The sequence below is a fragment of the Chryseobacillus diguaensis genome, from assembly GCF_049220665.1.
Lineage (GTDB): Bacteria > Bacillota > Bacilli > Bacillales > Bacillaceae > Metabacillus_B.
Genome location: NZ_JBMKNV010000011.1, coordinates 1 through 57,671, shown reverse-complemented (window position 1 = coordinate 57,671; position 57,671 = coordinate 1). Strand labels below are relative to the sequence as shown.

Here is a 57,671-nt window from a genome sequence, read left to right as displayed (position 1 = left end):
GGAGGATGAAGCAAAATTCGGCTTGAGAATGATTAATAGCGAGTCTGACCGTCTAGCCAAATTGGTGGAAAATTTACTGGACTTCTCCAGATATGAATCGGGCAGGATCACCCTCCTTCATTCTGAACTGAGATTGGACGTTTTAATAGAAGAAACAACGATGCAGCTGCAGAAAAAAGCTTTAGCAAAAAGCATCAAAATAGAGCTGAATTGTTTTCCGCTTACCATCCATGCGGACGGGGATAAAATCAAGCAGGTTCTACTTAATTTATTGGATAATGCCATTAAATTTTCAGAAAAAGACAGCCGTATTCAGATCAGCCAAAATGTAAAGGGAAATATGGCGGGATTTAAAGTAAAGGACAGCGGTATCGGAATTGAACAGGATAAATTGGAGCACATCATGGATTCATTTTATAAAACTGATGCTGCATCATCAGGGGCAGGTCTCGGTTTAGCGATAACGCGGCAGATTGTCCATAAACACGGCGGAACGATACACGTGGAAAGCGAGCATTTAAAAGGAACCAGTATAGACGTGCAGCTGCCGATCGCGAAGCAAAAGAAGCAGCTTGAATAGAAAATCAAAAATAAAAGGGTGAAAAAAATGAAAAAAATGATTGGAATCTTTATAGGAATGATGCTGATGGCAGGATGCGGAGCAGTCCAAACAGACAAATCAGCAGAAAAAACGCCGGCCGCCTCAGAAAACACAAAAACAGAAGATCAAGCTCAAGAAACAAATGACTCGGCAGCAGCGGAGGATCAAAAGTCTTCAAATGAGCTTGAGAGTAACAATACTTCGGAAAATACGGCAGATACACAAAGGCAGGACACAGAAGCGAATAAAGAAACAGCTAAACAGGATACCTCTGATTCACCGGTAAAATCCGAAGGAACGGCTAAAGAAAAAACAACTGATGCGTCGTCAAAATCCAAAGAGACAGCAAAAAAGGAAATGCCTGCAGCAGCTCCTAAACCGGTACCAGCTCAAAACAAAGAGACTAAAGAAACCACTCAAAAAAGCAAAAAAGAAGAATATATCAAAAAACTTAATGCTATTGAAAAAGTCTTAGCCAGCTTAGATATGGGAGGAACCACGCTTGAAATGGAAAAGGCAAATTCAGAAATCTTTTCTAGGTGGGATAATGCCCTGAATGAGATATACGGAGTGCTGAAACAACAGCTTTCGGCAGATGACATGACCAAGCTGAGAGAAGATCAGCGAAAATGGCTTCAATACAGAGATGAAACAGCGAAGAAAAATGCGTCAAAATATGAAGGCGGCACAATGGGACCACTTGAATATGTAGCAACACAAGCAAAAGTTACAAAAGAGAGAGACTATGATTTAGTGGAAGGGTATATGAAGTAAGGGATTTCTAGAGTTTTAAAACGACTTTGTTAAAGATATTGTTGCTGATTTAAAGGGTGGACCTATAAGTCATTAGGCCACCCTTTTATTGAGAAGGTGGTACCAGGATGGAAAAACTGTTCATTTTTCCATCCTGCTTTTATTTTAGGGATATTGGACAGTCAATTTTTGCGTCTAGAGTGAATGCCTGATTTAGGCTCATTTTACATTAGGCACCCTGTAAATAACTTCTTGAAAAAGACAACAAGAAGCTAAAAGGGTGCCATGTTTTCTTTTCCTTTGGCTGTTTTCGCAAGGTTCACTTCTTAAACTTTGTTGCTCATGACCCTATATTGCGTTCAACAAACCATCGATAAGGCAAGATTCTTTAAGAAAGGCTCTTTTCTTAAACTTAGTTGCTCATGACTCTATATATAGTCCTCGAAACTATTGGGATGGCAAAAACTTTAAGAAAAGATCCCCTATGCTAGTCTAAATGCGTGATAAAGGCATGTACGAAAAACAACAATCTCTGCGAAAACAGCCATTCGCAAAAATGGCTGAAATAGGCTGGCTCTTTATTGAGACAGCCATTTATCGTAATTTAACTCCTAAAAGGGCCAACCCAATGGTTCGGCCCCTTTTACATATATGAGATTTTACCAAGTTGCATTTCATTATGTGAATTCATAAGAGCTGAATTTTCTTCCTTCAAGTTACTTTTCTTTAATTTTTAACATTACCCCAACTTCAATAACGCTTGAATCTAAATGATTAAGCTGCATAATTTGTTTAAAATCAACACCATATTTTTGAGAGATATGAAATAAGGTATCCCCCTTTTTTACATCGTATAATTCGTATTTTTGTTTTAGAAGTTCAGGATAATGGATGATCTCTCCTTCTTCAATTGATTTATTGTTATTGCCTAAAATCCCGAGGTCAATCAATACTTCAAGAAAAGGATCAATAGATGGAAGGTTATTGCCTAAAATCCCGTGGTTATTCAATACTTCAATTATTTTTTCAGCGCGGTGCTGATAGGTGTCATTTTTTAATGTTTGTTTTGCCTGAGTTCTAATTTGTTCTCTTTCATTTTCATTTTTTAAATAGTATTTAATTAGTTCTGCCGTTTCTTCAGGAGATGATGAAACGGCCAGATCATGATTATGTTTAAATTTGCTTTTAACGGCAGGAGTATCAGAGGTAATCAAAAAACCCTCCGAACCAAGAATTTCGTAAGTGCGCTGTGTTAATTGATCTGTACAGTTTTGGATACCGAGAACGATTCTTGCAGAACTATAAACCTTGTGGGCTTCTCTATAATCCAAATATCCGTGCATCCAATCACGGGGGATCTCTTTCCCTAATAGTTCCCCCATAGAATCCCAATCCTTTCCCCAAAAGTCTACCCGGATATTATTTTTAAGAAGAGGAGATATTAGCGTTTGTAAAGATGAAAGTCGAAATGAATCGGGGTTATTTAAAAGAAATTGGGGATACCCATTGGCTACAACTGCTATATCACACCGGTATTTTTCTAATGGTTGTACACGATGATGAATACTTTTATAATAGGCAAAATCTAAATGAGCTGATTTGAAACCTTCATCTTCATATACCTTGCACATAGACGGAGTAACCGTGAATACGAAGTCTGGTTTCATTGTTTTTACTAATGGAATAGAAAATTCCTTAGTGTGCAATGGATCTTCCGTTGCCCAATAAACGAGAGGTATTTTTCTCTGTTTTACAGCATCATGAATCCATGCTTGCTTTTCCTCTGTATGTTCAGGTGTCCATCCCATAGATATGATAAGTTCTGGTTTGAATTCATCTATCATTTTGGAGATATTATTCTTAGTTAGTGATCCTGAGATCATGACACTATGACCAGCATCCATAAAGCCATTTGGTAATCCAAATATCCACATGGGATGACTCTCAAGGAACAGAACCCTCATGATGATTCACTCGCAATCATAAATATTAATTTTATATTCTACGAGTGATTGGAAATTTTGGCACGGCGTAAATCTATTGGTAATAGTGAGTTTATTTAAGGCAAGTTTATTTTAAAAATTGATACCTTACATTGGGCTCTTTTTTAATGGCACATGCAAAATATTCCAACAATATCAATTCACTTTTACGCTATTGACGGTAATGTGAGACATTTTAAACGTTTTTCTGGTCAAGGAATTTTGTTTACCTCTCCGCATAATATAAATGAAACAGGCTATGTTCGTGTCAACAACTGGCAAGAGGCAAGAAATTATTTTCTCTAACAAACGTAAACGGGTGCGTTCCTGCAAAAAGTGGAGACGCATTTTTCTTTTTGTTTTAGGAGCTGACTTTCCTTGGAAGGAGTATAATTAATAATTAGAAGCAGACGCTAAAAAATGTATTCTTATAGCGAAAATATAGATGAGTTCAAAAGGAAGGAGATCCAATGGCACAAGAAACAGTGAAAACAGGATGGAACTTTGATAACAGTTACACGACTCTTCCAGAGGTGTTTTATACACCAATGGAGCTAAACTCAGTCGATTCACCAGAACTTGTTATCTTCAATTCAAAGCTCGCAGATTTTCTAGGGTTGAACGCTGGAATGCTGAATAGTGAAGAAGGAACAAAAGTGTTTTCTGGCAATTCAATTCCTGAAGGAGCATTCCCTCTGGCACAGGCTTATGCAGGGCACCAATTCGGGAATTTTACAATGCTTGGGGACGGCCGCGCTATGCTGCTTGGCGAACAGATCACTCCTTCAGGTGAACGGTTCGATATACAGCTTAAAGGTTCAGGAAGGACTCAATATTCCCGTGGTGGTGATGGCCGGGCCGCGCTTGGGCCTATGCTTCGGGAATATATTATCAGTGAAGGCATGCATGGACTTGGTATCCCTACCACCCGTAGTCTCGCCGTCACAGCGACTGGTGAATCCATCAGGCGGGAAACGGCTCTGCCAGGTGCGATTTTGACGCGAATTGCAGCAAGTCATCTGCGCGTCGGCACTTTTGAATTTGCTGCAAGATTGGGCGGCTCAGAAGAACTTAAGGCTCTTGCTGACTATGCAATCAAGCGTCATTATCCAGAGATTGAAGCGGATGAAAATAAATATCTCTCGCTGCTGAAAGAAGTCATAAAACGCCAAGCTTTATTAATAGCGAAATGGCAGCTCATAGGGTTTATTCATGGGGTTATGAATACAGATAATATGACAATCAGCGGGGAAACAATTGATTATGGCCCTTGCGCCTTTATGGATGTGTATGACCCTGAAACAGTTTTCAGCTCCATCGACGTTCAAGGCCGATATGCATACGGCAATCAGCCGCCGATCGGAGGATGGAACCTCGCCCGTTTTGCTGAAGCACTATTGCCGCTGATCCATGAAAATCAAGAAGAAGCAGTAGATATCGCTCAGGCTGTAATAACAGAATATCCCAAGCTTTTTCGGAAAAATTGGGTTCGCGGAATGAGTGCTAAGCTTGGATTAGCCACTGAACAGAAAGAGGATGAAGAGCTGATCGAAGATTTGCTTCGGCTGATGTATAAAAACAAAGCAGATTACACTAACACCTTTGTGGCATTAACCTTTGATAAACAAGAAGAAACGCTGGAGAAGGATCCGGAGTTTTCTAAATGGAAAGGACGCTTTCAGGAAAGGCTGTCTAAAGAAGAATCAAAAGCAGCTTCCTTCGAGCTGATGAGAACAAGCAATCCTGCCGTCATTCCGCGGAATTACAGAGTAGAAGAAGCGCTGGAAGCGGCGATGCAAGGAGACAATCGTGTCATGGAGCGATTGCTTTCTGTTCTTTCTGATCCTTATGCTCACACACCTGAACAAAGGGAATACGCTAAACTTCCTGAGGGAACACCGTTTCCTTACCAGACTTATTGCGGAACTTGATGTTTTGATGATGATGCTGTCCTATACTAGGGCGGCATTTTTTCTTTCTATTTAGAGGTTTTATGGTATATTTTGGGAGAGGCGAAGTTGGGTGAATGCGGAAAAATTCACCATACATAAAAAATGGCTGGCTTCCTCCATAAGCTTCTCTCAGAGGTGAGTAGTCGGATGATACGGTACTCCAGGTCCTTCATAATGAGCTAAGGTGCAGTTACTTTTTCTTCTTTTCTGAAATTCTAAAACTCCAAATACCCCAAAAACTTCCTAACCAAATGAGCTTGAGCATTTCTCACCGAAAACAAACATCCAAATGTGACTTCTGTAATAAAATCAGCATCCGTAAACGGAACAGGGACAATGCGGCTGGTTTCAACGTAAGGGTCATCTACTAAAAGGTAGTTTGATAACAAGCTGATGGCCAAGCCTTCTGATACAGTTTTCTTGATGAATTCATAGTTGGATGTTTTAAAAAGAACATTCAGGGATTTTTGATCCTGCAAAGAAACCAGTTTATCCCAATATTGGCTCGTATGCATGGCAACAGGGTAGTCCAGTATATCCTCTGTGGTCAATTCAGTTTGAAAAGCGAGCGGTGAATTTTTGGGAACAATGACTTTGATGTCAGCATGGTAATCAAATTTTTTGAACACACAATGGTCTGGCAAGGATTTTTCCAATGTCTTTTGAATCGTGGCAAGCCCTAAATGAACAGCCTGCTGTTTTACTTTTTCAATAATGCTTCTGCTTTCCATTTCGATAATGGTGACTTTTACTTGAGGGAAATCCTTTTTAAAGAGGGACAGAACTTTTGGCAAAAAGGTCATCAGGCTTGGTATGGCCGCAATATTTAACTCTCCGGTGTAAGATGAGCTGAAGGTTTGGGCTTCTTCTTTTATTTTCTCCATGTTTTCAACGATCTTCAGTGCCTTATTGATAATGCTTTTTCCTTCTTCGGCAGGTGTCGTGCCGAAGCGGGAGCGTATAAAAAGCGTAATCCCTAATTCTTTTTCAAGTGAGGCAATCGACTGGCTGATCGCGGATTGAGAGATATGAAGATTCTGAGCAGCAATGGAAATCGATTGGGTATGAATGATTTCTTTAATGTATTCCATCTGTTCCAAATTCATTTCATTAACAGAGCCTTTCCTTTAAATAAGCTGCACTAATATCAGCATTAAAAAGTTTAATTATTCATAAGTATACATGATATATATACTGAAATGTATCAGGTTAACAAGAAAGGAAAATCCATTTAGTGAATAGGGAGAAAAATTCATTTGCTTTCGTCATTTTAGCGATCTTTTTGGGGAATTTCATTGCGCAGTTAAATTCTGGTACGGTAAATGTTGCCCTGCCGTCCATTATGCATGATCTGCATTCGGATATAAATTCTGTCCAGTGGATCATAACAGGTTTTCTGCTTGCGATCGGAACAATCGCTCCTGTCAGCGGCTATTTAGGAAATAAAGCGGGGAATAAAAGGTTATACGTCTCCGCTTTAGTCGGTTTAACTATTTTTTCTGCGTTATGCTGCATTTCCTGGAACATTGGTTCATTAATTGCTTTTCGGATCCTGCAGGGAATGTGCTCAGGCTTGATTCAAGTTTCCACGATGACAATCATCTATCAATCTGTTCAAAAGGAAAAACAGGCGATGGCGGTAAGTCTATGGACGATTTCCATCATGGTAGCCCCAGCGATTGGACCAACAATCGGCGGGCTCATCACCAGCTACTGGGGGTGGAAAACGCTGTTCCTATCAAATGTACCGATCGGCATAATTGCTGTTCTATGTGCTGTCATTTTCTTGCCAGGACGCAGGGAATCAAAAGCCATTCAGCTTGATAAAACGGGTTTGATCACCGTGGTCATCGGAAATGTTTCCTTGCTCATGTATTTTACAAAGGGAGCGAGCTTAGGGTGGTTATCCCTTCCTGCACTTGGCATCCTTTTCCTTGGTATTGGAGGCATTGCCGGCTTTATATGGAGGGAATTGTCTGCGAAGGAACCCTTGCTTAATATACGTGTGCTGAAGTATCCGAAATATGCTTTAGGGACCATTTGCAGCTGCCTGATTTCGATTGGCCTCTATTCCAGTGTCTTTCTCATTCCGCTCTTTATGGAAGAAGCACAAGGACAAACATCCTTTACAGTGGGCCTTGTGATGCTGCCGGGCGCGTTAATGATGATTGTGGTAACGATGATAACAGGCCGGCTGCAGGCTAAAATTGATCCAGCCTGGTTTGCTCTTTTAGGTGCCGTCCTATTAAGCGCTGCTACATGGGAATTCAGCCACTTAACAAAGGTTTCATCCGCAGCCTTTGTCACAGTCTGGATGATCGTCCGCTATATCGGAGTGGGCTTAGCCATGTCTCCAGTAACAGGCATTGCTATGAGTGTCATTCCGAAAGAATACGTTGGCCATGCATCAGCTATTTCAAACTGGCTGCGGCAAGCGGTTTCGGCTTTATCGATTGCCATATTCAGCTCCATTCTGGCCGTTCGGACAGAGGCTCACCTTTCTAAACTAAGCAGCAGTAAAATAGGAGAGGATTTGAAGCAATCAGCTTTTCTATTTGCCTCAAATGATACCTTCCTTGTCGCCACCATCGTTCTGATCATGACGATACCGCTCGCCCTAATTTTGAAAAAAAGAAAAGCGAAGCCATTGATGGAGACGATGAATCAAGGCAGCTGACCAATAGGTCTCTGTCTTTTTTTGACAATAATTGTAATTTGAAGGATTTTTTTTGTTACATGTTTTTTGGCAGGAAGGAAATTAATATGGATTCTTTCAAAGATATTCGCTGGAAACAGCGTTTTGAGAATTTCGAAAAAACTTATAAGCTGTTAGAAAAATATTCACATCAAGACTTAACCAGAAACATATTAATGAAGTGGGAAAAGTTATTTATTGGAAAGAATCAGAGAACCTTTAAGCTGTAAGGGCTCTCTTTTTTGTTTGAAGCCATGTTCATTTAACTTCTAGCGTACTGAGTAAGAGCGATCAGGGGTTAATTAACCTCTCCTGATCGATTATATTAATAAGTCGTAATATCACTGCACTCCCCGAGCGCTAGTATAGAAATTCCAAGATCATTATTCGTTTCAAGAACAGCAGAGCCAGCTTAATCCGAAAATCATCTTAATGGAACCTGCGATGACCTTTCCAATCGAATAGACTAATCATTTAATCCCTTGCCATCAAGAATATCCTGCATAGATTTTTCAACCCTAGCCACTCGAGTTTTGGATTGTTTGGGCCCGGAAAAATAAAGAAGATAGGCTCTTTGCCTTCCTGGCGTCAATGCTTCAAAAGCTGTTTTTAAGGCCGGGGTTTCATCGAGTTTGTTTTGAAATTCTTCAGGAATGCTGTAGTCTGTATTCTTTTTAAAATTCACTTCCAAACCTGCTTTTTCAACTTCAATAGCTTCATTAATATAGGCTTTCAAAATGGTTTCCATTTCAACGATTTCTTGAACATTGGTGAACCGAATCTGGCGCGCCGCCTGTACATTCTCCGTTTGTTGGATTAGAATCCCATGGGCATCCTGCAACAAGGAACCTTTGTGGAAAAGAAGCGCACAATATTCTTTAAATCCATGTATTAAAACGACGTTTTTTTTCTCATAGGTGTAACAAGGATGCATCCACTTAAATTCCTCTCTCAGCTCACATTCAAGAACGATATTTCTTAACTTCTCATATTCTTCCTTCCACTTTTTAGCCTTACTTATAAATTCATCAACCTTAGGATTCATTCCGCTATTTGTCATCCAGGAACACTCCTCTTCATTATTTTTCGATCAGCTCGCAGTCAAGAATGATCGTTTATCCTCCACTTCTCTCCTACTTTCTGTTCATGTTTATTCCCTTTTCAGTTTACCATTTTCCTTCTTCAAGTAATAAAATCCTTGAAAACAAGATTTTCTTTTTTGTGTTTTTTAAACGGTCAATCAATAATCAGATAACATGCCGAACGAAGGAAGAGCTTTTGAAGCTTTCCCTCAGCACCCTTGAACTTGGGTTTGGTGTAAAAAAAGCCTTTTTTGCTTTCCATAATGGTGAAGAATATGAAGTCAAGGCCTGTTCCGGAGCCGATCTTGAAGGAGAAACCTTCTTATTTGACGAGCATATTCAGCAAATGATTACCAGTGAAGTCCTCTATGATTACTTTGCTGACCGGCTTCAGGCCTATTTTGCAGATGAAGCCTTTTGTGAAAAGCTCGGGGAATCTTCCGGAGTAGTGATTGCTCCAATTCAGTGGCAGGCGGAGTATAATTATGACGGTCAGCCTGAAGCACCTTATGGATACCTCATTGTGACCGAGACGGCTGCAAACTTAAAAGAAGAAATCGTTTTGATTGATACAATCACCAGAAATATTACGCGATTAATCTATCATATGGATCAAAAAGATTTGCTGCCGGAAAGCTTTTAGTAAGGGGGAAATCATGGAATACATTGCTCTAACCACAAAAGACAATCGGACGATAACAGCCGGACTGGCAGGCATTGAGGGAGAACTGATGAATGTCGTTGTCAAGAATTTATCCGGAATTCGGCTCGGTGATCAAGTAATATGCCGATATAAAGAAAACCTGTTTCATGCCTATGTGCTAAAAATAGAAGACTATAATTTGTATCTGTATTTGCCCATACAGGAGAATATGGCCCCAAAGGAGCACTTTCCTCGTTATCCATGCTGCTTAGAAGGACATCTTTTGAATGATGGAAAGCAATTTGACATAACCATTGTTGACCTAAGTCTGAATGGCTTTGGATTTACTGCTAAGCATGCCCTGAATAAGAATATAAACTACAAACTCCGACTAAACGCAATGGTTGAAAAAGAGACAAGCCTGCAAATCATCTTGCAGAATGAGATTTATCTCCCATCGAATCTCTTCCGATACGGCTCTGAAATCAAAGCGATCAGTCAAAAGGATTTGCTTTTGCTTAAGAAATATTTGCTGAATCAGCAGCTAACGGGAAAGTTGCTGAAATGAAAAGCAGCTAATCCTTTAATCTTGGGAAAGCTGCTTTATTGATGAAATTTGTGGAAAAGAAAATGTATTTTCTTATTCAGTTTATTTTCCATTTTTAGTAAAATAGTCTTACAGAAGAGATATATGTACCTTGGGGGGATTTTGTGGTTAAAAGAATGCTAGTTTTCTATTCTGTTATTTTTCTATTCCTGGTGGGAATCGTCTCTCCAGCAGAAGCAGCATCTGGAGTACCGAAAATTTTTGGAAAATATGCCATGGTGATTGATGCAAAAACAGGTGAAGTGATCTACTCGAAAGAAAGCCAAAGCAATTGGTATCCGGCAAGCACAACCAAAATTTTAACAGCCATGCTATTGATGGATTACGTGAAACCAGGCACCATACTTACTGCAAGTATTAATGCTGTTAAGCAGGATGAGAGCAATCCTTATTTTCTCTTAAAAACGGGCGAAAAAATGAGCCGTGATGAAGCGCTGAAAGCACTGCTTATTATGAGCTGCAACGATGTTGCAACAATGATTGCAGAGCATATTGCAGGCAGCGAAGCCAAATTCAGCAGTTTAATGAATAAGAAGGCGAAGGAAATTGGCGCGAAAAACAGCCATTTTGTGACTCCGAACGGATTGCATCATTCCAAGCATTATACAACGCCGTTTGATATGGCTTTGCTTACGAGAGAAGCCTATCTAAAATATCCGCAGATTGTGAAAACAATGGGGACAAAATCGGCAACTGTTCAAACTTCAAAAAGGAAGGTCAAGCTGACAAGCCGTGCCCAATATTTTAATTTTCCTTATGTTATTGGAGGGAAGACAGGGTATACAGATACAGCCAGGAATTCACTGGTTGAGATCGTAAAGAAAAATGGCGTCACTCTAATCGGGGTTGTGCTTAAATCCTCCAAAAAAGAGGAATACAAAGACCTTTCTGCCATCACTAACTATTCCTTTTCCATGATGAAAAAGATAGAAGCGGTAAAGAAGGGACAGTACATAACAACAATAAAGATAGGCAATTCTTCGATCCCGCTTATTACTGAAAACGCGATTTCCTATACAGCAAAGAAAGATTCCAAGCAGCCTGTTATTATTAAAACCACTTTTCCTCAAAACTGGATTTCCTATATAGCAAAAGGAGAACAATTTGGAGAGGTCGTAGTATTGAAAAATGGAGTGCGGGTGGGAAGTTCTCCACTAATTGCTTCAAAATCATCTGAGGAAGAGACGGCTTCTATAAAGTTTGTGAAGGAAATTCAAGTGTCTTTTTTGGTGTGCTTTAAAGCATTACTGAAGGTTTTTTAATGTTATAGAAGCACATTGATAAATGATTAGTGTGTGATTTTATAAAAGAAACCTTAAACATCCTTTCATCGTGAAAAGGTGGGACTGTATACGAAAATTGTTTATCAAAGGCTCTTTTATTAAACTTTGTTGTTTTTTCATCCATTGAAGTGAATATAGAGCAAGAATTCAGTTGCAAATTTTAAGAAAAGATGTCACGAAGCGAACACTATGCTTGGTCTAAGGCTATACGAATAGCAACAAGCGAAAACTGCTATATCAAAAGAAGAAATGGCTGTCTCAGCCGCTGACTCAGTTAATTCATATACTGCAAAAAACCTCCGCGGGTGAAATCCAGCAGAGGTTTTTTATCTTTGAGATTCTATTACATATTGAACGGCCGCTTTCACACTAGTAAAGGTTCGGCCTTTGAAATCCATCATAGCCAGTGACTTTGCTAAGCGAGGACTTATTCCGACAATGTAGCATTGGGTGCCAATCAAGCGGAGTGATCGGGATATTTTATAAATTGTTTCCACACTGTCTTCCGTTAAATCCGGCACACCGCTCACATCAAGCAGAAAATATTCAGCCTGGTTTTTGGCGGAAACCTCAAGGACTGTTTTCAGTAAATATTCAGACCGTTCCATATCCAGTTCCCCAATGATGGGGATGGCATAAATGGAATCCCATATATTTAAGATAGGTACTGAAAGTTCTTTGATCAACTGGTCTTTTTGCTGCTGTTCATTGTGCTGTTCTGTTATATCAAGAAGCATTAGAAGGTAAGCTTTCTTGACGCCATTTCGGTCCACGATTGGAGTAATAACTGTTTCAGCTATAAATCTATTTTTTATATTAATTTTCGTACGATGGGTCGAAGAAAGATCCTTCATGATCCGCCTGCTTTTATCGGGATAATCGTGGAAAAAATCCATATTCTGACCGATCAATGAGGACGCATCCTTGAAGCCGTACAAAGGGGCCACAATGTTCATGGTAGTAATTGCTTTAGGATTCATCCAGATTACATTATAGGAAAGATCAGCAAGTAGAACTGTTTCATCAATACTGGTAAATACTTCGTATGCATCAATCAATCCTGGTATAGATCCTAAAGTCTGCACGTTGGTAGACCTCCTCATAATAATAAATGAAAAGGGAGGATAGTTCCTCCCTGCCCGAATGGGTTGAGAAAATTATACCATAAATTCACTTTTTCGTACGAATATTGTGCCAGTTAGAAAGCCATTATAATCAGATAACAATACCTTCTTAAAGTTATATTAAACTACCAATTATTTTGAAATACACTCTTAAAAATTATCATAATATCAGATCGTAGTGTTATGCTAGAATAGGTTTGATATCGATCAAAAATGAGGTGCTAAAATGAATACATTTTTACAATATAATCCGACGAAATTATATTTCGGTAAAGGGGAGGTTCTAAAGCTTTCCGCTGTTTTAGAAAAAGGGCTGAAGGTGCTGGTGGTGTACGGGGGCGGAAGCATTAAGCGCAATGGCGTTTATGGTGACGTTATGACAGAACTCGGCAAAATTGATGCCAAAGTATTTGAGTTATCAGGTGTTGAACCGAATCCGCGTCTTTCAACCGTTCATAGAGGAGTCGACATCTGTAAAACAGAAGGCATTGATTTCTTATTGGCCGTTGGGGGAGGCAGCGTAATTGACTGCACGAAAGCGATCTCAGCAGGAGCAAAATATGATGGAGACGCGTGGGATCTGATTACGAGAAAAGCTCCGATTACTGATGTGCTTCCGTTTGGAACGGTTCTGACACTTGCTGCGACTGGTTCAGAGATGAATGATGTTTCTGTTATTACGAACTGGGAAACAAAAGACAAATTAGGCTGGGGATCTCCGCTAGTATTCCCTGCGTTCTCCATCCTTGATCCAAGCTACACGTTCTCTGTACCTCGTGATCAGACAGTATACGGAATTGTAGACAGCATGTCTCATGCATTGGAATCTTACTTCCACCGTACGGAAAATACACCGATGATTGATGGATTCATCGAATCTCTGCTTCGAACAGCGATCCAAACAGGACCAAAACTTTTGGAAGACTTGAACTCATTTAAGCATAGAGAAACGATGATGTACATCAGTACAACTGCTTTTAACGGTTCTCTTGCAAATGGAACGGATGGCGGAGACTGGGCAACACACAGGATCGAGCATGCGATTTCTGCAATCTATGATATTCCGCATGGCGGGGGCCTTGCGATTCTTTTCCCGAACTGGCTAGAGCATGTGCTGGAAGAAGATCCTTCCCGTATCAAGCAGCTCGCTGTAAATGTATTCGGCATTTCTCCTGAAGGCAAGGATGATAAAGAAGTTGCTAAAGAAGGAGCTAAAGCTCTTCGTGACTTCTGGAGTTCATTAGGTGCACCAAGCACACTGCGCGATTATGATATTGACGACAGCGAATTTGATGCAATGGTAGAGAAAACATTTATCAAGCCAGGTGTTGGCGTGTATAAAGAAATGGATCGTGAAAGTGTAAGAGATATATTGAAACGCTCTTTATAATAGGAAGTTTTGGTTATAAAATTTAAGAAAAGTACCAAAAAGAATAGAGTCTTATAAAATGAGAGGGGCTGATTCCTATCAACAATTGGGAATCAGCTCCTTTTTGTTATAGATTAGGGAGTTTATCAGCGGCAATCGCTAATATATCAGCGGCAAACAGGAATTTATCAGCGGTTCGCAGCAATAGATCAGCGGCAAACAGGAATACATCAGCGATCCGCAGCAATAGATCAATACCTAAGGTCTCTCCGGATGAATCGATTTTCGATTCTAAAAGTGGAAATTAAGTTATAAGAATTTTGAAAATAATGTATAATGAAACGTAATTAAACTGAAGGAGGAAATAAAATGAAAAACAAAATGATGATCATCGGACCACAATATAAGGGGTGCACTCATTTAGCTTAACCAAAGTGAGCTTCCCCTTATATGAAAGCTTTTACGAACGCTAACATAAAGGGGTAAATGTATGGATTTCCGATTTAACAAATTTTTTTCTTATTATAAGCCTTATTTAAACCTGTTTTTTGCTGTAATGGGAAGCACGCTGGTCGTTTCGGCCATTTCCTTGCTTTATCCGTTATTGACAAGATATATAACAAAGGACCTTTTAGAAGGAAATCTTTCGAATGCCCTTAGCCAGATTTATTGGATAGGTGCACTCATGCTCGGGTTAGTGGCGGTACAAACGTTTTGCCATTTTTTTGTTGATTATCATGGCCACCGGATGGGTGCCATGATGGAAAGCGATATGCGGAAAGAGTTATTTGATCATTATCAGACTTTATCGTTCCGTTTTTATGATGAGCAAAAAACGGGGCAGTTAATGTCCAGGATTACGAACGACTTGTTTTTATTGTCAGAGCTGTATCACCATGGCCCTGAAGATTACTTCAAATATTCCATCAGATTCATCGGTGCGTTTATTATCCTGATAACAATCAATGTTCAGCTAACCTTGGCCGTGTTTATCTTTTTGCCGATCATGGCCGTGTACACGCACTATTTTAATAAAAGGATGAACAGGGCTTATAAAAGAAATAAGCAAAGAATTAGTGATATCAACGCCCAGGTGGAAGATAGCCTTTCAGGAATAAGAGTGGTAAAGTCATTTGCAAACGAGGAAATGGAAAAAGAGAAATTTGCTTATGAAAATAACCGTTTTCTTGATAGCAGAAAAGACATCTATATAAACGAAGCATACTTTTCGAATGGAATTGAAATGCTGATCCAGCTCATTACCATAGCCGTAATCATAATTGGGGGTGCCAGCATCGTTCATGCTTCTTTGGATTTAGCTGATTTGATAACGTTTTTGCTGTATGTCGGTTATCTCATTGAGCCAATCCAGAAGCTGACCCATGTCACAACACAGTACCAAGAAGGCATCACAGGTTTTGAACGATTTATGGAAATTTTAGAAATAGAGCCGGATATTCAAGATTCATCAGATGCTATTGAATTAGAAGATGTAAAAGGGAATGTAGACTTTAAAAATGTGGATTTCAGGTATGAAAAGAACCATCAAAATGTGCTGGAAAACCTGTCCCTTGAGGTGAAGGCAGGTGAATACATCGCATTAGTGGGCCCTTCTGGAGCTGGTAAAACGACGCTATGTTCACTAATCTCCCGATTTTACGACGTAAATGAAGGGGAAATATTGCTTGATGGTGTGAATATCAAGGACATCACCTTACATTCTTTAAGAAAAAATATCGGTGTTGTTCAGCAGGATGTTTATTTGTTTGCCGGAACAGTTCTGGATAATATTCGGTACGGAAATCCGGAGGCATGTACAGAAGAGATAGTAGAAGCAGCTAAGCGCGCCAATGCCCATGAATTTATTTTGAATCTGCAGTATGGGTATGAAACGTATATTGGGCAGCGGGGTGTGAAATTATCCGGGGGGCAAAAGCAGAGACTGAGTATTGCGCGGGTTTTCTTGAAAAATCCGCCTGTCCTCATTTTTGATGAAGCCACCAGTGCTTTGGACAATGAAAGTGAACGAGTTGTGAAAGAATCATTAGAGTCTTTAGCAAAAAATCGAACAACATTTGTTATAGCTCACCGTTTATCAACGATCAGAAATGCCAAACGAATTATTGTACTAACCTCCAAAGGGATTGAGGAACAGGGGGACCATGAAGAATTAACTGCAAGAAACGGCACTTATTCGTATTTATATCACATGCAATTTGAAATGAACGGATAAGTGAAAAGGGAAGGGCACTCAAAAGATGAGTGCCTTTCCTTTTTTGATGTTTTTGACTAATCACTTCAAAATGGATGAATAAATCAATTCCAATGACGGGAATTAGCATGCTCAAATTTTTTAAATCAGTTCGGTATCTTTCCTGTAACACGTTCAAATACGTTCTAAATAAAGTATCCCAAATGTTTGAGCCTTGAACTTGTAAGGGTCTTTTTTGCCTTAGAAATCCGCCCCTTATCTCTGACAGAAGCCCTGTCCTCTCAGACAGAACCTCATAAACTGTATAGAACGTGCATGATCCGTTTCGGGGGAAGCACTATAGAGGAACATTAAAGCTTTTTGCAAAGTAAATGAGTGACTATAGAGGGAGAAGGAAGATTGGTTTCACCATATTTATTAGGAAAAAACCGTTTTATTGGTTTTCAGATAATCATTATGATGTTCGCTAAATAATGATGAATGGCGATAAATAAGCTGAAATGGCTTCTGGTCCAATGGCCTCCGAAATTTGTTCCTGTCTGGGAATGGAGATTATTATCTTGAGACAGCCTATCCCTTATAGGGCAGTGAGGTTTAGGTGAAAACCCTCCATCTTTGCGGGAAAGGCTAATAAAGCAGCTGGTGAAGCAGCTGCAAAGGGAGGAAATCACTTGAAAGGCTCCATATTTGAAAGTAATATCGATGAAGGTTTGGAGGAAAAAATATTCACAAATTTCGAAGGGTCAACAAACGAACAAGATATAAAAGTTAGCATTATTATGCCTTGTTATAATAAATACGAACTCGTATCCTTATCTTTGCATTGTTTGTTAAAACAATCATTTAACCCCAGTTGGTTTGAATTAATACTCATTGACGATTGCTCGGACGATCAGACTCCAAATATCCCCAATGAAATTGATCCTCCATTTAGATTTAAATATATTCGGCCTGCTAAAAACATGGGACGTTCCTGCGCAAGAAACTTAGGGCTTTTTCATGCTTTAGGTGAAGTAATCATTTTTTTGGATGCCGAAATGTTAACGGAACCCGAATTCGTAGAAAATCATTATAAGCACCATGCGATAAATCAGAATGTGGTTGTATGCGGAGCAATGCATAACAGGAGAATTTACACTTATCTTATGAATCCTTTCGACAAACAAATGCTATTCCCTCTAATTACCGAACGCGCAATAGATAATAATCTATTTAAATATGTATCTTTTCCAGATTGGTACGGTTTAAAAGTGCTGAACGAGGGAGTATCTCATTTTGGAAATGATTTAACGGATTTTAGTCTTCCATATATTGCATTTTTATCCGGCAATGTTTCTGTAAGAAAAAATCAGCTGGAAAAGACAGGATTTTTTGATGAATCTTTTAAAGGATGGGGTTCAGAAGATTGGGAATTAGGCTATCGCTTATATAAAAATGGGGCCCGTTTTATTTTAGATCCCTCAACATTTTGCTACCATCAAGAACACCCGGCATCATTAAATAATTTTCCTGAAGCCATGGAGAATTTATGTAAATTTATAAATAAATTCCCTAATATAGATGTGCTGGGCTTGGCCTTAAAATATACTTCCGGGCTTAGTTTTTATCAAATTCATTTGGTTATTACCGAATATAATGAGCTATGCAGCAAATATCCTAATGAGTTTCAGGAATTTAAAGAGACTTTTAAGGTTCTGCTGCTAAAAGCTGTAGAGAATTTAAAAGATAGAAAACTATTTGCAACCCTTTATAATAAAGATAAGGATAAGGAATTTTCAGATCAAGAATTGAAAAAGCAATTAGAAGATGTAAAGGCAGAACGGTGGGATGATCTTGCGAATGCATTCGAGGATCTTTATTATTAGCTTAATATCTTAATTTTTACCAATGATAAAATCACTCAAAAAAGAGTCTCCAAACAGGATGACTCTTTTTTAAAGGCTCTTTTCTTAAACTTTGTTGCTCATGAGCCTAAATTACGGTTACGGTTATTACGGTTAACAAACCATCGGCAAGGCAATATTCTTTAAGAAAAGATTCCCCGAAGCTTGGCTGAATGCCTGATAAGAGCTTGTGCAAAAAGCAACAATCCTTGTGAAAACAGCCTTTTTAAATGAAGATTATGGTTATCATTAATCTCTTAACTGTCTAGTTATTGATCAAGTCTGTCCCATATGAATTATCAATTGCGCAAAGCCATTTACCTTTCGAATTTTTCTTAAAGACATAGGTTGCTCTTCTACCCATTGTATACTCAGAATCCACTTTACTGGTATCTAGGAGTGTTTGGGAAATGACTAACGCTGTATCGCCAGCTTCTAAAATAATCATTTCACCCTGTGTTGGAACGAGACTATTATTAAAATATTTTGCAATGGCTATGAATGCGTTTTTGATTTCTTCTTTACCCCGCGCCGTTTTTCCAGGCTTTACAACCAGAACGGCATCATTCGTATAATAATTCAGCAGAGTATCAAAATCTTCACGCTTTATTGCATCGTCACACTTCTTAATAATCTCTTTTAATTCGTGTTCCATTCGATATCTCCCTCCTTTTAGCTAACCTAATTATAGCAGGCTGTTTCCTAAAAAAGCAGTTTCAGTTTTCTCTATTAAAATCCCGTACAAGTATAAAAATGTACTGAAAAGATTTCAGTCAAACCTTCATGAAACAGCAGAATCCCTCTTTACTGGTAACCCTCTTATTGACAATAGATATAATCCATGATAAATTTATTTTGAATTAAAGATATATTAATTAAAGATAAATTATTAGAGAAAATAAAAATAGATCATAAAAACTGGAGGAATGCAGAGTGAACCATTTAAAAGGAATCCACCATGTAACAGCGATTACAAGCAGTGCGGAAAAAAACTATGAGTTTTTCACCTATGTATTGGGAATGCGCCTTGTTAAGAAAACCGTTAACCAGGATGATATCCAGACGTATCATTTGTTCTTTGCAGATGATGTAGGAGGACCTGGTACAGATATGACGTTCTTTGATTTTCCTGGTATTCCAAAAGGGAAACATGGAACAAATGAAATTTCCAAAACATCGTTCCGAGTACCGAGCGATGCTGCGATGGACTATTGGGTAAAGCGGTTTGACCGTTTGGAAGTCAAACACACAGGAATTAAAGAGCAATTCGGCAAGAAAACGATTTCCTTTACAGATTTTGATGATCAGCAGTATCAATTAATTTCAGATGAAAACAATCAAGGGGTTGCGTCAGGTAAGCCTTGGCAGGATGGACCGATTCCGCTTGAATTTGCGATTACGGGACTTGGCCCGATTTTTGTCCGTATTGCCCAATTTGATTACTTTAAAGAGATGCTTGAAAAAGTGTTGATGTTCAGAGAAATTGCCCAAGAAGGATCGTTCCACTTATTTGAGGTTGGCGAAGGCGGAAACGGGGCGCAGGTTGTTGTGGAATACAATACCATTTTGCCTCAGGCTGTTCAGGGCATTGGTACAGTCCACCATTCGGCATTCCGTGTGGAAGACCGGACCGTGCTTGAAGAATGGATTAAACGGATGGAAAGCTTCGGTTTCCAAACGTCCGGCTATGTAGATCGTCACTTCTTCGAATCGCTTTATGCGAGAGTGGCTCCGCAAATCCTGTTTGAGTTTGCGACAGATGGTCCTGGATTCATGGGAGACGAGCCATATGAAACACTTGGTGAAAAATTATCCCTGCCGCCATTTTTAGAAAATAAGCGCGAGCAGATTGAAAGCATGGTCCGCCCGATCGATACAGTAAGAAGCGATAAGGAATTTGTGAAAGAATAATCAATCTCTGCAAAATGCTTAGATGATGGTAAAAGGGATAAATCACAGCTCTGGAATCTTTCCAGGGCCTTTTTTGTAATCAAACGGCCTTCATCGAGTTTTTTCTTTTATATTCTAGCCCCATTAGCTCTTACTCGCTCCAGTAGGCTTGGTATGTCCCGTCGGTTCAGGAGGTCCAGTAGGCCCGGTCTGTCCCGTCGGCCCAGTAACATTGCCAGGTGAAATTTGTGAAACTTGTTTTAACTTGTTATCCAGCAGCAATTTTCTCTTTTTATTGTCATTGACAGGACATCTTGGACACTCGCATTTACTTTCTGGATATCTCCAGGGAAGCAGCTGGACTTAACCCGGGAATAGTCCCTAATGCATATTGGATTTTTTCACCTTCTGCATTAATTATATGAGCAAGCCCTAACTCTTCCATGGCTATAGATGCTAAAAGTAAGTTAATAACATCATCCCTTGTAATGGTTATAGAGGGTGTAATATTGGGAAGATCGGGTTGAGTCATTCCATTTCTCCTTTCCTTTTTTGAAAATCTGAAACAGTATTTGTTACAGTGCAAACAATGTTCCTCCATCTATTCAAGTAAAGAAAAAGAGTATAAGCTAACTATTTTAGAAAATGAGAATTTATCCGCCAAAAAGCGAGATGACAGGTATTCCTTGCTATGTGCATATAGTTAGAAAAGAGGAGGCGAGGATGATGTCTAGAAAGAAGGACAAGGGTAATGAACCTTTAATGTATATCATTGAGCCGCTGATCCATGATAAGCCTGAGCCGCAGCGAAGTATTCTTATCAAAAAAAAACCAAAACAGAACCAAACGGAAGAAAAACAATGGAACGAATTTGAGGGTTATCAAATGGCGGAAGGTAAAACAATAATGGGGCTGCAGAAAGGAATGGTTGTTTTACTAAACTTAAAAGAGACGGAACATCCTATGGATGTCCAACCCCACATGCATCAAACAGATAATAAAGAAAGTAATCCGGACAATAATGAAGACCTAAAGAAATATAATATAAAAATAAAAAGTACAGAAAACAGAGGGAAGGAGAAGTTTCAAAAAACTGATGATTTGAATACCATGGAACAGCGTAAGTTAAATAACCATACGGGGAAGCAAAACAATTTGGAGGCTGCCGGAATGGAAAATAAAATACAAAGTAAAAGCGTCATTCAAACTCCTCAGAATAAAGGACTAGAAAGTCAGAGAAGATTCGAAGATATAGAAGCAGACCCCTTTAATCCGATGATTGGTGTTAATGGTCTTTTTGCTCTTTCAATCCTGCCATTCACCTCGGAAAAGGAAATGTCTCAAAGGGAGGCGGAATATTCAACTGAAGAAAATACAGGAAATAGAATAATAACTGAACTATTCGATGAGAGAAAAGAACTAATTGAATCGGGAATCAAGGGCTTAGATGCAACGGAGATTATCCTGGGGCCAGAAAAAGAAGAGATTATAAATCCAACGTTCGAGGATTCTGAAGTACTTAAGCTACAGCAAAGCCAAAGCGAAAAAGAAGTCACTAACGAGGAAATCATAATTACTGATGAAAAGGCTTTGTCCAAAAAAGGAACAGAATCTTACACTGAATCAAATAAAGAACAATTCGAAGAAAGAGAGAAAATAATTGATCCCGAAAACAACCGTTTTGATTTGCTGAACCTTGAACAAGAAAAAGATGAAGGCATGAATCAAGAGCCGAAAGAACCCAAGGACAATTCAGAAAAGGAAATGTCTAAAAGGGAGGCGGAATATTCAGCTGGAGAAATTATAGAAAATACAATAATAGCAGAATTATTCGAGGAGAGAAAAGAAGTAATTGAATCGGGAATCAAGGGCTTAGATTCAACGGGAATTATCCTGGAGCCAGAAAAAGAAGGGGTTATAAATCCAGCGTTCGAGAATTCTGATGCTTCAGAAGCACTTAAGTTTCAGCAAAGCCAAAGTGAAGAGGCAGTCATTAATGAGGAAATAAAAATTACTGGAGAAAAGGCTTTGTCCAATAAAGGAACAGAAGCTTACACTGAATCAAATAAAGAACAATTCGAAGAAAGAGAGAAAATAATTGAGCCCGAAAACAACCGTTTTGATTTGCTGAACCTTGAACAAGAAAAAGATGAAGGCATGAATCAAGAGCCGAAAGAACCCAAGGACAATTCAGAAAAGGAAATGTCTAAAAGGGAGGCGGAATATTCAGCTGGAGAAATTATAGAAAATACAATAATAGCAGAATTATTCGAGGAGAGAAAAGAAGTAATTGAATCGGGAATCAAGGGCTTAGATTCAACGGGAATTATCCTGGAGCCAGAAAAAGAAGGGGTTATAAATCCAGCGTTCGAGAATTCTGATGCTTCAGAAGCACTTAAGTTTCAGCAAAGCCAAAGTGAAGAGGCAGTCATTAATGAGGAAATAAAAATTACTGGAGAAAAGGCTTTGTCCAATAAAGGAACAGAAGCTTACACTGAATCAAATAAAGAACAATTCGAAGAAAGAGAGAAAAAAATTGATCCCGTAAACAACCGTTTTGATTTGCTGAACTTTGAGCAAGAAAAAGATGAAGGCATGAATCAAGAGCCGAAAGAACCCAAGGACAATTTGGAAAAGGAAATGTCTCAAAGGGAGGCGGAATATTCAGCTGGAGAAATTATAGAAAATACAATAATAGCAGAATTATTCGAGGAGAGAAAAGAAGTAATTGAATTGGAATTCAAGGGCTTTGATTTAACGGAAATTAACCTTGAGCCAGCAAGAGAAGAGGTTATAAATCCAGCGCTCGAGGAAGCTGAAGTACTTAAGCTACAGCAAAGCCAAAGCGAAAAAGAAGTCACTAACGAGGAAATCATAATTACTGAAGAAAAGACTTTGTCCAAAAAAGGAACAGAATCTTACACTGAATCAAATAAAGAACAATTCGAAGAAAGAGAGAAAATAATTGATCCTGTAAACAACCGTTTTGATTTACTGAACCTTGAGCAAGAAAAAGATGAAGGCATGAATCAAGGGCTGAAAGAACCCAAGGACAATTCTGAAAAGGAAATGTCTAAAAGGGAGGCGGGATATTCAGCTGAAGAAAATACAGGAAATACAATAATAACTGAACTATTCGAGGAGAAAGAACTAATTGAATCGGGAATCAAGGGCTTAGATTCAACGGAGCCAGCAAGAGAAGAGGTTACAAATCCAGCGCTCGAGAATTCTGATGCTCCAGAAGTACTTAATCTTCAGCAAAGCCAATGTGAAGAGGCAGTCACTAATGAGGAAATAAAAATTACTGGAGAAGAGGCTTTGCCCCAAAAAGGAACAGAATCTTACAGTGAATCACATATAGAACAATTTGAAGAAAGGGAGAAAATAATAGAACCCGTAAACAACCGTTTTGATTTGCCGAAAGAACCCAAGGACAATTTGGAAAAGGAAATGTCTAAAAGGGAGGCGGAATATTCAGCTGAAGAAATTATAGAAAATACAATAATAGCTGAATTATTCGAGGAGAGAAAAGAAGTAATTCAATCGGGAATTAAGGGCTTAGATTCAACGGGAATTATCCTGGAGCCAGAAAAAGAAGGGGTTATAAATCCAGCGCTCGAGAATTCTAATGCTGCAGAAGCACTTAAGTTTCAGCAAAGCCAAAGCAAAAAAGAAGTCACTAACGAGGAAATAATAATTACTGAAGAAAAGGCTTTGTCCAAAAAAGGAACAGAATCTTACACTGAATCAAATAAAGAACAATTCGAAGAAAGAGAGAAAATAATTGATCCCGTAAACAACTGTTTTGCTTTGCTTTACCTTGAGCCAGAAAAAGATGAGGGCATAAATCAAGAGCCGCAAGAATCCAAGGAGGCATTTAAGGCTCAGCAGGGACAAAACGAAGAAACAGCCATGTACATGGAAATGGCAAAGAAACACTCCCCCTCAGAAATGAATGAAGCAATCGAATTCCTTGAAGATTTACACTTATTACAAGGGGCAGAATCTCCTAATCAATTAAAAGTGGATGGCTATTTTCAAGAAGAAGTAACAGCAGAAGAAACAGACTTGAAAAATTTTGAAATTACTACCGGAAATTCAGAATCAGAAAATGAAAGATTAGAAGAACAGCCAGCTATTGGCGTGAATATTCAGGTCAAAAAAGAGAAAATCTCATCGGTTAATCACGACAAGGTCTTTCTCCGGACTATTAAAAAAATTCGGAATGAACCATTTAAGAGCATGAGTATCAGCGAAAAAATTGAATTTTTAGCAAAGCTGCCAGCAAACATTATCAGGGTTATCGTGGAAGTGAAAACGGATAAACGATGCTACTTCGGATTAATTCGTTCATTTTCCAAGGAAGAGGAATCCCTTACGTTGCTGAATACGAACCTGTTGCAATTTCATGAAATTAAAATGAAAGACATCGAGAGACTAAAAATTATCAGTCTTTGATTTATACGACAAGGTGGGAATCCAGATATTGAACTCCCCCAAACACTTTCGTGTTCATTTCTATCCAGCAGGCTGTTTTTTTCAGCTTGGATACATCATAAATATCTGTTGGAAATAAGTGATCGTAATGGGGCATTAACAGACTAAGCGTCACAAAAGCTGGTTCATTTATTTCTTCCAGACGAAAAAAGGGAGTGGTAAAATTACTGCTTCCTTTTTGTCTTCCAATATTTCCTGTCGATTGAAAGACTTGTCCGTTAGTTAAGTAAAACAAAAGCGGTATTGTGTCTTTAATCTTTTCGGTTATAAATAATTTCTGAATAGGATCAGGTTCTTCAATTGATCCTTGGACTGTATGAATTTGCTTCAGTCTATGTAAAAGGGAATGTCTGCCCATCTGTAAGATCCTTCTCTCCTTCGAAGTCCTTTATAAACCATATGCAACTTGTCCCCATTTATGAATTAAAGATGAAAATGTTTGCTTCTTACAGAAATCTATTTCTATAACTCTATCAAAAAAAAGCAGACAGTTAGTATAAACTGCCTGCAAAATTTTGCTCTGTTTGACGAAGTAAACTAGATTAAGAAGCAGGGCAAATGCTTGCAGCCGGCAAGCAGGAAACGCCGCAGAAGCATCTTGTGTCAATAGTGATGCAGATACCAGTTCTTGTATATACTGGTGTGTTTACTCCAGTACATGCCTCAAGATTTGCTGGGTTTGGACCAAAAGATAAACCAGTGACACATAGAAGTTCCAGTACAGCACAGCAAGTGTCGGGATCTACTGAAGAAACTCTAAAAAATGAAGCTGTTGCACCGATAAGAGTATTTGGTGTAGCAGGGTTTCTTCTATATCCTTGAGCGATAAAGACAGTACCACAAAATCCTCCCATTTGTGCCGCAGTAGCTGTTAATGGATTAGTTGAGTTGCAAATCAACTGTACAGGGACAGTGTTAAAATTTGTTGGAGCAGTCCCTCCCATTAATTCACGAACAGATTCAGAACAGCTGCTAATACAATCCTGTGTATTGTCTTGCTGAGCATCAGCAATCGCTGCAAGTGTGTCACACACGCAGCTGCCAGTTTGAAAATCACTTCCACAACTCATTAAATCTTCCTCCTATTTATTTCAATTGACTATTGTCAGTTACATAGTATGAAGATGCATACTATTGGTGTGGGAGGATAACTTTGTTTTCTGAAAAATGGACAAAATATGGGTAAGTTTAAATAGTTTATTTATGAAATCACGTATTTTTGTAGACTTTGTCTGATAGGAAAAGAATAAAAAACTGCAAGGATAGGGATAGGTTTATCACTGCCGTTAATGGAAAAAATAGATTTGCCTAACAATCGCTGGACCATAGAATTTTCAGCCCTCTAAGCACGGATCACAATACTCTATACAATTATCATTAAGACAATTGAGCGGGCCCTGGGCTCGCTCTTTTTTTCAGCTTATTAAGAATGGGCTTTCCTCCAATGAACTCTGACTAGTCCGCTGACATACTCTGATTGGGAATAAACCAAATTGGTCTTTTTCACCAGCTTTATGTCCATCAGACAATTAGAAAAAAATTAAAAATATGGAGGTTATGAGGAATGTATAATTATCAGAATGATTTACAGTCTTTGCAGCTTGGAGATTACCATGCAAGTCAGCTTTCTGCATGGGGCGGGCAAGGCAATGACGATGATTCCCGTTTCTTGCTCGGCGGCTTATTCCGCTGCTTCGGATTCGGCGGATGCGGCGGATTCGGTGGATGCGGCGGATGCGGCGGATTCGGTGGATGCGGTGGATGCGGAGGATGCGGCGGATGCGGTGGATGCGGAGGCTGTGGCGGTTTCCGCTGTGGAGGATGCGGCGGATTCCACCGTTGCGGAAGATGCGGCGGCCGCTGCTGGTAAGCTTCTCTTTACTCTTAAAAATATTGAAAACTCCGCGGACCCTCGCGGAGTTTGTTTGACTAAATAAGAAAGTATATCTTTTTTTACTCTGTTTGTGCAATCAATCCAGCTCCAGGCGCTATTCGCTAGAGGTCACAAGCCACTCTGTTTAGAAGGTTAAAAACCAAACCTTCAAGAGAGCTCTTTTATGCTTGTCGCCTAATGCTTTCGCCTTGCGCTTTTTTTACTGGATAAGAAAGTATAAATTTCTACTGAATGAGCTCGGTTTCTAGGGGTTGATTTGTCCAGCTCCAGCTCCAGCGCCTAGCCCGAGTCTTTAGGTCATAAGCCGTTCATCCAGAGAAAGGAAAGACCACCTTTCTCCGGCTGAACGGCTTATGCTTGCCTTAGGCTGTTCAAGGCGCTTGCGCTTTTTTTATTAAGCCCTTAGCTCTGTAAAGCCTCTTTATAACCCGGTCTCTATCCGGCGCATACAGGACAATTTCTCCTACATACATTGAAATGATAAGGCTCTTGAGTGATACGAATTTGATATAAGGAGGAGCAGAATGGCGAATGTAAATCCTTCTATGCGGCTGAAAGTGAACCGGGATACGCTGTATATTCCGGATCCTTCCGGAGGGGTGTATTTTCGGAATAATGGGAGCTCCTTTAAGATGGAGGGCAGCACGATCTCCCAGTGGATTGAGAAGCTGATGCCCCTGTTTAACGGGGAGAGGAGCCTTGATGAGTTAACAAGGGGGCTGACAGCAGATTACAGGGAGCGGGTATTTGAAATCGCCGGCATCCTTTACCAAAATGGGTATATCCGCGATGTTAGTGTTGATCGTCCGCATCGCCTGACAAAACAGGTTCTAAGCAGGTATGGATCGCAGATTGAGTTTCTTGATGTTTTTGGCGGCTCTGGAGGAGCGAGGTTTGAGGAGTACAGGCAGTCACGGGTGCTTGCGGTCGGAGCTGGACCTTTATTTATTTCGCTTGTTTCTTCGCTTCTTGAGTCAGGGCTGCCGAGGTTTCACTATGTGATTACTGATTCCGTGCCCACCGATCGCAGGCGAATGAGTGAGGTTGTGTACGAGGCAGGCAGGTATGATGCAGAAACAGCCGTCGAAGAGTTAACCTTTGAAGATTGGCGAAGTGCTGTTCAGCCGTTTGATGCCATACTTTACGTATCAGAAGAAGGAAATACAGAGGGACTGAAGGCTCTTCATGAAATCTGCAGGGAAGAAGGAAAGATTCTGATACCGGCCCTTTTCCTTGCACAGTCAGGAATGGCAGGGCCGATCCTTTATCCGGGAAGAGAAGGCGACCTCGAATCTGCCCTCCGGACCTTGCATGCAGCTAAAGGAAACATTGAGGCGTCCCGGTCCTCAACCGCTTCAGCGATGCTTGCCAACCTGATTGTATTTGAATGGCTGAAGGAAGTAACAGGGGTAAAAGAAGCTGAACAGAACCGGCAGTTTTATCTGCTGAATCTGGAAACGCTTGAGGGAAGCTGGCAATCCTTCTGGAATCAAACAAGCGATGCAGAGAACGATCGTAACGAAGCTAATTTATTTGATTATTTCAGCCGAATTACAAACCCTGAGACCGGTATTTTTTACAGATGGGAAGAAGGCAGCCTTGAGCAGCTTCCCCTTGCCCAGTGCTGTGTTCAGCCAGTCGGCCCGCACTCAGGAGGGCTGCTTCCGGAAATCATCTGCACGGGCCTGACTCATGAAGAGGCGAGGCGGGAGGCAGGCCTTGCCGGGATTGAAGCGTATGCCGCACAGCTTGCAGGAAATGATTTGGGCATTGGAGCTGGTGAGACTAGGGATGAGGGCATCTGCAGAGGACTTGAAAAAGCACTTGCTAAGGAGCTTGTGAAGGATCATCAGCGGCAGGCTCCTGTCTATCCAGCAGCCCTAAGAGAAGTGACAGATGAACATTGCCGGTACTATTTGCAGGTACTGAAAACATTCGGCAGAGAGCCTGTGATTGCCCTTGGCAGGAAGGTGAACGGCTTTCCGGTTGTCTGGGCAGGACAGGACGGAAGCTGGTCAAGGAGCACTGGCCTGAACCTGACCCTTGCTGTCAGAAAAGCCCTGCAGCAAGCGGTGGAAAAAGTGCAAAACGGATATGAAGAGAGCGGGCTCGCTCAGCCGGTGCTTTTGGAAAACAGCATTCCGCTCAGCATCCCATCGTGGGGTGAAGCGGATACGAACGAAGTGCTTTATCATGCAGAGCAGATACTTGCTGAAGAAGGCCAGAAACTGGCCATCAGCGACCTAACTCCTGATCCGATTTTCAAAAAAGGGCTTGCCGGTATTTACGGCGTCGCCTTAACAGGGGAGGGACGCAAATGAAATCTATTGCTGTGATAGGATCGGGCTCTCTTGCAGATCTCGCCAGGGAAAAATTAGCCTCCCGTTTCAGCCTTGTAAAAGAAGCAGGTGATGCTGATGCCGCTTTGCTCCTTCAGGATAATTGGAACCCATCTTACTATCAAAGCATGCTGAAAGAGCTTGCAGGAATTCCTGTGCTAAACAGCCACCTGTCCTATGGGGAAGGCGTTATTGGCCCGCTGACTGTTCCGGAAAAACAAGGGTGCGCCCAGTGTGCTGAAACGAGAAAATTGATGGCAGGGCGCGACCGGATCCAGATGCAGATTCTTTCTGAAACGCCGACTAAGGAGGCGGATCCTTGGGCGGGTCGAACGGGGATGCTCCAGATGATTCATATAATGGAGGCTGAACTGGATAAACTTTCATCCGGTGAAAAAGCTGTTTCAAATGGAAGCGTAATGCTGCTGAATTTGAGAACCCTGAATGCGTCATGGCATACTTTTCTCCCGGATCCTTTCTGTGCTGTTTGCGGCAGCCTGCCGGATGATTCACCGGAAGCAGCTGTTATTTCGCTACAATCAAGCAGAAAGATCAGCAAAAACAGCTACCGCTGCCGATCGATGGATGAACTCAGCAAAGTGCTTGCAAAGGATTACCTGGATCACAGAACAGGCCTCTTCAATGCAAAAATGCTTGATCTTTCTACCCCTTTTGCAGATGTCAGCGTGAATCTCCCGCTGTTTGGAGGAGATGAGGGGACTGCAGGGAGAACGAATTCCTATAAGATAAGCGAAATGACGGCGATACTTGAGGGGCTCGAAAGGTACTGCGGCCTTTCCCCGCGCGGAAAAAAAACTGTTGTGCATGGAAGCTACAGCAGTTTGAAGGAGAAGGCTCTTAACCCGCTTGCCGTAGGGGTGCATGCTGCAGAGCAATATGAGAAACCGGACTTTCCGTTTCAGCCATTTGATCCTGACCGAAAGATGAAATGGGTTTGGGGATATTCGTTTATGAAAAAAGAGCCGATTCTTGTTCCAGAGCTCCTTGCCTATTACAGTCTGGGCTGCGGGCACAGAGGAGGATATGTTTATGAAACCTCTAACGGCTGTGCGGTAGGCGGGAGTCTTGAAGAAGCCATTTTTCACGGAATCATGGAGGTTGTGGAAAGGGATTCCTTCCTGATGACCTGGTATGCAAAGCTTCCTTTGCAGCGGCTTGATCCGCGCTCTGCAGATGACACTGAATTGAATTTAATGCTTGACAGGCTAAATGCAGCTGCCGGGTATGATCTCTATCTTTATCAGTCGACGATGGAGCATGGAATCCCAAGCATCTGGACGCTGATGAAAAACACAAGAGACAAGGGCCTGCACTTGACCTGTGCAGCAGGAGCCCATCTCGACCCGGTAAAGGCGGTGAAAGGTGCCGTTTTTGAGCTTGCCGGAATGCTGGGCATGCAGGAAGCAAGGCTTGAGGCTAACAAGGAGAAATGCCTGGAAATGCTTGATGATTCTTCGCTTGTTCGCGGCATGGAGGATCATGGCCTTTTGTATGGTTTGCCGGAAGCAGAGGAACGGCTTAGCTTTTTGCTGGATGACAGCCGGCCTTTTCAGACGTTTGAGGAAGCTTTTTCGAAGACGCCTTACAGGACAGATATAAAAGAAGATCTGGAAGACATTCTTCATCGTTTTAAGAAGCTGAATCTCGATGTTATTACGGTTGACCAGACAGCACCAGAACTGAGGAAAAACGGGCTTTATTGTGTCAAAGTGCTGATTCCCGGTATGCTGCCAATGACGTTCGGTCATCACCTCACGCGTGTAACCAATCTTGAGAGGGTGCTGAAGGTGCCGGCAGCACTCGGATACCGGAAAGAGCCGCTCTCACTGGAAGAGCTGAATCCGTACCCGCATCCATTTCCATAAGGGGGTGAAGCGTTGAATCTGGAGAAATTTTTGCATAACCTTCATTTAGACACCGATCAGGCGGCACCTCCTGACTGGGAGCCGGACTGGGAGGATGCGCCTCTTCCTTACAAGCTTTACCGCGGATTGCCCTCCTTTTCTTTTTCGGCGGATGTTCCGCTCTCGCTTCAGAAGCAAACGCAGCTGGCAGTGCCTGATGTAAAGAGAATGGGCGATTTTCTCTGGTATACTTACGGCCTCTCTGCGGTGTCCCAAATACTGTATTCATTTGATGAGTCCGAACAGACAGAAATTCATCAGACACTGCGGAGATATGTGCCTTCTGGAGGAGGGCTGTACCCGAATGAGCTGTATTTGTATTTAAAGCTGAAGGAACTCCCTGCTGGAGTCTATCATTATGACACAGCTCATCACAGGCTCATTTTGTTAAGGGAGGGAAACTATGATTCTTATTTATCCGGCTGCCTCGGGGACCGGTTTGATCTATCTTCAAGCTTTGGCACAGCCATTGTTTCTACGATGTTTTGGAAAAACTTTTTTAAATACAATGAGTTTTCCTACCGTCTTCAGGGGCTTGATGCCGGCGTCCTGCTCGGGCAGATGCAGGAAACAGCAGAATCGTTTGGCTTCTCTGCAGCAGTCACCCATCAGTTCATGGATAGAGCTGTGAATCACCTTCTCGGATTGAATGTAAAAGAAGAGACGGTATACGCAGTTATTCCGCTCTCAGCAGGGAGGGTGAAGAGAAAGCGGGGAAGAGAAGTTTTGGCTGAGGAACTTTGCAGGAAGCTTCCGGTTATCAGGCATGAGCATTACGTACGTTCCAAAAGAGTGCTTCCTTATCCGGCCCTACAGCAAATAAGTGAAGCAGCTGAGATGGACCGCAGCCAATCCTTCAGGGAACTGCAGCCTGAAAAGGACATGAAGCCGGCAGGGCAGGTCATCTTTCTGCCTGGTGCCGGCCGTCTGTCCTATGACCTTGCTGCAGCATGCAGGGAGCGCCATTCTCCAGAAATGGATTTTTGCTTAAGGAAAATCCCTCTTGAGCATGCGGGAAGCCTTCTATATGAAGCAGGTGCTGCTTTCCCTTATCAAAATGATCTGGATCATGCTGATTTCAGCAGGAGAATCTCCATTTATGCCTGCTTTTACAATGTAGATGGCATACCAAATGGCGCCTATGCTTATAACAGCAGGGAACATTCTTTAAGGGGTATTGCGATGGGGGACCACCGCTTCTATCTGCAGGATGCCATGTCTGTTAACAACCTGAACCTCTATCAGGTCCCGATTACCCTGCACCTCGCAGGCGACCGCGAGCACATGATCAATGAACTGGGCTACAGAGGCTACCGTATTCAGCAGATGGAGGCAGGAATGCAGACGCAGAAGATATTGCTTGCTGCAGCTGCAATGGGGATGGGCGGGCATCCGCTGCTTGGATTTGATGTGAATAAATGCGATGAACTGTACGGGCTGAAGCGGGAAGGGAAGACGTGTCTGATCCAAATACCGGTTGGCCCATATCAGAAGAGGGTGTGGCTGAAGGGGAGCCTGAGGGGTTAAAAAGGATTTGGGCATTTTGCTCAACTCCTTTTTTAATGGATTTTTGGCAGTGCGATTCACTAGAAATTTAATAGATTGGTCTCATTACTATTTTTGTCATATATGGTATTATTTTCATAAACACAATCGAAATTTACGTCATTTAGTCTTTTTGAAAGGGGAACATGCGGTTGACTGAACAACAAAATAGGAGTGTAACTGAGCACCGGAAAACAAAAAAATCAAGGCAGCGGCGAATCAATATTTTCTTCTTTGTCGTTTTTCTTCTTTTTGTCTCCTTGGTCCTCCGTCTTGGTGTCCTTCAGATTGTCAAAGGGGAAGAGTATACAAAGACTGTGACACAGACGGATGCCAACATCGCTTCCTATCCAGCACCCCGCGGTAAAATATATGACAGGTATGGACGAGTCATTGTTGATAATAAAAGCGTTGAAGCTATCACATATACGGTTGAAAGCAAAACAAAAGCACAGGAAAAGGTAGCTACAGCCAAGGAACTGGCAAACCTGATCTCCTTGCCGGTTGCTGCCAGTAAATTGAAAGAAAGGGACTACCGTGATTATTGGCTTGCATCCCATCCTAAAACAGCTCCAAAGCTGTTAAAAAAAGAAGAACTGAAGAAATCTTCAAAAGAAACATATAAAATTCAATTAGAACGGGTACCTAAATCAGAAATAGACAGAATGAAGCAGGATAACCGCGAAAAGAACATTGTTGTCATCTACAAGAAAATTTCTTCCGGTTACGCCTATGAGCCTCAGATTATTAAGTCCAGCAATATTCCGGCAAATAATAAACCGGCTGATGTTTTATCTGAAGCTGAAATTTCAGAAGTGGCTGAGGATCTCGATCATCTTCCGGGTGTAAACGTCATTACAGACTGGGACCGTACCTATCCGTATGGCGATACGATGCGCAGCCTATTAAGCGGCGTGACAACACCTGAGCAAGGCATCCCGCTTGAGCGAAAAGATTACTTTGAATCGCTTGGTTATTCGAAAAATGACAGGGTAGGAAAAGGGTATCTCGAGTCACAATATGAACAATATTTAAAACCGAAAAAAATGAAGATTCAATATGTAACAGACAGCAAGGGAAACACCATTTCCGAAAAAGTGGTTGATCCCGGCAGCAGGGGCTATGACCTGCAGCTTTCAATCGATTTTGAATTGCAAAAAGAAGTAGAAAAGATTATTAAGGAAGAATTATATAACGGGAAGCAGAGGCAAGCGAGTCAAGGGGTCTCTCCAGCCTTCCTGAACAGTGCATTTGTCGTGATGATGGATCCGCATACAGGTGACGTACTGAGCATGGCCGGTAAACAGATTACACCAAAAGGGATCCAGGAGTTTTCACCAGGTACCTTTACAACCCAGTACCCAATGGGATCCGTTGTGAAGGGCGCTACCCTTTTGACTGGATTTCAAAAAGGTCTTCCGCACGGGGCGGTTCAGGTGGATGAACGATTTAAGATCTCACAGACAAAAGAAAAATATTCTCATGGAAAAAAATCATTAGGCCCGTTATCCGACGTACAAGCTTTAGAACTAAGTTCAAATGTGTATATGTGGAAAACAATGCTTAGAATTGTTGGAGCAGGTCCATATAGACCTGATATGAAGTTTCCTGGAGATGATAAGGATTTGCAATATGTCCGCAATGAGTTCAGCCAGTTCGGCTTAGGGGTTAAAACGGGAATTGATCTGCCAAACGAATCCCGCGGACAGCAAACAATCCCAGACCATTACGGAAAGCTTTTGGATTATGCTATCGGACAATTCGATACATATACGCCTCTTCAGCTCGCCCAATACGTTTCTACTATTGCTAATAATGGCTACCGGATTCAGCCCCACCTTCTTTCTTCAGTACATCAGCCAACAGATGAAGATGGTATTGGTCCTGTTATAAAAGAGCAAAATGCCAGGGTCCTGAACAGGATTGACAGTACACAAAGCGATATTAACCGGGTGAAGCTAGGTTTTCATTTAGTTACGAAGGGCAGCCGCGGGACAGCCCGTACTGTTTTTAAAAACATTGACGTTTCAGGAAAAACAGGAACGGCGCAAACGGATATAAAATATCATTATTCAGAGAACGTCAATTTCGTAGGCTACTATCCTTCTTCCAATCCTGAAATAGCCTTTAGCGTTGTTGTACCGTATGGTTATAAATCTTCAGCCAACTTAAAAATCGCAGACAGAATTGTAAAAGCCTATATCGCTCTTCAAAAGCAATACAGCGCAGCAAACGATCCGAAAGATGTGGTATTTAAAGAGGATAAGAGCACTCAATAATAGATAAGCCCCTGTTCACCAAACAGGGGTTATTTCTACTCCAATTTTCCAAAAATCCGAACCACCTTGCCAAGTGCATAGTTCAAATCATCGATATCCTCTTCTTCAAGGGTGCTGATTTTGCTGATAAATAAGTGATGCATCTCGCTCCACTGCTCGTAAACAGCCTCCTTGCCTTTATCAGCCAGCTTAATTTTGACTGCTCTTTTATCGTTTGGATCCGGCTCCTTCTTCACATACAATTTTTCTTCCAATTTGGTTATAAGTGGCGTCAGCTGCTGTTTCGATATATTGATCTGCTGGGCAAGTCCAGTCATGGAGACACCATTCTCTTTGCTGGATAGGACGTCGAGAAGATGAGTCTGCAAATGAGTCAGCTCTGACTTTTTCTCTTGAGTGCTCTTTTTGGATGGATCACTGAGCTTGTTATAGATCAGGGGGAGAAGCAGGACAAAATTTTGGGCAATGGAATCGACTTGTTTATTCAATAGAATCCATCCTTTCTGCTTTGACATATAGTAAATAAATATTTATCATATATATTGATTATAACATTATTTCTAGGATAATAGTAAACAATTATTGACTAAAAGGAGGATATTGATGAATTCGAATGGTTTGACGTTTGGCATTTATCCGCTTGGAGTGGCAGGCACACCAGTTGGCTTAGCAGTTGGTCCTAATGACGATTACGAAAAAATTCAGCTTGCCTTGAGGGATCTGAAAGGATCTGCTAAACAGCTGCTGCCAAGAAATTATATTGTCTACACGGGCAGGGAATCTGAGAGGAAATGGCTTTCCATTATAGAATCATATGATAAGGCTGGATTATTGGGTGATTTAGTTGTAGGCTGCATGCAGGAACCGGATTTGCCGCTTGATGACTGGCTTGATTTTGTTAAAAAAATTATTGGGCAATTTGGAGAGAAGATTGATTCTCTTCAAATAACGAATGAACCGAACTTAACATTTATGGACGGGTCAAAACCGCATGTATTTGAAGCACTTGTTAAAGGGGTTATAGCAGCCAAAAAGGAAGTTCGGAAATTAGGCATCAATCTGAAAATCGGCTTCGGTTCAGTTCCAAGCGGGCCAAAAACGATACCGCAATTTTGGGAGAAGCTTGAAGAGCTTGGCGGAAAGGATTTTATTGATTCAGTTGACTATGCAGCCCATAATTTCTACGTCGATGTATTTGAAGAACCGCTGGATTTAGAAGAAATAAAGGCATCTACTGAAAAGGTGCTCCGGCAGTTTAGGGAGGTCGACCTTAAAGCAGGAGGCATTTCTCACTCCGTATCAATTAGAATTGGAGAAAATGGATGGCCGACAGGAAAAAATCCATTTTCAAATGTTGATCGTCCTGATGAAAAACAAGCAGAAGTTCTGAAAACGATTGTCGAAACAGTTTACAAGCTGAAGGACGAGCTGAACATCACTCATTATGAACTGTTCGGCCTGCGGGATGCTGATAGTGATAAAGAGGACCTTTTCCACCAATTTGGAATTATGACAAGCAGCTATGAGCCTAAACCGGCATACAATACCATTAAAAGAATAATAGAAAAATACAGCGAGTAGAGACCAAAACTGGATAAAATACTACACAATAAAAAGAAGAAAAAGAGATTTCAAGAGACTCTGATAAAAAAAGGAGGAGGAAATGAGGTATGCAGCAAGTAGAGTATGGATGGGTCAAAAAAAGCCGAGAAATCATTTTTTCCTTATGTGCCGAACTAAAGCCGGAAGATTTCACCCGCAAAATAGAGGGCTTCGGTTCAGGGAGTATACGGAACACGCTAGTGCACAGTGCAAACTGTTACAATGCCTGGATTGGCTCTTACGTTTTGCTGGAAACGAAGGAGCCGCTGACTCCAAAAGAGGAAATGAAGCACATGGGCCTCGAAGAAGTAAAAGCAAGTTTTAAATTGGCAGATTCATATGTTGACCAAGTGTTTGAAACGCTCTCTGAACAGATGGATAGGCCGATCGTGAGGCCTATTCCATGGCGAGAAGGATCGGAGGAAATATCAGATACACCAAGAAAATTGTTAATGCATACCATTACGCACGAATTTCATCACAAAGGGCAAATCGCGGCGATGGCTCGGATGATGGGATATGAGCCTCCAAATTCGGATGTTCTTGGGGTAGAGGATTAGGAAGTCTATAAGGCTTCCTTTTTTGTATTCACAATCTGTCACTTTACATCACCCCTAATCCTCTTTTAAAATAGAGTATTCTATAGTATGTTTTCTGGAACAGGAGGCAAATTGCGTGTTTGAAATCAAACGGATCGATTTAAGAGAGGCGATTTCGCTTCGTCAGAAGGTTATTTTACCAGGCGCGAATTTCGAAGAGTGCAAGTATGCTGGAGATGACAGCAAGGACACCATGCATATCGGCGCGTTTTCAAAAGAACAGCTTGTCGGCACAGCATCCTTTTATAAGGAGCACAACTCCAAGCTGAAAGGGAAAAACATGTACCGATTGCAGGGACTCGCCATTGATCCCGAGCATCGAAATGAATTAAGAGGGCAGACACTGATCCTTTTTGGAGAAAACCTTTTAGCCCAAAATGAAATTGATGTTCTCTGGTGTAAAACAAGAGCTTCCAATCTGCCATACTATCAGCATCTCGGTTTCCATGAAACCGGAGATACCTATAACCATAAAGAAAAAGGGCTTCAGGTTTTAATGGTAAAGCACCTTTAGTAAAGGCTGAATAATATCCAATGAAAAAGACTGTCAATTCGGACAGTCTTTTTTCGTTATCCATAAAGGCTGTTTTCGCAGAGATTGTTGTTTTTAGTACATGCTTTTATCACGCATTTAGACTAGCATCGGGGCATCTTTTCTTAAAGTTTTTGCTATACCAATGGTTTCGAGGACTAAATATAGGGTCATGAGCAACAAAGTTTAAGAAAAGAGCCTCCATAAAAAAACATAATCACACCAAACTTAGGCAGATGAATATAATGCCTATAAGTTCTTTTAGCAGTTATTAAAAGAGGTGAAGATTGTAAATGGCTTTATATATTGATCCCGCATCTCCAAATGCTCAGTACATTTTTGACGTAAATAAAAGTCCCTTGTTCCAAAAGGATAATGAAAATTATATCAACATAGTAGGGACAAATCAGTTAAATACGCTGAAAAGTTCTCTTCTGGATATTTTCTTAAGTGCCAATAATGTGATCGAACCTCACTATCATCCAAATGCAGCCGAGTTAGTTTATTGTATATCTGGCTCTGTAACTGTATCTATGATGAACCCTTCTACAAAACAATTTCTCACATACACCATTACACCTGGGCAAGTAGCCAATATTCCGCAGGGCTGGTGGCATTATGATTTGGCTAATGTTGATAACACCCATTTCTTAGCCATTTTTGACGCGCCAAATCCAGAAGTAATATTAGGTTCTGATATCTTGAAATTCACTCCTGCAAATATCATGGCGGAAACCTATTGTCTAGATGAAAATCAATGGGAACAAACTATCGCACCAGTTAAACCCTCAACATATATAGGTCCATATACGAACTGCAATAGGAAAAGTATGTCTAGTCACTATGTAAATCACCATTATCAACACTATCCGGCATATCAGCAAATCCCTTATGGGCCTCAGTACCAAAGATATTAGGGAAAATAGAAATTAGCTACAAAATGATGATCAAAATGATACTCCCATATATGATGTTGGATGGGACAATTTAAAAATCTTTGTGACCTCTTGGCCTGTTATCGCTGAGGAAAGTCCCTGTGTATATATTGAGAATAGTCTTCTTTCATATATGTAATCAATCAATGGCGGATTTTTGTTTTTTAGATAAAAATCGAACCCATGCAATTAAAAGCCGAACCATCCAGAATGTGACTGTAAGAACTGAAAAAGTAAAAAAGCTGTTCCATCCTTTGCGATATCTCACCAAGCTTGTATTCTTTTCAAGCCAATTCTCAAACAAAGTCATCGGGGTACTAAAAAGAAAAACACTCAAAATGGTTTTAACTGGCTTCATTTTATAAGTGAATTGATTGTAAATAACACACAACAAAGGGAATATTATGTACAAAAATACAATATTTGAGTCAAATATTTTAGGGAAATAGCGATTAGGATAGAGAACATATTTTTTGTTAATAACAGGTGAATCAAGCAGTGTAGCAACTAGCGTTTTAAATAAATAAATAAGAAACCAGTCTTTTATCTCACCTTTTCTGCGGAAAAGTAACGACCATCCGCTCATTGAAAATAGGGTAATTAAGTTCAGTATTGTCCGATCCTTCATAATTTCACCTCAGTTGTAATATGTTCTTTTTTGTGAAAATTATGGGGTGAAATTTTATTTTGCAAAAAATAGATCCCATTTGTTTCAGGGATCTTTTTTTGGTTTTACTTTGATTATCATTCGTATGCATGTTGGCAGAAGCCGCACCTGTTGAGTAACAGAACCAAGCAGCCGGCAGGCAACAGAATAGATCACTGCTGATCGGTTGGGTAAAAGGCTTCAAGGTTATTGCCCATTTGAGCGTCTCCTTTACTTTCTTTATATAATATGAGAACAAATTGTGTAATTTTTCAAAATAGTATGAAATTATATTGTTTATTAGATTAAAATGTCTTAAAATAGGCTTGTACTATCACTTACCATTATAAGGAAGAAGGGAACATTGATGGGTAAAAAGCTGGGAAAATTGGCCGCAGTTTCAACATTGAGCGCGATGATGCTGTTCAATCCAATTTCATCTGTGTCACATGCAGCAGGTTCGGACAAGACAGCTGTACAGCAGGGAGTCAGTTCAAAGGTATTGGCTAATGCCAGTTACTTCGGCAATTTGCCGGATGATACACCTGTAACGGTTGATCTTGTGATGAAGATCAGAAATAAAAATCAGCTTGAGAACTACATTAAAGACACCGTGACTCCTAAAAGCCAAAATTATAGAAACTACCTTTCAACGGAGGAGTTTAAAAAGAATTTCGGCGCCGATCCCAACTTTATTAAGCTAGTAAAAGAGTATTTCAGCTTGTTTGGAATTAAGACAAATGTTTACCCAGATAATTTAATTATAACGGCGACAGGAACGGCAGGACAATTTAATAAAGCTTTCAGCATAACGCTGCAAAAAGCGAAATATAAGGGCAAAAACTTTCATGCCGCAAAGGGAACGCCTAAACTGCCGTCCAAAATCAGTAACAGCATTTTATGCATTCTTGGTTTGTCCGACTATTCCAATTTAACGGCTAAATCTGTCAAACAGGCCCCATTACTGGATAATGAGTCAAGCCCGGTAGGACCTCTAAGCCTTATGCCAAAAGATTTAATCAATCATTATAATGTACAGCCGCTGTATGATAAAGGGGCAGCAGGAAAAGGCCAAACGATCGGCATTGTCACGCTTGCTGATTTCAATACAGATGATGCCTATCAATACTGGAATGAAGCCGGAATCAACGTTAAGCCGGACAGAATCGAAAAGGTAAATGTGGATGGCGGATCCGGCTGGGATGGATATGAAGAAACAACGCTTGATGTAGAACAATCAGGATCTCTAGCACCGCAGTCTGACATTAAAGTATATGTAGGACCAAACAGTGATACAGGTTTTACAAATACTTTTGCAGAGGCGATTAATGAAAATAAATCGCAGCAGATTTCTGTCAGCTGGGGCGAAAGTGAGCCAGCCATTCAAAACCTGATAGAACAGGCAGCTGAGACACCTCAATATGCTGAAGTATTCAATCAGCTCTTTATGCAAGGAGCCGCACAGGGTATTTCCATGTTTGCTGCTTCCGGTGATGAAGGGTCTTATGATGCTGCAAGGGAGTTCGGCTTGGAATCAGATGTACCTGGCGCTGCTTCTCTTTCTGTTGATAATCCAGCAGACAGCCCTTATATTACAGCGGCAGGAGGCACAACACTTCCGTTCCATTTCCATTCCACTGCGTACAACGTTGACGTGAGTAATGACAAAGAACGTGCATGGGGCTGGGATTATTTATATTCCTACTTCGATGCAAGAGGACTGAATAATCCGACTGGATGGGGAGATCGTTACCTTGCAGGAGGCGGCGGAGGATTTAGCCAGATGTTCCCGACACCGGACTACCAGCAAGGCGTTCCAGGCGTCAATAAATTCACCGCTGTTCAGCAATGGACACCAAATGCTGATCAAACATCATTAACCCGAAATGCCACACCTGTTCTTGTCAAAGGAAAAGGCAAAGGACGAAACATGCCTGACCTTTCAATGAACGCTGATCCATATACAGGCTATGCGGTTTATTACAGTGATGCGGGTGCTGCAGGAACAAATTCCGGTTATGCCACATTTGGAGGCACATCGTTTGTATCTCCGCAGCTTGCGGGACTGTCAGCTCTCATCAACAGTTCGAATAAAAGCCAGACTGGCTTCTGGAATCCGCAGATTTACCGTTTTGCTGAAGAGTCTGACTCACCGCTGCACCCATTAAACAGTTCTGGTACTGACAATGATAACGGCTATTACACAGGTACTCCTGGAACGGTTTACAACCAGGCAACAGGACTTGGAACACCTGATGTGGCTGCACTTGCGAGTCATTTTGAAAAAGGGAACCGCAGCAACCGTTAAATCTGAATAAAAGTTAAGAGGCGTATGAATCCTTCATGCGCCTCATTTTTTGTTATTAGTAAAGCATGATATCATATTCCATAAAGGTAAGAAGGAGGCAGAGACATGGCAATTGACGCTGTAAAATCTCATTTTAGACACTGGAATCGTGAAGATGATGTCATGGAATTTGATGCATCAAGTGCAACGGTTTATCAAGCTGCTGAAACGATCGGGGTTATCCCTGCGAGAATAGCAAAGACGCTTTCTTTTAGAGGAAGAGAAGAAAAAGCCATATTGGTTGTAGCAGCTGGCGATGCCAGAATCGATAATCCGAAATTCAGGGATGCCTTTGGTTTAAAGGCCCGCATGTTAAGTCCCGATGAGGTGCTGGAACAAACTGGCCACGCTATAGGAGGCGTCTGTCCTTTTGGACTGGCAAATGAATTGGATGTTTTTCTGGACGTTTCTCTTAAACGCTTTGAAACAGTTTATCCTGCATGCGGAAGCGCGAACTCTGCAATTGAATTAACGTGTGAAGAATTGCACCAGTATTCCTCAGCTAAAGGCTGGGTGGATGTTTGTAAAGGGTGGGAGTAATTTCGCAGAAAATGCGGTGATAATACATACAGGGTCATTGCTTTAATACCCAACTTTTTTTGAGATCAAAAAAAAAACTAAAGTTTAATAGGAGTATTAGATGAGAAGAAGGTAAGTAATATAGCATGGAGATTACCTTCAAGCTGAGTTTTACAGTGATAATGAAAGAGGTGTTTATTTGAAACGCCTCTTTTGTTATTTCTATCTCATTTTTTCTGGACTTTCAAATAGCAGATCTATATAGTTAAATGCATTCGGGCGTCCCATAGGAGTGACTACATGACAGAAGAGGATTATGACCAATTGATGAACATCAGGACAGGGATGAGTTTGAAGGATATGAACAGGACGATGAATATTCATTATCATCCATATGAACCGACACCTTATTCTGCGCTGGAAAAGCTCTTTCATCAATATGAGCTGAAAAGCAGTGATCATGTAGTGGACTTTGGATGCGGAAAAGGACGGCTTGTGTTTTACATTCATCATTTGTTTCAAGCTTCTGTGACAGGAGTCGAAATGAACGAGACTCTGTATGAGGAAGCTATTGAAAACAAAGAGTATTATTTAGAAAATAGCCATGAAACCGAAGATGGGATCCAATTCCAATGCTGCCTTGCAGAAGAGTATGAGATTGATCCAATGGATAACCGGTTTTACTTTTTTAATCCATTTTCCATCCAAGTCTTCTATAAAATCATAAACAATATATTGCTTTCAATGGAAAAGGCAGAACGGGATGTGGAACTTGTTTTATACTATCCGTCTGAAGAATACATCATGTTCCTGGAAAATCAGACGATTTTTGAATTGAAAGAGCAGGTGCAGCTGCCTGGATTATATGAGAATAATCCTGCTGAGAAGTTTTTGGTTTATTCTGTGCCTTATTGATCGTAAATACATCCTTTTTGTTTGTCATTTCTTTGAAAATATACGAAAACTCCGTTAGAAAATTCTGAGCCTGCAAAAATTAAGTTACGCCTTCGTCCTCAATTTTATAAACAGTCACTGTTCTTTAATAACCATAAGAGGGTCTATCACTTCAGTATGTTCTCCAGTATTAATCCATTTTTTCTCATAGTATCGACTCCGTCTAAAATAAAGGAGTTATAAGGAGTCTTTTCATAATTCAATCATCACCCTTAGATTTATAAAATGCTAATAGAAAAACTTTCTATTCTGGATTGCCGCTGCAGGAGGAAATGGCTAGCAGCAAGCAGGAAATGTAAATTACTAAAAAGGGCCAGTGTTGGTCCTTTTCTTGTTTAAGTGAAAATTAAGAAATTATTAGATTGACTTTTCTGAATATTTATTTAGAATAAAATTAGATACAAGATTTTCAAAACTGTGTTTTGTAATATAAAACAAAGAGAGTGGAATCATGCCAATCATACAATCTGTTGACCGCGCTCTTCAAATTCTTGATTTATTTGATGAGTATACAACTGAGCTGAAAATAACAGAGATAAGTGAATTAATGAATTTGCACAAAAGTACCGTTCATTCATTACTAAAAACACTGCAGAAGAAGGGTTACATTAGACAAAATGAAGAAAACGGGAAATATGCGCTTGGAATGAAGCTGTTTGAAAGAGGAAACTACATAATTCAATCTTTAGACATTAGACAGGTTGCGAAAAAATATTTACTGGATTTGTCACTTGCCACTGGCCAAACGACTCATCTTGCCATCATGGATGGAAAAGAAGGAGTTTATATGGATAAGATGGAAGGTTCAAAAGCTGTTATTTTATACTCCCGGATCGGGAGACGTATTTCTTTGCATTGTTCAGCTGTGGGCAAGGCACTGATTGCATTTAACCCGTCAGAAGACATTAAAAAACTTTTAAAGGACTATGTTTACTACAAACAAACTGAAAACACCATTACCAATGAAGTTGATTTTATGGGGGAACTAGAGAAAGTTCGTAATGAAGGCTACTCCATTGATGATCAGGAAAATGAACCAGGCGTGCGATGTGTAGCAGTACCGATTCGAAACTACAAGAATCAAGTCATTGCAGCAATCAGTATTTCCACTCTCGCAGCGAGTGTAGATGATCATCAATTAAATGAATTCATTGAAATGCTAAAGCAAGCTTGCTCAGAAATATCAGAGCAGATGGGATATGGGACTCCGGTAAGAACATGAGAGTCCCGCCTTTTTTAACGTAAAACCAAAACTTGGTTTTATAATATAAAACAAATTGGAGGGAATGGAATGAGAATTATTCGTTATACTGATTTAAATTTAGAACCTGTTTTAGCAGCTTTGACTGCTTCAGGAGAGGTATATCCTCTGCCGCAAAAAGATTTTATTGAATTATCTCAACAAGCAGAACAAAGTAATCTTTCTATTTCGGACTTAATTGAAAGCGCTATCTTTAATTTAAATCCACTCCCGCAAACTGTAGAAGATTTGAATCTGATTGTACCGCTTGAAGCACCGGAGGTTTGGGCATCAGGTGTTACATATGAAAGGAGCAGGGAAGCAAGAAACTATGAATCTACTGGAGGGAATCATGATTCAGAGACATTTTATGACCTGGTTTATGATGCAAAACGTCCAGAACTTTTCTTAAAGTCGACTGCAGCACGTACTGTTGGTCCAAATGAGGCAGTGTGTCTCCGAAGTGATTCACAGTGGCAAATTCCAGAACCTGAATTAGGACTAATCATTAATAGTAAGGGGGTAATTCTCGGTTATACGGCAGGCAATGATATGAGCTGTCGGGATATAGAGGGAGAAAATCCGCTTTATCTGCCTCAGGCGAAAATATGGAAAAATGCTTGTTCCATTGGACCTTCTATTCTTCTCGCAGATGCAGTGAAAGATCCTTATCAATTTTCCATTACATGCAGAATTTACAGGGATGGCCATAAAATTGTGGAAGAGATGTCAAGCACTAAGCAGCTGAAGCGAACATACGAAGAACTTGTTTCGTATCTGATAAAGGACAATCAGATATTTGATGGTACAGTACTTTTAACAGGGACTTCCATTGTTCCCCCTACAGATTTTACTTTGCTTGAAGGAGATGAGATCGAAATAGAAATCTCTGATATAGGAATCTTGAAAAATTGTGTCCAGCTAGCTGCTAAGACAGAATCAGTTTTATAAAAAGTAAAAATACAAGAATTTCAGATAGGGGGGTTATTTAAGATGGCGGGATACAAAACCATTATGATGAAACCACATGATAAAGTAGCGGTTGCACTAATGGATATTCCAGCAGGAGCTCAAGTTGAAGTACAGTGTCAAAATCAGATCTTTTCAATTGAAATCAAAGAAGATATTGCATTTGGTCATAAATTTGCGGTTGTCTCTATTTCATCTGGAGCAGATATTCTCAAGTATGGTGAAGTCATTGGAAAAGCAACAAGAGATATTGCATGCGGTCAACATGTTCATATTCACAATCTTGAAGGGAAACGCGGAAGAGGGGATTTAATCCATGCAGAATCTTGAAAGAAAATTTTGGGGTTACAGGCGTCCTGATGGCAAGGTTGGCGTAAGAAATCATGTGCTGATATTGCCCACTATTACTTGCGCGACCCAAGCAGCCAAACAAATTACAGAATTAGTTTCAGGAACTGTTTCATTTATTCATCAGCATGGTTGTGCTCAAGTGGGAGTTGATTATGAGCAAACGTTCAGAACTTATGTCGGAATGGGGGCAAATCCAAACGTCTTTGGAGTGGTCGTTCTTGGCTTGGGATGCGAAACCCATCAAGCCAGAAGTGTGGCAGGAGAACTTGAAAAAACAGGGAAACCTGTCAGGGTAGTTTCTATACAAGATCACGGAGGTACACTTGGGGCTATTGCAGAAGGCGCAAAAATCGCAGCAAGATTGGTTCAGGATGCATCAGCACAAATGAGAGAACCGTTTTCGTTTAGCGAACTGATTGTGGGTACCGAGTGCGGAGGTTCGGACGCCTGTTCGGGTTTATCAGCGAATCCTGCAGTGGGAGCAGTCAGTGATCTCCTCGTTGAACATGGGGGAACGGCAATTCTGGCAGAAACAACAGAATTAATAGGAGCAGAACATCTTTTGGCTCAGCGAGCGGTCAATGACAGGACAGCAAAACGTGTATATGAAGTCATTGATGCAATGGAGAATCGAGCAATTACAATGGGTGTGGACATTCGGACTGGAAACCCAAGTCCAGGCAACATTAAGGGCGGTTTAAGTTCATTGGAAGAAAAGTCACTGGGTGCATCCAATAAATCAGGAACCAGCCCATTGCAGGAAGTAATTGACTATGCACAAGTTCCGACAAAAAAGGGTCTTGTCTGGATGGATACACCAGGTCATGATATAGAGCAACTAACCGGTATGGTTGCAGGAGGAGCACAAGTAGTCTTGTTTACAAGCGGAAGAGGTACTCCTACTGGATCTCCCATTGCACCTGTTATCAAAATCTCTACTAATACGATGATGTATGAAAATATGGAAGATAACATGGATTTAAATGCAGGCACAATTATTGAAGGACTTGAAACGATTGAGGGTGTCGGAGAACGTATTTTTGAGGAAATTGGATTTGTGGCTTCAGGAAAGCTGACAAAAGCAGAAATACTGAAGCAGCATGACTTTGGCATATGGAGAATAGGCCCGACATTTTAACCCATTTGAAAGGAGCAATTAATCATGACAACGATTACAAAAGCAAAAAATTACTTGAATTATATTAATGGCGAATGGATGGAATCAATTACTCAAGATGTAAGAGTTAACGAAAATCCCGCTAATCGAAAAGACATTGTAGGTTCTATTCAGCTCTCCAGTGCAGAGGATACAGACAAAGCGGTAGCCGCAGCCCAAAAAGCTCAAAAAGAATGGCGCCGTCTTTCAGGAGCAGCAAGAGGAGATTATTTATTTAAAATTGCTCACCAAATGGAACTTCGTGCTGATGAAATAGCCAAAACAATGACAAGAGAAATGGGCAAGTCACTCCCTGAGTCAAAAGGAGAAACAATGAGAGGGATTGCTATTTTAAGATATTACGCAGGTGAAGGGATGCGCAAAATGGGAGATGTCATTCCTTCTACTGACAGTGAGGCATTAATGTTTACAACGCGCGTTCCACTTGGAGTAGTCGGCGTTATCTCTCCGTGGAATTTCCCTGTCGCTATTCCAATTTGGAAAATGGCACCCGCCCTTGTTTACGGAAATACCGTTGTCATCAAACCAGCCTTAGATGGAGCGATTACTGCAGCAAAGGTCATGGAGTGCATAGATGAAGCGGGTTTACCGGCAGGTGTAGTGAATATGGTAACAGGATTTGGTTCTGAGGTGGGAGAGAGAATAGTGAACCATCCGGATGTAAACGGGATCACGTTTACAGGATCTAATGCAACAGGAAAGAGAATTGGTCAAGCGGCATTGGCAAGGGGTGCCAAATACCAGCTTGAGATGGGAGGGAAAAACCCTGTCATCATCGCAGCGGATGCTGACTTAGAGGCAGCAGTTGAAGGAACGATTAGCGGAGGTCTTCGATCGACAGGGCAAAAGTGTACGGCAACAAGCCGGGTATTTGTCCAGTCAGAAGTATATGAAGCCTTTAAAGAAAAGCTATTGGATAAAGTGAAGCAAATCAAAATCGGAAATGGCATAGAAGAAGATACATGGATGGGACCATGTGCAAATGAAAATCAGCTGAATACCGTCCTATCTTACATTGAAAAAGGAAAATCGGAGGGTGCTTCCTTGATTTTTGGAGGAAGGAGGTATCAGGATAATGGCTTGGAAGAAGGTTATTTTGTCGAACCAACGGTGTTTGAAGATGTGACAAATGATATGATCATCGCCCAGCAGGAAATCTTCGGCCCAGTTCTTGCCCTCATTAAAGTTGATACGATCGAAGAAGCTCTTTCATTGGCTAATGACGTAGAGTTTGGACTCAGCGCATCCATTTATACGAAAGATATTGGAACGATGCTCTCATTTATTAATGAAATGGAAGCTGGTCTTGTGAGAATAAATGCTGAAACAGCAGGAGTTGAGCTTCAAGCACCATTTGGCGGGATGAAGCAATCCAGTTCCCATTCCAGAGAACAAGGCCAGGCAGCGGTTGAATTTTTTACTTCTATTAAAACAGTTTTTGTAAAACCTTAAAAATTTCCCGGGAAGATTCAGCTGAAAAGGCAATCAGTGGCCTGATAGAAATAGTCATTTATTCAGGTCACTGTTTTATGCCGCAGATCTATAAAAATACTTTGCGAACTCAGACTTGTCAAAAATGAAAGGGTTTACAAAATGAGATAAACGCTATGGTTTTCAAAAAAGGAGAAAGGATCGATGAAAGATGCCTCAAAATATTCTCAGCCATCAAGATCTAAGGGAATTGGTTAAAAATAAACTAACGCAAGTAAATGTCCCTTCAGACCACGCTCAAATCGTAGCAGATGTCTTAGTACATGCAAACTTGCGGGGGGTCGACTCACATGGGGTACTGAGAACGGAACACTATGTTAAGAGAGTAAAAGAAGGCGGACTAAATGTATCCCCAAACATTCAAGTGAAAAAAACAGGTGCAGTTTCCGCTGTTCTAGATGGTCATGATGGGTTTGGCCATGTTGTTGCTCAAAAAGCGATGGAAACAGCCATTCAATTGGCAAAGACAAATAAAGTCGGCATTGTTGGAGTTGTGAACAGCAGCCATTGTGGTGCGCTATCCTACTTTGTTAATCAGGCAGCCGAAGAGAACTTGATTGGAATTGCAATGACTCATACAGATAAAAGCGTTGTACCATTTGGTGGGGCAGCTCCCTTTTTTGGAACAAATCCGATAGCATTTGGTTTCCCCGCGAAAAGGCATAAACCGATCATTTTAGATATGGCCACAAGTGAAGTGGCTCTTGGAAAAATTCTAAACGCAAGAGAAAAGAACAGCAAGATACCGGAAAATTGGGGCGTTGATGAAAAAGGTAACCCAACAACCGACCCTTTCAAGGTATTATCCCTGCTGCCATTTGGCGGAGCAAAAGGATATGGGCTTGCTTTGGCTGTTGATGTACTTTCAGGTATTCTAACCGGTTCTGCATTTGGACCTCATATTCAGCCAATGTATGATAAGTACAATCAGATGAGAAAGTTAGGGCATTTTGTTTGTGCGATAGATCCATCGATATTTAATAGTGGGGGATCTTTCTTGGAGGATGTTGACCGTTTGATAGATGAACTTCATGAAGTTCCAGCAGCCAATCATTTTGATAAGGTAATGGTCCCAGGGGAACCAGAACAAATCAATGAAACAAATAATTTAGCAAAAGGAATACAATTGCCTGATTCAGTTTATCAATACCTGACGAACTCATGAACTAATAGATTCAATAAATTATTCTTCTTTTTGGAAGGCAAACGATTCTATGTTTAATAGTCAGAAAAGTAAAAACTATCTGTATTTTAAGTGAGTATAAAAATTGATAAGGAGGAATTATCATGAGCATGGAATTGGAAAAGAATCAGGAAATAAAAAATCAGTCTAAGCCGAAAATAAAAAAAACAAATGTACGCTGGAAAATTTCTATTCTGTTGTGGGCAGCAATCGCTGTTAACTATCTAGATCGAACAGTTCTTTCCGCAACTACTCCCGAATTGATGAAAGATTTCGGTCTCAACGCTGCAGAAATGGGGCTAATTATGTCGGCTTTTTTTTGGAGCTATGCTTTATTTCAAATCCCTGCTGGATGGCTTGCAGACAAAGTGGGCCAGAGATTCTCCCTTGCTTTTAGTGTAGCTTGGTGGTCGGTTGCAACTGCTCTGACGGCGGCTAGCCAAGGATTAAAATCTCTCCTTATTTTCAGGGTGCTTCTTGGAGTAGGAGAAGCTGGTGCTTACCCAAGCAGTGCAGGGGTCACCGCAAAATGGTTTCCAGACAAGGAACGCACAAGAGTATCTGCCATTTTTGACAGCGGTTCCAAAGTGGGTACTGCTTTAGCTATGCCGTTCGTCGTTTGGCTTATGACTGCATATGGATGGAAAGTACCATTTATTGTATCAGGATTATTGGGATTAATTTGGGTGTGTATATGGTGGGCATACTATCGTGATCCAGAAAAACACATGTATGTTAGTAAAGATGAATTAAAATATATACGTGATGGACAAGTGAAAAAGGACGGACTTAACCAAATCAAGCCTATAAAGTGGTATGAACTTTTAAAATACCGGAACATATTAGCGATGTGTGTCGGTTTTTTCTTGCTAAATTATGCTATTTACTTTTTTATTACTTGGTTTCCAACCTATCTGGTTAATGATCGAGGATTTGAGTTGATGAAAATGGGCTGGGTGTCCATGATTCCACCTTTATTCGGATTATTGGCAGAACTTGCGGCTGGGGCGTTTTCAGATCATCTTTATTCAAAGGGACATTCCCTTACATTTGTCCGTAAATTAAACCTCGTCGGGGGAATGCTGCTTGCCACTTCCATTGCTTTTGCAGGGCTAGTCAGTTCACCAGTTCTTTCCATAGTATTGATGTCTATTTCTTATGGAGGGCTAACTACTGCGGCATGTGCAATATGGTCACTGCCGGGAGATGTTGCCCCTCCCAATATGACTTCAGTGGTAGGAGGCCTGCAGAACTGTGTTTCCAATTTTGGAGGCATACTCGGTCCAATAGTAACAGGATTTATTATTTCTGCAACTGGATCCTTTATTCCGGCACTTATTGTTTCGGGCGTGGCTACTTTGCTGGGTGCGATCACCTACATGTTCTGGCTCGGAAAAGTTGAACCGATTGTGCCAAAGTCAGGACCTGCCGATAAAACGGTTGCCATGTAACCACAAGCAAAATGATTCGATACAGAGCAAATTTGAACTGAAGTATTAAATAAAGGCTGTTTCGCAAAGATTGTTGTTATTAGTATGGACTAATTAAAATTTGCAATTGTATTTTTCCTCTAAATTGACTTATTTTGATGAAAAAACAACAAAGATTTAAGAAAAGAGCCTAAATAAATGATTCTTTAAAATAGAATAGCAAATTGAGCGGACAGTAATGAAAGTTAACTTTCATTACTGTCCTTTTAGTATGATCTCTATTGGTCATTTATTTGAATGCAGCTAAAAGGGAACAACCATTTAAAATAGAATATATTCATAATAAGGAGAGTGGTATCGTGGAGAAAAAGACTTTAATGATAGAATCCCTGCCTGGATATGAACCAGAAATTGGCCGTTCACTATGGTGTTTAGAAGATGTACGCCAAACTTTATTATCAAAATTAGCAGGCATCAGCCAAAGGGTGCTTGATGCAAGATCAGATGAAAGACAGTCAATCGGTTCTTTGTTATATCATATTGCTTACATAGAGGCAGACTGGTTATATGAAGAAGTGCTCATGACTGGATGGGACCCAGAGATGCGTTCAATGTTTACAGTAAGTCACCGAACGGAAAATAATGAATTAATGCATGTAGAAGGGCAAAGCCTAGATGAACATTTTGAACGTCTGCGCAAGGTTCGGGAAGTTTTTCTTTCTCATTTTCGCTCAATAAACATGGAAGATTGGCGAAAATCGAGGATTCTTGAAAACTACGATGTGACACCTGAATGGGTGGTTTATCACCTGATAGAGCATGAAGCACATCACAGGGGGCAAATCTTTCAGCTTCTTAGCAAGCTGCAGAGTCTGTAATAGCAGAAGAAAAACTGAATGAAAAAAATAGAGTAATCATTTATCTTGAATTATATGGAATTATACCTATTGCTCGAAGGGATAATATATAGTAAAATGAATGGGAACATTAGTTCTGTTTGCGTCAAAAAAAATACAAAAGAGGTGTCTAATATGTTGAGTCTTCATCCTTACTTAGTAATGAATGGAAATGGGCAGGAAGCGGTTAAGTTTTATGAACATGCATTTGGTGCAGAAGTGCTGTCAGTTCAGAAGTTTGGGGATATGCCTGACAATCCGGAATATCCAATGCCTGCTGAAGCAAAAGACCGTGTTATGAACGCGCATTTAAAAGTCGGGGACACTGATTTGATGCTTTCTGATACAATGCCGGGTATGCCATATCAAGTTGGAGACCATGTGACAATCGCTGTCTCCATTGACGACATTGAAAAGTCCAAAGAAATCTTCGGCAAGCTTGAAGATGGAGGAAAAGTTATCATGCAGCTACAGGAAACATTCTGGAGCCCTTCCTACGGACAAGTTACGGACAAATTTGGCGTTACTTGGCAAGTTTCAACCCTGCCTGCTGAAAATAAATAATGGCTCTTTTCTCAAACTTTGTTGCTGATGACCGTATTTTTAGTTCAAAAAACCATCGGTAAGGCAAAAACTTTTTGATGCCCCGAAGCTAGATTTAATGTGTGATAAGAGCTTGTACGACAAAGAACAATCTTTGAGAAATCAGCTAAAATAATAAAACCAAAAGGACAGAGCTGAAAACAATCAGTGCTGTCCTTTTTTGTTCATTTCATTGTTCAATAAAAGTGAAGCACAGAAGGGTCAAAAGCTGCCATAAAATCCGCCCATCTTTTTAATGAAAAATGTTGTTAAGACCCCACATAATGATGGCTGCTACTGGAACAAGCACCCAGACGTTGGCCCCAAAGGAATGGGGCTGATGTAATTTTGACTCCAAGTGATCAATTTTTTTGCTTAGTTCATCAATCTTTTTCTCAAGTGCATCTTGATTCACCTTCTCTAATTCACTCATCCTCATCCGCCTCTCCTTATTTTCTTCTTTATCTGTATTAGCTGACGATGGAAAATAGACCTCTTAGGGTCTTGCCTCTACATACCATTTTAAAAAACAAACCAGTTTTTAATGATATATCAATGTTCAAGACCATTTTAAAAGTGAACCAGCATAAGATTGAGTTGTTGAAATTATATATTTTTTTTAGCTGTGTAATTTAGTTGTTGGATATTTATGTTAAATTTAATCTTAAAGGGGGAAAGCCATTTTAGGACTATGTATTGTTTTTAGTTCATGGTTTATTTCGCAATCTTTAAAATCTAATCAGATAAACAGCGATAAAACCCAAAAGCTACAAAGTGAAACATTAGATAGGTACGAATTTATTAAAGTTGAAAGTGATTACTTTATCATATTTGATAAACAAACTGGAGAATATTGGAATCAAGTTGGTGGTTCTGACTGGAGAGTACAGAAATCAATTCCGACTCGAGCAAATTAAAATGTTAATCCATTGTAATCGGGTGTGAGGCTAACCGGGAACTTCATATAAGTGAGTGTTCTCTTTATTCTGCACCAATAACTCATAAAAAAAGAGCATCTTCACTGATGCTCTTCTTCATTATACGATATCTTTTTTAGAGGCCGCCTCAGCTAATTGTTTCTTAAGAATCGTCCGGAAAATAAGCCTAATAAGTGGCGGCACAGCCAGGAAAATAAACAAAATCCGAAACAGCTGATAGCAGACAACAACGGAGAGATCAGCATTGACTTCTTTCGCAATCAGCGCCATCTGGTCCATTCCACCAGGAGAGAGGCTTAAGAAGGCTGTGACAAAGTTCACGCCATGCATTTTGGCTAAAAGATAACTCAAGCCAATAGAACCGGCAATCAGAATGGCTCCGCTCATGACAGCAAGGAGAATAATTCTGGTTTTGTGCTTCAGATGCTCCGGCTTCAGCATCAGGCCGATATAAGTTCCAATCATGAGCTGCGAGATGTTCAGGATCAGCTGCGGCAAGGGAGGTCCGTTATAGCCGGATAGATTGAGTACAATCGTCGCAATCATCGGGCCGAGCATGTAGGCGGTCGGCAATTTTAGTTTGCTTCCGATCAAGGCACTTGCCGTACAAATAACCGCAAATAAAAAAATATGAGGAAACAATCCGCTCCAGCTTTCAGAAGCTGTATTCACCGCATCGTGAACAGGGTGATGGCCTGAGCTGCCAAAGAGCGGGCTGAAAATCAGCAGCGGCACAAAGAAAACAATCATCATAAGCCGGGAAACCTGCAAAAAGGTGACAACGGTAATATCAATTCCTTTTGTTTCCTCAGCCAGAGGAATCATCTGGCTAAGCCCGCCTGGAATACTTCCCATTAGTACTGTGGGAAAAGAGATTCCAGATAATTTTGACACGATAAGTCCAATAACTCCGGCAAAAATCAGCACCAGGGCTGTCAGCAGAATCATGGAGGGCAGCTGCTGGCTGATTTGATGAAGGGTCTCCATCGTAAAGGACAGCCCGATCGTATAACCGATAATGATCATCCCGGAATTGCGGATTTGTGACGGCCAATAGGGTCTCACTTTTGTAATGAGTTTTGTTCCAAGCAAAACGAACACCATAGATCCGAGAAGCCAGGGGATCGGCATGTGAATCAATTGAAAGACTATTCCTCCGACTACTGCATATAGCAGCGTCATCAGAAAGAAAAGGGTTTTATTTTCCGGCACAGCTGCATTCCTTCTTTTCTTTAGGGATTTCCAATACTTCTACTATACAGGAAAAATGCTTTACCTTGAAAGGAGGTTAATTCTTTTTTAAATTCATTTCCATCCCGCTTATTAACCGCTGGAATGGAATCTTCTTGTGATAAGGCGGGGGCAAAATTGCCAAAGGACCCTTCTTCTATAACATTGATTGAAGTTTATAAGGTGGTTGAAGTTGTCCAAGGAAAATGAATGGTTCAGTGTGCATGAAAATACGCACCCTGATTGCACCGTACGTTCTACCCTGGCTACTGAAATAATAGGTCCTATAAAAAAGGTCAACAAGTAAAAACTGTTAACCTTAAAATACGAACGCACCCATTACTTTAAGTGATATGTTCACAATCTACTTTATAAATAAGGAAAAGTTGAGCGAGTTGTAATAAGTTAATATAAAAATTAAGGACTAAGTGGCTAAAGCCACCAGTCCTTTTATGTGTGGAGAGATAACATTCTTGATAATTAAATATAAAAAAGTTCTTTTCGGAATTAATAATCTCAATTGTCGCTATTAAATTGTGTTTTAAAAATATCGTACATTTTTGCTACATGTTGGTCGATTTCATCCCGCGACATACGCATGGCGTCCACTGAAGTACCATATCCAATTTCCTTTTTACCCTCTTCTAGCCCTTTGAAAATTCCATCTGCGAAAGCATCTAATGGTTCTCCAAACGTGTGTAAACCGACTCCGCCTAAATCTGTATTCACTGCTGGAGGAGCAACTTCAATTACCTTTACAGATGTATCAGAGAGTTGGTATCTTAGACTCATTGTAAAGGAATGAAGGGCCGCCTTTGTAGCCGAATAAATTGGAGCAAACATAGCTGGTGTAAAAGCTAACCCAGACGTCACATTAATGATAGACGCATCTTCTTTTGTTGCAAAAAATGGAGCAAACAGCATAGATAAATGGAAAGGTGCTTCAATATTTGTATTAATTTCTTTATTAAAATAGCCCCAATCTTTCTTCACATCTGCATTTAGCACATTAATACGTTGTTGAATCCCTGCATTGTTAACTAACACATTCAATTCTGGATAGTTGGCTGTTACCCAATCAAACAATTCTACTCGTTCGGATTCAATAGAAACATCAACTACACGAGTAACAATGCTAGGGAATTTTTCTTTTACATTTTGAAGTACATTTTCACGTCGCCCACAAACAATAACTTTACTTCCAGCTTTGATAAAGCGCTCTGCAAAAGCTAATCCTATTCCAGAACCTCCGCCTGTAATAAGTATCGTATTTCCTGAAAGTTTCATTATAGTTCCTCTTTTCCGTTAATTAATATACAACAAATTATATTACCATCAGTTACTAATTAATCTTTCTTTATTCTGCAAGTACTTTTCGTATAGCGTGTAATCTTTTCGTTCATCACCCTTAAAGAATTTCACCATAGTGAATGAAAGTTTTAAAGGTTACTGACTTTCCATCAACGATTCACTTATTGACTTCGGTTGTACCTTGGGCTTCTTAATAATCAATGATCATGTTTTCCTCAAGAAGTTAAGAAAAACCTCCTCTTTTCTAATATGTTCTTAATGGTCAACGCGTTGACTATTGTTTCAAAGAAATATTACAATGAATTTTATATAAACTCAATAATCAATAGAAACAAATATGTTCATTAATAAACAAATTAAAAGCTGTGTCTTCCAATTGATTAAGTTCATTGCGGCTTTTTTACTATGTGAAGAAGTGTACTTAAACTAAACTGCCCGTTCGTATTATAAGGTCACCAGATATTTCTGGTTGACCATTTTTTATTTGGTCTTATTATAGCAGTAGCCAGGGTAGAACGTAACTGCCCGTGGGGCTTAGACCCCGTCAGCTAAACGGTTCGCCCCCTACTTGTAGAAACATGATTGAGGCTGGTTGGGACTTAGATCTCGTATAACAAGCGAAGCTGTGACACTGCATGGAGGAATTAGGGGTACTGGCAAATTACTAGTTTAGGAGGAGGATTCCGAAATGAATCCAGTCATTGGTCTGGATGTTTCAAAAGGGGAAAGTCAAGTTCAGGCATTTTTAGATAAAGGCAAGCCATATCGTAAGAGTTCTAAAGTTTCTCATACTATTGAAGGTCTTGATTTCCTAGTAAAGTTTCTGGAGGAAGTAAAGAGAGAAACAGGTAAGAAACCGCCTATCGTCCTAGAAGCAACAGGACATTATCATGCCTCTGTTGTTCAATACTTGGATGACCGTGGATATTTATTGATAATCATTAATCCTTTGATTTCTTATAAGGCTAAAAGTTCAAGTCTTCGGAAAGTAAAGACAGATGCAGTCGATGCTTACCATCTCTGCGAGCTGTTTTATAAAGAGGATCTAGAGCCTTATAAAAAGCGAGGAGTTCAACTTTTAAACCTTCGGAATCTTACAAGGCAGCACGAGAATATAACGGGGGTAATGATCCAAACAAAGCTTCAATTTCAAGCAATTTTGGACCAGGTCTTCCCCGAATATAGAGGGGTTTTTGGTGACTTATATTCAGTAGTGTCACTGTTAACTCTTTCAGAGTTCCCCTCATCAGAAGATATATTAGAGGCAAGTGTAGAAACAGTAGCTGATAAAATCGCTGAATTATGTAAAAGTCGTTCATACAGATGGGCGAATGAAAAAGCTATTCAGCTCAAAGCAGCAGCAAACCGAAATCCGTTTGAAAAGACTGTATATCAGAGCCATATTTTAAGTCTTGGTATGTATATAAACATCATTCTTCAATACAAAGAGCACCTATCCAATTTAGAGTCTGAGATAGATGCCCTCGCTAAAGAAATTGAAGAATATAATATTATCAAATCTATCCCTGGTATCGGAGAAAAGATCGCTGCAACGATCATTTCTGAAATTGGTGAGATAGATAGATTTACAGATCCTAAAAAGTTGGTAGCTTTCGCTGGAGTTGATCCAAGTGTATTCGAATCTGGTAAGTTTACAGCCACCAAAAATCGAATCACAAAAAGAGGATCAAGTAGGCTTCGTCACGCCTTATATATGGCTGTTCGTTGTGCTATACGTGACTGTCGAAAGAGCAAAACAAGCGATGAAATCATTCCTCGTAATAAGAAATTACGAGAGTTCTATGATAAAAAACGTGAAGAAGGAAAACCTTTTAAAGTAGCTGTCATTGCATGTGTAAATAAGCTCTTACATTGGATATTTGCCCTTTTAAAGACGAGAACTACTTTCCAAGATATTGCTTAATACTTAAAACTAACCAAAATGTACAAAACCTTCCAAAAGCCATTAACGGAAGGTTATTTGGCATACACATTTTTAGTATAGCATGAGATATTTTGATTTTTTATTGAAAAATATTGACAAACTATTAGCTGGTTTAGTGGAACAAGAAAAAAAGAGCTGCCGCAGCAACCCCGTATTGAAATTAATTCTATTTAATACCCTTCCCACCCATTGTTTGTAGGGTGCTAATTCTCTCTATTCCAGTAATGATTTGTTTTGCC

Annotated in this window: 48 protein-coding genes (1 of these 48 running past the window's edge); 35 read left to right on the top strand and 13 right to left on the bottom strand. The window is 40.4% G+C overall.

The annotated features are described in order from the left end of the window. Both ACOT8F_RS15935 and ACOT8F_RS15930 read left to right on the top strand, forming a co-directional pair. A protein-coding gene (locus ACOT8F_RS15935) for a sensor histidine kinase (RefSeq protein ID WP_421652917.1) crosses the window boundary here: on the top strand, window positions 1–580 show its end. It extends 809 nt beyond the left edge of the window; only the last 580 of its 1,389 coding nucleotides appear in the window; its start codon lies beyond the left edge, outside the window; the stop codon is at window positions 578–580. 27 nt (window positions 581–607) lie between these two features. Beyond that, the gene (locus tag ACOT8F_RS15930) at window positions 608–1,375 is read left to right on the top strand and encodes a lysozyme inhibitor LprI family protein (RefSeq protein ID WP_421652916.1); all 768 of its coding nucleotides are present in this window, start codon (window positions 608–610) and stop codon (window positions 1,373–1,375) included. 695 nt (window positions 1,376–2,070) lie between these two features. On the opposite strand, the gene ACOT8F_RS15925 is transcribed toward ACOT8F_RS15930, so the two are convergent. Continuing rightward, window positions 2,071–3,318 (bottom strand): DUF3880 domain-containing protein, encoded by a 1,248-nt coding sequence (locus tag ACOT8F_RS15925; RefSeq protein ID WP_421652915.1) that lies wholly within the window; start codon window positions 3,316–3,318, stop codon window positions 2,071–2,073. A gap of 153 nt (window positions 3,319–3,471) precedes the next feature. Here ACOT8F_RS15925 and ACOT8F_RS15920 point away from each other — a divergent pair, with 153 nt between their 5' ends. Then, window positions 3,472–3,642 carry a 5' nucleotidase, NT5C type gene (locus ACOT8F_RS15920; protein WP_421652914.1) on the top strand — a complete coding sequence of 57 codons (171 nt, stop codon included), beginning with the start codon at window positions 3,472–3,474 and terminating at the stop codon, window positions 3,640–3,642. Between the two features lie 164 nt (window positions 3,643–3,806). Next, the gene (locus ACOT8F_RS15915; RefSeq protein ID WP_421652913.1) at window positions 3,807–5,267 is read left to right on the top strand and encodes a protein adenylyltransferase SelO; all 1,461 of its coding nucleotides are present in this window, start codon (window positions 3,807–3,809) and stop codon (window positions 5,265–5,267) included. A 236-nt stretch (window positions 5,268–5,503) separates the two neighbouring features. Here the strand turns inward: ACOT8F_RS15915 and ACOT8F_RS15910 are convergent, their stop codons facing one another. Next, window positions 5,504–6,394 (bottom strand): LysR family transcriptional regulator, encoded by an 891-nt coding sequence (locus ACOT8F_RS15910; protein ID WP_421652912.1) that lies wholly within the window; start codon window positions 6,392–6,394, stop codon window positions 5,504–5,506. A gap of 128 nt (window positions 6,395–6,522) precedes the next feature. On the opposite strand from ACOT8F_RS15910, the gene ACOT8F_RS15905 reads away from it, so the two are divergent. Continuing rightward, window positions 6,523–7,965 (top strand): MDR family MFS transporter, encoded by a 1,443-nt coding sequence (locus ACOT8F_RS15905; protein ID WP_421652911.1) that lies wholly within the window; start codon window positions 6,523–6,525, stop codon window positions 7,963–7,965. A gap of 484 nt (window positions 7,966–8,449) precedes the next feature. Here the strand turns inward: ACOT8F_RS15905 and ACOT8F_RS15900 are convergent, their stop codons facing one another. Beyond that, window positions 8,450–9,043 carry a YdeI/OmpD-associated family protein gene (locus ACOT8F_RS15900; protein ID WP_421652910.1) on the bottom strand — a complete coding sequence of 198 codons (594 nt, stop codon included), beginning with the start codon at window positions 9,041–9,043 and terminating at the stop codon, window positions 8,450–8,452. Window positions 9,044–9,261: 218 nt separating this feature from the next. On the opposite strand from ACOT8F_RS15900, the gene ACOT8F_RS15895 reads away from it, so the two are divergent. The 3 genes from ACOT8F_RS15895 to ACOT8F_RS15885 all read left to right on the top strand — a co-directional run bounded on the left by ACOT8F_RS15895 (window position 9,262) and on the right by ACOT8F_RS15885 (window position 11,577). Then, entirely contained in the window at window positions 9,262–9,708 is a 447-nt protein-coding gene (locus ACOT8F_RS15895; protein ID WP_421652909.1) for a hypothetical protein, read from the top strand. Between the two features lie 13 nt (window positions 9,709–9,721). Beyond that, a complete protein-coding gene (locus tag ACOT8F_RS15890) occupies window positions 9,722–10,276 on the top strand; it encodes a PilZ domain-containing protein (protein ID WP_421652908.1) in 555 nt (184 codons plus the stop codon). A gap of 143 nt (window positions 10,277–10,419) precedes the next feature. Further along, on the top strand, window positions 10,420–11,577 hold the full coding sequence (locus ACOT8F_RS15885) for a D-alanyl-D-alanine carboxypeptidase family protein (protein ID WP_421652907.1): 1,158 nt from the start codon (window positions 10,420–10,422) through the stop codon (window positions 11,575–11,577). A gap of 347 nt (window positions 11,578–11,924) precedes the next feature. On the opposite strand, the gene ACOT8F_RS15880 is transcribed toward ACOT8F_RS15885, so the two are convergent. After that, window positions 11,925–12,683 (bottom strand): STAS domain-containing protein, encoded by a 759-nt coding sequence (locus ACOT8F_RS15880; protein ID WP_421652906.1) that lies wholly within the window; start codon window positions 12,681–12,683, stop codon window positions 11,925–11,927. A 265-nt stretch (window positions 12,684–12,948) separates the two neighbouring features. Here ACOT8F_RS15880 and ACOT8F_RS15875 point away from each other — a divergent pair, with 265 nt between their 5' ends. The 3 genes from ACOT8F_RS15875 to ACOT8F_RS15865 all read left to right on the top strand — a co-directional run bounded on the left by ACOT8F_RS15875 (window position 12,949) and on the right by ACOT8F_RS15865 (window position 18,168). Then, window positions 12,949–14,112 carry an iron-containing alcohol dehydrogenase gene (locus ACOT8F_RS15875; protein WP_421652905.1) on the top strand — a complete coding sequence of 388 codons (1,164 nt, stop codon included), beginning with the start codon at window positions 12,949–12,951 and terminating at the stop codon, window positions 14,110–14,112. A gap of 469 nt (window positions 14,113–14,581) precedes the next feature. Continuing rightward, window positions 14,582–16,324: an ABC transporter ATP-binding protein gene (locus ACOT8F_RS15870; RefSeq protein WP_421652904.1), complete on the top strand. Its 1,743-nt coding sequence runs from the start codon at window positions 14,582–14,584 to the stop codon at window positions 16,322–16,324. A 650-nt stretch (window positions 16,325–16,974) separates the two neighbouring features. Next, window positions 16,975–18,168, top strand: coding sequence for a glycosyltransferase (locus ACOT8F_RS15865; RefSeq protein WP_421652903.1), 1,194 nt, complete (start codon window positions 16,975–16,977; stop codon window positions 18,166–18,168). A 283-nt stretch (window positions 18,169–18,451) separates the two neighbouring features. Here the strand turns inward: ACOT8F_RS15865 and ACOT8F_RS15860 are convergent, their stop codons facing one another. After that, window positions 18,452–18,841 (bottom strand): YybH family protein, encoded by a 390-nt coding sequence (locus tag ACOT8F_RS15860; RefSeq protein WP_421652902.1) that lies wholly within the window; start codon window positions 18,839–18,841, stop codon window positions 18,452–18,454. Window positions 18,842–19,119: 278 nt separating this feature from the next. On the opposite strand from ACOT8F_RS15860, the gene ACOT8F_RS15855 reads away from it, so the two are divergent. Beyond that, a complete protein-coding gene (locus ACOT8F_RS15855) occupies window positions 19,120–20,097 on the top strand; it encodes a ring-cleaving dioxygenase (RefSeq protein ID WP_421652901.1) in 978 nt (325 codons plus the stop codon). 307 nt (window positions 20,098–20,404) lie between these two features. On the opposite strand, the gene ACOT8F_RS15850 is transcribed toward ACOT8F_RS15855, so the two are convergent. Next, entirely contained in the window at window positions 20,405–20,608 is a 204-nt protein-coding gene (locus tag ACOT8F_RS15850; RefSeq protein ID WP_421652900.1) for an alpha-helical endospore appendage domain-containing protein, read from the bottom strand. Window positions 20,609–20,799: 191 nt separating this feature from the next. On the opposite strand from ACOT8F_RS15850, the gene ACOT8F_RS15845 reads away from it, so the two are divergent. Next, entirely contained in the window at window positions 20,800–24,534 is a 3,735-nt protein-coding gene (locus ACOT8F_RS15845; RefSeq protein ID WP_421652899.1) for a CotO family spore coat protein, read from the top strand. Window position 24,535: 1 nt separating this feature from the next. On the opposite strand, the gene ACOT8F_RS15840 is transcribed toward ACOT8F_RS15845, so the two are convergent. After that, the gene (locus ACOT8F_RS15840) at window positions 24,536–24,931 is read right to left on the bottom strand and encodes a CotY/CotZ family spore coat protein (RefSeq protein WP_421652898.1); all 396 of its coding nucleotides are present in this window, start codon (window positions 24,929–24,931) and stop codon (window positions 24,536–24,538) included. A 184-nt stretch (window positions 24,932–25,115) separates the two neighbouring features. Further along, window positions 25,116–25,643: a CotY/CotZ family spore coat protein gene (locus ACOT8F_RS15835; protein ID WP_421652897.1), complete on the bottom strand. Its 528-nt coding sequence runs from the start codon at window positions 25,641–25,643 to the stop codon at window positions 25,116–25,118. A gap of 494 nt (window positions 25,644–26,137) precedes the next feature. Here ACOT8F_RS15835 and ACOT8F_RS15830 point away from each other — a divergent pair, with 494 nt between their 5' ends. The 5 genes from ACOT8F_RS15830 to ACOT8F_RS15810 all read left to right on the top strand — a co-directional run bounded on the left by ACOT8F_RS15830 (window position 26,138) and on the right by ACOT8F_RS15810 (window position 34,555). Continuing rightward, the gene (locus ACOT8F_RS15830) at window positions 26,138–26,443 is read left to right on the top strand and encodes a heterocycloanthracin/sonorensin family bacteriocin (protein ID WP_421652896.1); all 306 of its coding nucleotides are present in this window, start codon (window positions 26,138–26,140) and stop codon (window positions 26,441–26,443) included. A gap of 548 nt (window positions 26,444–26,991) precedes the next feature. Further along, entirely contained in the window at window positions 26,992–28,788 is a 1,797-nt protein-coding gene (locus tag ACOT8F_RS15825; RefSeq protein ID WP_421652895.1) for a putative thiazole-containing bacteriocin maturation protein, read from the top strand. Then, complete coding sequence (locus ACOT8F_RS15820; RefSeq protein WP_421652894.1) at window positions 28,785–30,692, top strand: TOMM precursor leader peptide-binding protein; 1,908 nt, start codon at window positions 28,785–28,787, stop codon at window positions 30,690–30,692. Before ACOT8F_RS15825 ends, ACOT8F_RS15820 begins: the two co-directional genes overlap by 4 nt. 12 nt (window positions 30,693–30,704) lie before the next feature. Next, entirely contained in the window at window positions 30,705–32,258 is a 1,554-nt protein-coding gene (locus ACOT8F_RS15815; protein WP_421652893.1) for a SagB family peptide dehydrogenase, read from the top strand. Between the two features lie 170 nt (window positions 32,259–32,428). Continuing rightward, entirely contained in the window at window positions 32,429–34,555 is a 2,127-nt protein-coding gene (locus tag ACOT8F_RS15810; protein ID WP_421652892.1) for a peptidoglycan D,D-transpeptidase FtsI family protein, read from the top strand. A 35-nt stretch (window positions 34,556–34,590) separates the two neighbouring features. On the opposite strand, the gene ACOT8F_RS15805 is transcribed toward ACOT8F_RS15810, so the two are convergent. Next, window positions 34,591–35,043, bottom strand: coding sequence for a MarR family winged helix-turn-helix transcriptional regulator (locus tag ACOT8F_RS15805; RefSeq protein ID WP_421652891.1), 453 nt, complete (start codon window positions 35,041–35,043; stop codon window positions 34,591–34,593). 115 nt (window positions 35,044–35,158) lie between these two features. On the opposite strand from ACOT8F_RS15805, the gene ACOT8F_RS15800 reads away from it, so the two are divergent. The 4 genes from ACOT8F_RS15800 (at window position 35,159) to ACOT8F_RS15785 (ending at window position 38,205) form a co-directional block, all read left to right on the top strand. Beyond that, a complete protein-coding gene (locus tag ACOT8F_RS15800) occupies window positions 35,159–36,136 on the top strand; it encodes a hypothetical protein (protein WP_421652890.1) in 978 nt (325 codons plus the stop codon). Window positions 36,137–36,225: 89 nt separating this feature from the next. Then, window positions 36,226–36,717: a DinB family protein gene (locus tag ACOT8F_RS15795; protein WP_421652889.1), complete on the top strand. Its 492-nt coding sequence runs from the start codon at window positions 36,226–36,228 to the stop codon at window positions 36,715–36,717. Window positions 36,718–36,832: 115 nt separating this feature from the next. Beyond that, window positions 36,833–37,270, top strand: a complete 438-nt coding sequence (locus tag ACOT8F_RS15790; protein ID WP_421652888.1) for a GNAT family N-acetyltransferase — start codon at window positions 36,833–36,835, stop codon at window positions 37,268–37,270. Between the two features lie 311 nt (window positions 37,271–37,581). Further along, window positions 37,582–38,205, top strand: a complete 624-nt coding sequence (locus ACOT8F_RS15785) for a cupin domain-containing protein (protein WP_421652887.1) — start codon at window positions 37,582–37,584, stop codon at window positions 38,203–38,205. Window positions 38,206–38,362: 157 nt separating this feature from the next. Here ACOT8F_RS15785 and ACOT8F_RS15780 read toward each other — a convergent pair whose 3' ends face one another. Next, entirely contained in the window at window positions 38,363–38,851 is a 489-nt protein-coding gene (locus tag ACOT8F_RS15780; RefSeq protein ID WP_421652886.1) for a CBO0543 family protein, read from the bottom strand. Between the two features lie 385 nt (window positions 38,852–39,236). On the opposite strand from ACOT8F_RS15780, the gene ACOT8F_RS15775 reads away from it, so the two are divergent. From ACOT8F_RS15775 to ACOT8F_RS15720, 12 genes are all read left to right on the top strand, one after another. Further along, window positions 39,237–41,177, top strand: a complete 1,941-nt coding sequence (locus ACOT8F_RS15775) for a S53 family peptidase (RefSeq protein WP_421652885.1) — start codon at window positions 39,237–39,239, stop codon at window positions 41,175–41,177. Between the two features lie 105 nt (window positions 41,178–41,282). Continuing rightward, the gene (locus ACOT8F_RS15770) at window positions 41,283–41,756 is read left to right on the top strand and encodes a YbaK/EbsC family protein (protein ID WP_421652884.1); all 474 of its coding nucleotides are present in this window, start codon (window positions 41,283–41,285) and stop codon (window positions 41,754–41,756) included. Between the two features lie 279 nt (window positions 41,757–42,035). After that, window positions 42,036–42,650, top strand: a complete 615-nt coding sequence (locus tag ACOT8F_RS15765; RefSeq protein ID WP_421652883.1) for a methyltransferase — start codon at window positions 42,036–42,038, stop codon at window positions 42,648–42,650. 490 nt (window positions 42,651–43,140) lie between these two features. Beyond that, complete coding sequence (locus tag ACOT8F_RS15760) at window positions 43,141–43,911, top strand: IclR family transcriptional regulator (protein WP_421652882.1); 771 nt, start codon at window positions 43,141–43,143, stop codon at window positions 43,909–43,911. A 69-nt stretch (window positions 43,912–43,980) separates the two neighbouring features. Continuing rightward, the gene (locus ACOT8F_RS15755; RefSeq protein WP_421652881.1) at window positions 43,981–44,880 is read left to right on the top strand and encodes a fumarylacetoacetate hydrolase family protein; all 900 of its coding nucleotides are present in this window, start codon (window positions 43,981–43,983) and stop codon (window positions 44,878–44,880) included. A 42-nt stretch (window positions 44,881–44,922) separates the two neighbouring features. Beyond that, complete coding sequence (locus ACOT8F_RS15750; protein WP_421652880.1) at window positions 44,923–45,228, top strand: UxaA family hydrolase; 306 nt, start codon at window positions 44,923–44,925, stop codon at window positions 45,226–45,228. Next, a complete protein-coding gene (locus ACOT8F_RS15745) occupies window positions 45,215–46,387 on the top strand; it encodes a UxaA family hydrolase (protein WP_421652879.1) in 1,173 nt (390 codons plus the stop codon). Before ACOT8F_RS15750 ends, ACOT8F_RS15745 begins: the two co-directional genes overlap by 14 nt. A 24-nt stretch (window positions 46,388–46,411) precedes the next feature. After that, window positions 46,412–47,878, top strand: coding sequence for an alpha-ketoglutaric semialdehyde dehydrogenase GucD (gucD, locus tag ACOT8F_RS15740; RefSeq protein ID WP_421652878.1), 1,467 nt, complete (start codon window positions 46,412–46,414; stop codon window positions 47,876–47,878). 190 nt (window positions 47,879–48,068) lie between these two features. Beyond that, window positions 48,069–49,082, top strand: coding sequence for an ureidoglycolate dehydrogenase (gene allD, locus ACOT8F_RS15735; protein WP_421652877.1), 1,014 nt, complete (start codon window positions 48,069–48,071; stop codon window positions 49,080–49,082). A 122-nt stretch (window positions 49,083–49,204) separates the two neighbouring features. After that, window positions 49,205–50,551 (top strand): MFS transporter, encoded by a 1,347-nt coding sequence (locus ACOT8F_RS15730; protein WP_421652876.1) that lies wholly within the window; start codon window positions 49,205–49,207, stop codon window positions 50,549–50,551. 338 nt (window positions 50,552–50,889) lie between these two features. Further along, entirely contained in the window at window positions 50,890–51,408 is a 519-nt protein-coding gene (locus ACOT8F_RS15725) for a DinB family protein (RefSeq protein ID WP_421652875.1), read from the top strand. A 153-nt stretch (window positions 51,409–51,561) separates the two neighbouring features. Continuing rightward, window positions 51,562–51,990 carry a VOC family protein gene (locus ACOT8F_RS15720; protein ID WP_421652874.1) on the top strand — a complete coding sequence of 143 codons (429 nt, stop codon included), beginning with the start codon at window positions 51,562–51,564 and terminating at the stop codon, window positions 51,988–51,990. A gap of 271 nt (window positions 51,991–52,261) precedes the next feature. Here the strand turns inward: ACOT8F_RS15720 and ACOT8F_RS15715 are convergent, their stop codons facing one another. The 3 genes from ACOT8F_RS15715 to ACOT8F_RS15705 form a co-directional block, all read right to left on the bottom strand. After that, on the bottom strand, window positions 52,262–52,441 hold the full coding sequence (locus ACOT8F_RS15715) for a hypothetical protein (protein ID WP_421652873.1): 180 nt from the start codon (window positions 52,439–52,441) through the stop codon (window positions 52,262–52,264). A gap of 604 nt (window positions 52,442–53,045) precedes the next feature. After that, a complete protein-coding gene (locus ACOT8F_RS15710) occupies window positions 53,046–54,158 on the bottom strand; it encodes an AbrB family transcriptional regulator (RefSeq protein WP_421652872.1) in 1,113 nt (370 codons plus the stop codon). A gap of 534 nt (window positions 54,159–54,692) precedes the next feature. Beyond that, complete coding sequence (locus ACOT8F_RS15705; RefSeq protein ID WP_421652871.1) at window positions 54,693–55,463, bottom strand: SDR family oxidoreductase; 771 nt, start codon at window positions 55,461–55,463, stop codon at window positions 54,693–54,695. 712 nt (window positions 55,464–56,175) lie between these two features. Here ACOT8F_RS15705 and ACOT8F_RS15700 point away from each other — a divergent pair. Further along, complete coding sequence (locus ACOT8F_RS15700; protein WP_421652870.1) at window positions 56,176–57,411, top strand: IS110 family RNA-guided transposase; 1,236 nt, start codon at window positions 56,176–56,178, stop codon at window positions 57,409–57,411. Window positions 57,412–57,671 lie beyond the last annotated feature (260 nt).

Bases quoted from the DNA above. Each gene is read 5' to 3' on its own strand.
- ACOT8F_RS15845 (WP_421652899.1), top strand. From the start codon at position 20,800: ATGATGTCTAGAAAGAAGGACAAGGGTAATGAACCTTTAATGTATATC.
- ACOT8F_RS15915 (WP_421652913.1), top strand. From the start codon at position 3,807: ATGGCACAAGAAACAGTGAAAACAGGATGGAACTTTGATAACAGTTAC.
- ACOT8F_RS15730 (WP_421652876.1), top strand. From the start codon at position 49,205: ATGAGCATGGAATTGGAAAAGAATCAGGAAATAAAAAATCAGTCTAAG.
- ACOT8F_RS15820 (WP_421652894.1), top strand. From the start codon at position 28,785: ATGAAATCTATTGCTGTGATAGGATCGGGCTCTCTTGCAGATCTCGCC.
- ACOT8F_RS15775 (WP_421652885.1), top strand. From the start codon at position 39,237: ATGGGTAAAAAGCTGGGAAAATTGGCCGCAGTTTCAACATTGAGCGCG.
- ACOT8F_RS15910 (WP_421652912.1), bottom strand. From the start codon at position 6,394: ATGAATTTGGAACAGATGGAATACATTAAAGAAATCATTCATACCCAA.
- ACOT8F_RS15760 (WP_421652882.1), top strand. From the start codon at position 43,141: ATGCCAATCATACAATCTGTTGACCGCGCTCTTCAAATTCTTGATTTA.
- ACOT8F_RS15860 (WP_421652902.1), bottom strand. From the start codon at position 18,841: ATGGAACACGAATTAAAAGAGATTATTAAGAAGTGTGACGATGCAATA.
- ACOT8F_RS15785 (WP_421652887.1), top strand. From the start codon at position 37,582: ATGGCTTTATATATTGATCCCGCATCTCCAAATGCTCAGTACATTTTT.
- ACOT8F_RS15825 (WP_421652895.1), top strand. From the start codon at position 26,992: ATGGCGAATGTAAATCCTTCTATGCGGCTGAAAGTGAACCGGGATACG.
- ACOT8F_RS15770 (WP_421652884.1), top strand. From the start codon at position 41,283: ATGGCAATTGACGCTGTAAAATCTCATTTTAGACACTGGAATCGTGAA.
- ACOT8F_RS15920 (WP_421652914.1), top strand. From the start codon at position 3,472: ATGCAAAATATTCCAACAATATCAATTCACTTTTACGCTATTGACGGT.
- ACOT8F_RS15755 (WP_421652881.1), top strand. From the start codon at position 43,981: ATGAGAATTATTCGTTATACTGATTTAAATTTAGAACCTGTTTTAGCA.
- ACOT8F_RS15720 (WP_421652874.1), top strand. From the start codon at position 51,562: ATGTTGAGTCTTCATCCTTACTTAGTAATGAATGGAAATGGGCAGGAA.
- ACOT8F_RS15870 (WP_421652904.1), top strand. From the start codon at position 14,582: ATGGATTTCCGATTTAACAAATTTTTTTCTTATTATAAGCCTTATTTA.
- ACOT8F_RS15875 (WP_421652905.1), top strand. From the start codon at position 12,949: ATGAATACATTTTTACAATATAATCCGACGAAATTATATTTCGGTAAA.
- gucD (WP_421652878.1), top strand. From the start codon at position 46,412: ATGACAACGATTACAAAAGCAAAAAATTACTTGAATTATATTAATGGC.
- ACOT8F_RS15745 (WP_421652879.1), top strand. From the start codon at position 45,215: ATGCAGAATCTTGAAAGAAAATTTTGGGGTTACAGGCGTCCTGATGGC.
- ACOT8F_RS15830 (WP_421652896.1), top strand. From the start codon at position 26,138: ATGTATAATTATCAGAATGATTTACAGTCTTTGCAGCTTGGAGATTAC.
- ACOT8F_RS15890 (WP_421652908.1), top strand. From the start codon at position 9,722: ATGGAATACATTGCTCTAACCACAAAAGACAATCGGACGATAACAGCC.
- ACOT8F_RS15705 (WP_421652871.1), bottom strand. From the start codon at position 55,463: ATGAAACTTTCAGGAAATACGATACTTATTACAGGCGGAGGTTCTGGA.
- ACOT8F_RS15800 (WP_421652890.1), top strand. From the start codon at position 35,159: ATGAATTCGAATGGTTTGACGTTTGGCATTTATCCGCTTGGAGTGGCA.
- ACOT8F_RS15930 (WP_421652916.1), top strand. From the start codon at position 608: ATGAAAAAAATGATTGGAATCTTTATAGGAATGATGCTGATGGCAGGA.
- ACOT8F_RS15700 (WP_421652870.1), top strand. From the start codon at position 56,176: ATGAATCCAGTCATTGGTCTGGATGTTTCAAAAGGGGAAAGTCAAGTT.
- ACOT8F_RS15900 (WP_421652910.1), bottom strand. From the start codon at position 9,043: ATGACAAATAGCGGAATGAATCCTAAGGTTGATGAATTTATAAGTAAG.
- ACOT8F_RS15850 (WP_421652900.1), bottom strand. From the start codon at position 20,608: ATGACTCAACCCGATCTTCCCAATATTACACCCTCTATAACCATTACA.
- ACOT8F_RS15925 (WP_421652915.1), bottom strand. From the start codon at position 3,318: ATGAGGGTTCTGTTCCTTGAGAGTCATCCCATGTGGATATTTGGATTA.
- ACOT8F_RS15750 (WP_421652880.1), top strand. From the start codon at position 44,923: ATGGCGGGATACAAAACCATTATGATGAAACCACATGATAAAGTAGCG.
- ACOT8F_RS15780 (WP_421652886.1), bottom strand. From the start codon at position 38,851: ATGAAGGATCGGACAATACTGAACTTAATTACCCTATTTTCAATGAGC.
- allD (WP_421652877.1), top strand. From the start codon at position 48,069: ATGCCTCAAAATATTCTCAGCCATCAAGATCTAAGGGAATTGGTTAAA.
- ACOT8F_RS15765 (WP_421652883.1), top strand. From the start codon at position 42,036: ATGACAGAAGAGGATTATGACCAATTGATGAACATCAGGACAGGGATG.
- ACOT8F_RS15835 (WP_421652897.1), bottom strand. From the start codon at position 25,643: ATGAGTTGTGGAAGTGATTTTCAAACTGGCAGCTGCGTGTGTGACACA.
- ACOT8F_RS15715 (WP_421652873.1), bottom strand. From the start codon at position 52,441: ATGAGTGAATTAGAGAAGGTGAATCAAGATGCACTTGAGAAAAAGATT.
- ACOT8F_RS15840 (WP_421652898.1), bottom strand. From the start codon at position 24,931: ATGGGCAGACATTCCCTTTTACATAGACTGAAGCAAATTCATACAGTC.
- ACOT8F_RS15795 (WP_421652889.1), top strand. From the start codon at position 36,226: ATGCAGCAAGTAGAGTATGGATGGGTCAAAAAAAGCCGAGAAATCATT.